Origin of the sequence: Desulfogranum marinum (genome assembly GCF_016918565.1) — a bacterium.
In the GTDB taxonomy this organism is placed as follows: domain Bacteria; phylum Desulfobacterota; class Desulfobulbia; order Desulfobulbales; family Desulfobulbaceae; genus Desulfogranum; species Desulfogranum marinum.
The window spans coordinates 1-57,671 of record NZ_JAFFQD010000009.1; the positions used below are offsets into that span (position 1 = coordinate 1).

General features: G+C 45.3%; 50 protein-coding genes and 1 riboswitch (1 of these 51 running past the window's edge). Of the genes, 27 read left to right on the plus strand and 23 right to left on the minus strand.

What is annotated here, in order from left to right:
* Nucleotides 1–1,441 precede the first annotated feature (1,441 nt).
* From JWH17_RS06950 to JWH17_RS06975, 6 genes are all read left to right on the plus strand, one after another.
* Nucleotides 1,442–3,040 carry a Na/Pi cotransporter family protein gene (locus JWH17_RS06950; RefSeq protein ID WP_205221870.1) on the plus strand — a complete coding sequence of 533 codons (1,599 nt, stop codon included), beginning with the start codon at nt 1,442–1,444 and terminating at the stop codon, nt 3,038–3,040.
* A 218-nt stretch (nt 3,041–3,258) separates the two neighbouring features.
* Nucleotides 3,259–4,476, plus strand: coding sequence for a glucose-1-phosphate adenylyltransferase (glgC, locus tag JWH17_RS06955; protein WP_205221871.1), 1,218 nt, complete (start codon nt 3,259–3,261; stop codon nt 4,474–4,476).
* Between the two features lie 445 nt (nt 4,477–4,921).
* Nucleotides 4,922–5,962 carry an RNA 3'-terminal phosphate cyclase gene (gene rtcA / locus JWH17_RS06960; RefSeq protein WP_205221872.1) on the plus strand — a complete coding sequence of 347 codons (1,041 nt, stop codon included), beginning with the start codon at nt 4,922–4,924 and terminating at the stop codon, nt 5,960–5,962.
* A 62-nt stretch (nt 5,963–6,024) separates the two neighbouring features.
* Nucleotides 6,025–6,501 (plus strand): YbhB/YbcL family Raf kinase inhibitor-like protein, encoded by a 477-nt coding sequence (locus tag JWH17_RS06965; protein WP_205221873.1) that lies wholly within the window; start codon nt 6,025–6,027, stop codon nt 6,499–6,501.
* 416 nt (nt 6,502–6,917) lie between these two features.
* Nucleotides 6,918–8,162, plus strand: a complete 1,245-nt coding sequence (locus JWH17_RS06970) for a glycine/sarcosine/betaine reductase component B subunit (protein WP_205221874.1) — start codon at nt 6,918–6,920, stop codon at nt 8,160–8,162.
* Between the two features lie 2 nt (nt 8,163–8,164).
* A complete protein-coding gene (locus JWH17_RS06975) occupies nt 8,165–9,481 on the plus strand; it encodes a glycine/betaine/sarcosine/D-proline family reductase selenoprotein B (protein ID WP_232370959.1) in 1,317 nt (438 codons plus the stop codon).
* A gap of 55 nt (nt 9,482–9,536) precedes the next feature.
* Here the strand turns inward: JWH17_RS06975 and grdA are convergent, their stop codons facing one another.
* Both grdA and grdC read right to left on the minus strand, forming a co-directional pair.
* Nucleotides 9,537–9,992 carry a glycine/sarcosine/betaine reductase complex selenoprotein A gene (grdA, locus tag JWH17_RS23685; protein ID WP_232370960.1) on the minus strand — a complete coding sequence of 152 codons (456 nt, stop codon included), beginning with the start codon at nt 9,990–9,992 and terminating at the stop codon, nt 9,537–9,539.
* A gap of 77 nt (nt 9,993–10,069) precedes the next feature.
* Entirely contained in the window at nt 10,070–11,569 is a 1,500-nt protein-coding gene (gene grdC / locus JWH17_RS06995; protein WP_205221879.1) for a glycine/sarcosine/betaine reductase complex component C subunit beta, read from the minus strand.
* Between the two features lie 244 nt (nt 11,570–11,813).
* Between grdC and JWH17_RS07000 the strand changes: the two genes are divergently transcribed.
* A complete protein-coding gene (locus tag JWH17_RS07000; RefSeq protein WP_205221880.1) occupies nt 11,814–12,752 on the plus strand; it encodes an NAD-dependent epimerase/dehydratase family protein in 939 nt (312 codons plus the stop codon).
* Between the two features lie 29 nt (nt 12,753–12,781).
* A complete protein-coding gene (locus JWH17_RS07005; RefSeq protein WP_205221881.1) occupies nt 12,782–14,002 on the plus strand; it encodes an aminotransferase class I/II-fold pyridoxal phosphate-dependent enzyme in 1,221 nt (406 codons plus the stop codon).
* 50 nt (nt 14,003–14,052) lie between these two features.
* On the opposite strand, the gene asnA is transcribed toward JWH17_RS07005, so the two are convergent.
* The 3 genes from asnA to JWH17_RS07020 form a co-directional block, all read right to left on the minus strand.
* The gene (asnA, locus tag JWH17_RS07010) at nt 14,053–15,183 is read right to left on the minus strand and encodes an aspartate--ammonia ligase (protein WP_205221882.1); all 1,131 of its coding nucleotides are present in this window, start codon (nt 15,181–15,183) and stop codon (nt 14,053–14,055) included.
* A gap of 143 nt (nt 15,184–15,326) precedes the next feature.
* Entirely contained in the window at nt 15,327–15,797 is a 471-nt protein-coding gene (locus JWH17_RS07015; protein ID WP_205221883.1) for an Lcl domain-containing protein, read from the minus strand.
* Between the two features lie 15 nt (nt 15,798–15,812).
* Nucleotides 15,813–16,244, minus strand: a complete 432-nt coding sequence (locus JWH17_RS07020; protein WP_205221884.1) for a DsrE family protein — start codon at nt 16,242–16,244, stop codon at nt 15,813–15,815.
* 562 nt (nt 16,245–16,806) lie between these two features.
* On the opposite strand from JWH17_RS07020, the gene JWH17_RS07025 reads away from it, so the two are divergent.
* Nucleotides 16,807–17,733 (plus strand): MBL fold metallo-hydrolase, encoded by a 927-nt coding sequence (locus JWH17_RS07025; protein ID WP_205221885.1) that lies wholly within the window; start codon nt 16,807–16,809, stop codon nt 17,731–17,733.
* Nucleotides 17,734–17,904: 171 nt separating this feature from the next.
* Here JWH17_RS07025 and JWH17_RS07030 read toward each other — a convergent pair whose 3' ends face one another.
* The 4 genes from JWH17_RS07030 to JWH17_RS07045 all read right to left on the minus strand — a co-directional run bounded on the left by JWH17_RS07030 (nt 17,905) and on the right by JWH17_RS07045 (nt 20,299).
* Nucleotides 17,905–18,603, minus strand: coding sequence for a rhodanese-like domain-containing protein (locus JWH17_RS07030; RefSeq protein WP_205221886.1), 699 nt, complete (start codon nt 18,601–18,603; stop codon nt 17,905–17,907).
* 26 nt (nt 18,604–18,629) lie between these two features.
* Nucleotides 18,630–19,292, minus strand: coding sequence for a 4Fe-4S binding protein (locus JWH17_RS07035; protein ID WP_205221887.1), 663 nt, complete (start codon nt 19,290–19,292; stop codon nt 18,630–18,632).
* A 118-nt stretch (nt 19,293–19,410) separates the two neighbouring features.
* The gene (locus JWH17_RS07040; RefSeq protein ID WP_205221888.1) at nt 19,411–19,809 is read right to left on the minus strand and encodes a rhodanese-like domain-containing protein; all 399 of its coding nucleotides are present in this window, start codon (nt 19,807–19,809) and stop codon (nt 19,411–19,413) included.
* An 88-nt stretch (nt 19,810–19,897) separates the two neighbouring features.
* Nucleotides 19,898–20,299: a hypothetical protein gene (locus JWH17_RS07045; RefSeq protein ID WP_205221889.1), complete on the minus strand. Its 402-nt coding sequence runs from the start codon at nt 20,297–20,299 to the stop codon at nt 19,898–19,900.
* Between the two features lie 267 nt (nt 20,300–20,566).
* A riboswitch (cyclic di-GMP riboswitch) is annotated at nt 20,567–20,640 on the minus strand.
* 438 nt (nt 20,641–21,078) lie between these two features.
* Between JWH17_RS07045 and JWH17_RS07050 the strand changes: the two genes are divergently transcribed.
* Entirely contained in the window at nt 21,079–22,017 is a 939-nt protein-coding gene (locus tag JWH17_RS07050; RefSeq protein WP_205221890.1) for a class I SAM-dependent methyltransferase, read from the plus strand.
* Nucleotides 22,018–22,028: 11 nt separating this feature from the next.
* Nucleotides 22,029–24,083: a molybdopterin-containing oxidoreductase family protein gene (locus JWH17_RS07055; protein WP_205221891.1), complete on the plus strand. Its 2,055-nt coding sequence runs from the start codon at nt 22,029–22,031 to the stop codon at nt 24,081–24,083.
* 172 nt (nt 24,084–24,255) lie between these two features.
* Here the strand turns inward: JWH17_RS07055 and JWH17_RS07060 are convergent, their stop codons facing one another.
* The 4 genes from JWH17_RS07060 to JWH17_RS07075 form a co-directional block, all read right to left on the minus strand.
* Nucleotides 24,256–24,774, minus strand: a complete 519-nt coding sequence (locus tag JWH17_RS07060; RefSeq protein ID WP_205221892.1) for a hypothetical protein — start codon at nt 24,772–24,774, stop codon at nt 24,256–24,258.
* Between the two features lie 142 nt (nt 24,775–24,916).
* Nucleotides 24,917–25,483 carry an NUDIX hydrolase gene (locus JWH17_RS07065; RefSeq protein ID WP_232370961.1) on the minus strand — a complete coding sequence of 189 codons (567 nt, stop codon included), beginning with the start codon at nt 25,481–25,483 and terminating at the stop codon, nt 24,917–24,919.
* Nucleotides 25,484–25,534: 51 nt separating this feature from the next.
* Nucleotides 25,535–27,295: an ABC1 kinase family protein gene (locus tag JWH17_RS07070; RefSeq protein ID WP_205221893.1), complete on the minus strand. Its 1,761-nt coding sequence runs from the start codon at nt 27,293–27,295 to the stop codon at nt 25,535–25,537.
* Between the two features lie 789 nt (nt 27,296–28,084).
* A complete protein-coding gene (locus tag JWH17_RS07075; RefSeq protein ID WP_205221894.1) occupies nt 28,085–28,870 on the minus strand; it encodes an outer membrane beta-barrel protein in 786 nt (261 codons plus the stop codon).
* Between the two features lie 503 nt (nt 28,871–29,373).
* Between JWH17_RS07075 and JWH17_RS07080 the strand changes: the two genes are divergently transcribed.
* On the plus strand, nt 29,374–30,186 hold the full coding sequence (locus JWH17_RS07080) for a ribonuclease H family protein (RefSeq protein ID WP_205221895.1): 813 nt from the start codon (nt 29,374–29,376) through the stop codon (nt 30,184–30,186).
* Between the two features lie 252 nt (nt 30,187–30,438).
* On the opposite strand, the gene JWH17_RS07085 is transcribed toward JWH17_RS07080, so the two are convergent.
* Together JWH17_RS07085 and JWH17_RS07090 are read right to left on the minus strand one after the other, a co-directional pair.
* Complete coding sequence (locus JWH17_RS07085) at nt 30,439–31,209, minus strand: DUF6279 family lipoprotein (protein ID WP_205221896.1); 771 nt, start codon at nt 31,207–31,209, stop codon at nt 30,439–30,441.
* Nucleotides 31,210–31,477: 268 nt separating this feature from the next.
* Nucleotides 31,478–32,416, minus strand: coding sequence for a DUF6268 family outer membrane beta-barrel protein (locus JWH17_RS07090; protein WP_205221897.1), 939 nt, complete (start codon nt 32,414–32,416; stop codon nt 31,478–31,480).
* Between the two features lie 249 nt (nt 32,417–32,665).
* Between JWH17_RS07090 and JWH17_RS07095 the strand changes: the two genes are divergently transcribed.
* Complete coding sequence (locus JWH17_RS07095) at nt 32,666–33,070, plus strand: thiol-disulfide oxidoreductase DCC family protein (protein ID WP_205221898.1); 405 nt, start codon at nt 32,666–32,668, stop codon at nt 33,068–33,070.
* Nucleotides 33,071–33,288: 218 nt separating this feature from the next.
* Here the strand turns inward: JWH17_RS07095 and JWH17_RS07100 are convergent, their stop codons facing one another.
* On the minus strand, nt 33,289–36,009 hold the full coding sequence (locus JWH17_RS07100; protein ID WP_232370962.1) for a cation-transporting P-type ATPase: 2,721 nt from the start codon (nt 36,007–36,009) through the stop codon (nt 33,289–33,291).
* 817 nt (nt 36,010–36,826) lie between these two features.
* Between JWH17_RS07100 and JWH17_RS07105 the strand changes: the two genes are divergently transcribed.
* On the plus strand, nt 36,827–37,675 hold the full coding sequence (locus JWH17_RS07105) for a GGDEF domain-containing protein (RefSeq protein WP_205221899.1): 849 nt from the start codon (nt 36,827–36,829) through the stop codon (nt 37,673–37,675).
* Between the two features lie 324 nt (nt 37,676–37,999).
* Here the strand turns inward: JWH17_RS07105 and galU are convergent, their stop codons facing one another.
* Complete coding sequence (galU, locus tag JWH17_RS07110) at nt 38,000–38,866, minus strand: UTP--glucose-1-phosphate uridylyltransferase GalU (RefSeq protein ID WP_205221900.1); 867 nt, start codon at nt 38,864–38,866, stop codon at nt 38,000–38,002.
* A gap of 744 nt (nt 38,867–39,610) precedes the next feature.
* Here galU and JWH17_RS07115 point away from each other — a divergent pair.
* Together JWH17_RS07115 and JWH17_RS07120 are read left to right on the plus strand one after the other, a co-directional pair.
* A complete protein-coding gene (locus JWH17_RS07115) occupies nt 39,611–40,168 on the plus strand; it encodes a hypothetical protein (RefSeq protein ID WP_205221901.1) in 558 nt (185 codons plus the stop codon).
* A gap of 665 nt (nt 40,169–40,833) precedes the next feature.
* Entirely contained in the window at nt 40,834–41,226 is a 393-nt protein-coding gene (locus JWH17_RS07120) for a helix-hairpin-helix domain-containing protein (protein WP_205221902.1), read from the plus strand.
* A gap of 286 nt (nt 41,227–41,512) precedes the next feature.
* On the opposite strand, the gene pap is transcribed toward JWH17_RS07120, so the two are convergent.
* Nucleotides 41,513–43,045, minus strand: coding sequence for a polyphosphate:AMP phosphotransferase (gene pap / locus JWH17_RS07125; protein WP_205221903.1), 1,533 nt, complete (start codon nt 43,043–43,045; stop codon nt 41,513–41,515).
* 406 nt (nt 43,046–43,451) lie between these two features.
* Here pap and JWH17_RS07130 point away from each other — a divergent pair, with 406 nt between their 5' ends.
* Entirely contained in the window at nt 43,452–43,841 is a 390-nt protein-coding gene (locus tag JWH17_RS07130; protein WP_205221904.1) for an antibiotic biosynthesis monooxygenase family protein, read from the plus strand.
* A gap of 358 nt (nt 43,842–44,199) precedes the next feature.
* Here the strand turns inward: JWH17_RS07130 and JWH17_RS07135 are convergent, their stop codons facing one another.
* Nucleotides 44,200–44,592 (minus strand): MFS transporter, encoded by a 393-nt coding sequence (locus JWH17_RS07135; RefSeq protein WP_205221905.1) that lies wholly within the window; start codon nt 44,590–44,592, stop codon nt 44,200–44,202.
* Nucleotides 44,593–44,631: 39 nt separating this feature from the next.
* Here JWH17_RS07135 and JWH17_RS07140 point away from each other — a divergent pair, with 39 nt between their 5' ends.
* The gene (locus JWH17_RS07140) at nt 44,632–44,874 is read left to right on the plus strand and encodes a hypothetical protein (RefSeq protein WP_205221906.1); all 243 of its coding nucleotides are present in this window, start codon (nt 44,632–44,634) and stop codon (nt 44,872–44,874) included.
* A gap of 297 nt (nt 44,875–45,171) precedes the next feature.
* Here the strand turns inward: JWH17_RS07140 and JWH17_RS07145 are convergent, their stop codons facing one another.
* Nucleotides 45,172–47,466 carry a peptidase U32 family protein gene (locus tag JWH17_RS07145; RefSeq protein WP_205221907.1) on the minus strand — a complete coding sequence of 765 codons (2,295 nt, stop codon included), beginning with the start codon at nt 47,464–47,466 and terminating at the stop codon, nt 45,172–45,174.
* A 145-nt stretch (nt 47,467–47,611) separates the two neighbouring features.
* Here JWH17_RS07145 and JWH17_RS07150 point away from each other — a divergent pair, with 145 nt between their 5' ends.
* Nucleotides 47,612–47,854 carry a VF530 family protein gene (locus JWH17_RS07150; RefSeq protein WP_205221908.1) on the plus strand — a complete coding sequence of 81 codons (243 nt, stop codon included), beginning with the start codon at nt 47,612–47,614 and terminating at the stop codon, nt 47,852–47,854.
* A 140-nt stretch (nt 47,855–47,994) separates the two neighbouring features.
* Here JWH17_RS07150 and JWH17_RS07155 read toward each other — a convergent pair whose 3' ends face one another.
* Nucleotides 47,995–49,026 carry an AIR synthase family protein gene (locus JWH17_RS07155; protein WP_205221909.1) on the minus strand — a complete coding sequence of 344 codons (1,032 nt, stop codon included), beginning with the start codon at nt 49,024–49,026 and terminating at the stop codon, nt 47,995–47,997.
* Nucleotides 49,019–49,327 carry an MTH1187 family thiamine-binding protein gene (locus tag JWH17_RS07160; RefSeq protein ID WP_205221910.1) on the minus strand — a complete coding sequence of 103 codons (309 nt, stop codon included), beginning with the start codon at nt 49,325–49,327 and terminating at the stop codon, nt 49,019–49,021. The genes JWH17_RS07155 and JWH17_RS07160 overlap by 8 nt, the downstream gene beginning before the upstream one ends.
* 949 nt (nt 49,328–50,276) lie before the next feature.
* Here JWH17_RS07160 and JWH17_RS07165 point away from each other — a divergent pair.
* The 8 genes from JWH17_RS07165 (at nt 50,277) to JWH17_RS07200 (ending at nt 57,272) form a co-directional block, all read left to right on the plus strand.
* A complete protein-coding gene (locus tag JWH17_RS07165; RefSeq protein WP_205221911.1) occupies nt 50,277–50,480 on the plus strand; it encodes a hypothetical protein in 204 nt (67 codons plus the stop codon).
* 21 nt (nt 50,481–50,501) lie between these two features.
* Complete coding sequence (locus JWH17_RS07170; protein ID WP_205221912.1) at nt 50,502–51,248, plus strand: N-acyl homoserine lactonase family protein; 747 nt, start codon at nt 50,502–50,504, stop codon at nt 51,246–51,248.
* Between the two features lie 270 nt (nt 51,249–51,518).
* On the plus strand, nt 51,519–52,679 hold the full coding sequence (locus JWH17_RS07175) for an ABC transporter substrate-binding protein (RefSeq protein ID WP_205221913.1): 1,161 nt from the start codon (nt 51,519–51,521) through the stop codon (nt 52,677–52,679).
* 59 nt (nt 52,680–52,738) lie between these two features.
* Complete coding sequence (locus tag JWH17_RS07180) at nt 52,739–53,653, plus strand: branched-chain amino acid ABC transporter permease (protein WP_205221914.1); 915 nt, start codon at nt 52,739–52,741, stop codon at nt 53,651–53,653.
* Complete coding sequence (locus JWH17_RS07185; RefSeq protein WP_205221915.1) at nt 53,653–54,645, plus strand: branched-chain amino acid ABC transporter permease; 993 nt, start codon at nt 53,653–53,655, stop codon at nt 54,643–54,645. Before JWH17_RS07180 ends, JWH17_RS07185 begins: the two co-directional genes overlap by 1 nt.
* A complete protein-coding gene (locus JWH17_RS07190; RefSeq protein ID WP_205221916.1) occupies nt 54,638–55,393 on the plus strand; it encodes an ABC transporter ATP-binding protein in 756 nt (251 codons plus the stop codon). The genes JWH17_RS07185 and JWH17_RS07190 overlap by 8 nt, the downstream gene beginning before the upstream one ends.
* A complete protein-coding gene (locus JWH17_RS07195) occupies nt 55,386–56,087 on the plus strand; it encodes an ABC transporter ATP-binding protein (RefSeq protein WP_205221917.1) in 702 nt (233 codons plus the stop codon). The genes JWH17_RS07190 and JWH17_RS07195 overlap by 8 nt, the downstream gene beginning before the upstream one ends.
* Nucleotides 56,088–56,411: 324 nt before the next feature.
* Nucleotides 56,412–57,272, plus strand: a complete 861-nt coding sequence (locus JWH17_RS07200; RefSeq protein WP_205221918.1) for a protein phosphatase 2C domain-containing protein — start codon at nt 56,412–56,414, stop codon at nt 57,270–57,272.
* Nucleotides 57,273–57,285: 13 nt separating this feature from the next.
* On the opposite strand, the gene JWH17_RS07205 is transcribed toward JWH17_RS07200, so the two are convergent.
* A protein-coding gene (locus JWH17_RS07205) for a glycosyltransferase family 4 protein (protein WP_205221919.1) crosses the window boundary here: on the minus strand, nt 57,286–57,671 show its 3' portion. 853 nt of this gene lie beyond the right edge of the window; only the last 386 of its 1,239 coding nucleotides appear in the window; its start codon lies off the right edge, out of view; it ends in the stop codon at nt 57,286–57,288.

A 57,671-nucleotide genomic window follows, 5' to 3' on the forward strand; every position in this document is an offset into this window, starting at 1 on the left:
TGAAAAAATAACAGCGTCGCTTCGCTCCGACCACCTGGCCAGTTTCACTGGAATAGGTGGCCGGAATCACGTGGACTGACTGGCCGGTTTCGACTGGAATGGGTGGCCGGATTCAGTGGAATACGCACTTTCTAGACATTGATGATCACAAGGCTTTGATTGCTCCTACTGACAGTAGGAAACATCGGAGTTGTTTAACCTCCTAATTTTTACATTTTGCCTTATTCAAAATTATTATCATATTCTGGTGAGATACTTGCCGGCCGTTTTTCACAAGCGATACGACGTCTAAACGGCGTTTATACTTAGCGTTACAACCGAATTTGTAACACATAGCAGGACAGCTTTTTCGTGATCGCCACAAGATTTCTCTTGTTCAAGGAAACGATCATTTGTTGGAATTTCTGCGTTATCTTGCGAGAAAAAGAAGGGCTTGCGATTGGCGGATTTTGACCAGGAATTTCAGCTTTTGAAATACAGATCGTATGAGCATCATTGTCACAAAAACAGAAAAACAGTTTTTAAAAACCAACAACTCACAAAGCGGAATAAAAAAATCAGCCTGAAGATTAACCAGAGTCAAGCAAAGACCAGCCTCCCCACTTTCTCCGGTGGTCGGGCTGTCGCTGCAAGGCAAGAGGAAGTAATATCCGGATTGTGGATTCCGACACATCATACCTGTCTTTGGAAAAGGATAAAACGGGATAATACGCCAGCGTATATGCAGTCTATTTGTGACACAATTTCTGAGGCAGATATCAAGTTGATCAGAGATACACTCCAAAGAGAACCGTTGACCGGTAGGGAACTATTTCGCCAAGAAGTATCTCAGAGACGGGGTATCCGTATCTCAAATAAGGGGCCTGGGCAACCTAGAAAATCCAATAAACAATTCTGCCTCCCTTTTCGAACGTGAAAATTATGAAAAATAGATATCACAGAATTTATATTTGTATATGGTATGCCCACGCCCTTCGCAAAAATATTTCATGAAAATATGAGGATTCAAGGCACGTAAAGTTTTTAATAGAACCTAAATCCTGCAATTGGAAATTTCGGAGTCTACGCTACCTGCCGAAAATGTGAGGCACCGGAGGCGCAGACGTATAAAAATACTTCAAGCCTTCGGTAACATAGCAGATTTGGTAAAATTGCCGATCCCGAAGGGCGTTGAAGGTAAGAAAAAATAGGTTCACTCAAACAGTGAATAGAATTTCAAATCAATTGTCTGCTCAATATGTTGTTTTTTAAAGTAGAATTTATTTTTTCTAACATTCGACGTGCAGGATTTAGGTAGTAAGTATACTACTCCAAAGAAACAATGCGAAAATAATGAAGTGTTGTGACCACAACTTTGTCACATAATTGTATTATCTTGGGATCGCTACCAGCTTCCCGGCGTTTTTTCCCTGGATATACAAGACATTAAGGGGCTGTTGACATGCAATTTCTCTTCGTTCTTTTACAATTAGGTGGTGGGTTGGCCATCTTCATGTTCAGCATCGGTATGCTGAGTAACACCCTGAAAAAAACCGCCAGTGCCCGTCTCAAATCCATTCTGCAGAAAGCAACAGGCAACCCTATAAAAGGAGCACTTACCGGTGCTCTGGTAACTTTTGTGGTGCAGAGTTCCAGTGTGACGGTCCTCTTGCTGCTTGGTCTTGTCAATGCAGGGATCATGAACCTCCGACAATCCATATATGTTATTCTTGGCTCGGAAATTGGTACAACTATCACTGCCCAGATAGTTGCGTTTAATGTGAAAATGTTTTTTTACCCGTTGATTATAACGGGATTTGCCATGAAGTCCGGCTGCTCAAAGGAAAAACTTATCAACGTCGGTGAAATATTCTTGTATCTTGGCATGATCTTCCTCTCCATGAAGATTATGACTGACGGTTCCTCGACGCTGAAAGATTACCCCTTGGTTATTCAGCTGCTGGTTGATTTTGGCGTTTATCCATTACTTGGTATAGTGGCTGGCGCTTTACTCACAGCCATCACCAACAGCAGTTCAACAACCACAAGTCTGGTTATTGCCATGGGGATTGAGGGTGTCATTCCACTTAATTCAGGCATTGCGTTGGTCATAGGCGCAAATATTGGCACCTGTGTGCTGGAGTTGATCGCAATCATAGGAACGAACATAGCTGCCAAGCGGACGGGAGTGGCCCAGTTTATTATAAACGTTTTTGGTGCCCTCATTTTTTTCCCATTTATTGAGCAGTTTGCAACATTGATATCCTATACCGCGACGGATACCGCTCGCCTCATTGCCAACGCCCATTCAATATTCAATATTTCGGTCAGCCTCATCCTGCTGCCTTTTGTCGGGGTTTTGGTATCTGTTTTGAAGGTGCTAATACCTGGTAGAGAGGAGATTTCAGTATCGGGCCAGGGCCGTATTGAAGACAAGTTTCTTGCTGTTCCGGCACTAGCTTTGTACGAGGCTGAGCAGGAGGTTGTTCGAATGGCGTTCTTGGTTTCAGAATCGCTCAAAAACGCGAAAATGGCATTTTTTGAAAATGATGAGCATGCCATCAAACGTGTCGATCAAAGCGAACAGAATGTGGACATCCTTTATAGTAACATTTCCACTTACCTTAATAAAATCAGTACGATTACGCTAAGTGAAAAAGACCGGACAACCAAGAGAGCGCTGTTGCACATAATACACGATCTGGAAAGAATATCGGATCTGGCTGAAAATATTGCTGGGTACAGTGTTCATGATAAATTTTATTTTTCGGATATCGCTAAAAAAGACCTGGCACATTTCTTTGATAATACTGTGCAAGTGTACAAAGCTGCTGCCAGTTCATTGAAAAAAAAGGGAGAAATTTTTGCGGGTGACATCCGTGCCATGGAGCATGAGGCAAGAGAGCTTAAATCAGCTTACAGAAACAAGTATATACTTACTTTGAGAGATCAGGAAGCCGGCCTCACTGTTGATGCAATGTACCCTGCTGTGCTGAAGGATGTAGGGAGAATAAGCGTACATTCTAATACCTTTGCAGAACATGTTCTGAAGATAAGATGAGTGACATTGGAAGAAAAGGTAATAGAGGGGTATAGAGCCTGATAACAATTGACTGAAAACATGTTGATCAAAATTTTTCTTTTTTTCAGCTCTGATTTTAAACATTTGTGATAAGATGCGCGGTATATCGCTATCAACAGCAGCTTTATTTTTTTTACCAAAACCAAAATGGTAAGTATACATTATTGAGTCAATTTTTTCCATACAATCAGATTGTTATGCAAAGTAAAACACTGACTTTTATACTGGCAGGAGGCGTGGGGTCCCGATTATTTCCTCTAACTTCGAAAAGATCAAAACCATCTGTCCCTTTTGGTGGTAAATATCGGATTATTGATTTCGCGCTGGCAAACTGCCTTCACTCGGGACTACGTAGAATCCTGGTCCTCACCCAGTACAAATCTCATTCCCTAAATAAACATCTGCGTGACGGCTGGTCTATTTACAACCCCGAACTAGGAGAATATGTAACTGCAGTCCCTGCCCAGATGAATCGTGGCGACCACTGGTATCAGGGCACAGCTGATGCAATTTGCCAGAACCTTAATCTGCTTGAGCGCAGTGATGCACAATATACGCTAATTCTTTCCGGCGATCATATTTACCGAATGGACTATGAAGCGTTGCTGAAATCCCATAAAGAGCGAGGTGCGGATGTAACACTCGCCTGCATGGAGGTTAGTGTTGAAAAAGCTACCGCCTTCGGGGTTATTGTGGCCAATAAAAATCTACAGGTTGTAGAATTTGAAGAAAAACCGAAAATCCCTACCCCGCTTCATGATGACCCGCAAAAATGTTTGGCCTCCATGGGTGTATATGTATTTTCCACCGAGTTGCTGAAAAATGTACTGACAGCAGATCAACAAGACAAAAATTCGAAGCATGATTTTGGCCGAGATATTATACCAAAACTGCTCAAGGAATATTCTGTTCAAGCCTACAAATTCGGCAAGAAAAAGGGCCGAGTAACTCCCGACCGTTACTGGAGGGACGTTGGTACAATTGATGCCTATTACCAGGCAAACATGGATTTGCTCAAACCAATTCCTCCAATGAACCTGTATCAGCAGGATTGGCCCATTCGTACATATCAACCTCAGTCTCCACCAGCCAGAACAATTCCTGGAAGTTCAGGGACGAAAGATGTCTTTGTTAATTCAATGTTGGCTAATGGTGTGGTCATCTCCGGAGGTACTGTCCTGCACTCCATCCTGTTTCACGACATCTATATCGATGATAAAGCAAGCATCGCCAAATCAATACTTTTTGATGGTGTCCATGTGGGAGCTGGTGCAAAATTACGAAACTGCATCGTTGATAAAAATGTTCAAATCCCTGCCATGGAGCAAATTGGTTACAATCTGGAACAGGACCAGCAACGATTTACCGTCTCAGAAAATGGAATCGTTGTCGTACCTGAAGGGTACACCTTTTAATAGGTGTCATTGAATCGGTCAAGGCTACCTATCAGCAGCTTCAACATCAAAACGAAATACCTCAATCAAAGCCTTTGGCTCCGACAATATCCGCAAATAAATTTGCAGTATGCCAATGCTATGCTGTTGAGCCAGGGGAAAGAAAACAATCAAAGCGAGGTCAAGAGAATGAGCCTCGCAACGTGGCTGTATATCTTGCCAGAAAAAAAGCGGTTTGCGATTGACGGATATCTGCCAAGAATTTCAACTTTTGAAATACAGCTCGGTGAGTAGTATTGTGACGAGAACAGAAAATCAGCTTTTGAAAAACAAACAACTCAAAAAGCGGATTAAAGAAATCAACCTGAAGATTGACAAGAGTCAAGCAAAGATCTGCCCCCCCATCCTCGTCCAAGCAGCGTGTTTTATGATGGCGCTTAGACGATACTCATACATGGAGGACTGAGTGAACAGGTCAGCAGCCCCACTGCTGCACATTGACGGCTCACAGGGTGAGGGAGGAGGTCAAGTGTTGCGCACTGCGCTTGCTTTGTCGTTGTGTCTTGGCCGACCTTTTCGGATGGTTAATATTCGCGCAGGTCGAAAGAAGCCAGGGCTCCGGCCACAGCATCTTACCGCTGTAAGGGCTGCGGCAGAAATAGGCCGGGCAAAGGTTGAGGGCGATCAACCGGCATCCCAGGAACTGTGCTTTCAACCAGGAAAACTAACACCGGGAAAGTATCAGTTTACCATGTTGACCGCAGGCAGCACTATTCTGGTTCTCCAGACTATCCTCCCAGCTCTGCTGACCGCTCAGGGTCCCTCGCGCCTGGTTCTGGAGGGGGGAACTCATAATCCCATGGCACCGCCCTTTGATTTTTTGGTGCATGCTTTTTTACCACTGCTTACACGAATGGGAGCCAAGGTAAAGACTCAACTTCTCCAGTATGGTTTCTATCCCGCCGGCGGGGGACGCATCCGGGTGGACATCGATCCGGTCGGCACACTCAAACCGTTGGATCTTACGGGCCGTGGGCGTCTGCGGGGTATAGAGGCTCGGGCGATCGTTTCCCGCTTACCCGAACATATCGCTCTGCGCGAATTGGATGTTATCGCCCGTGAACTCGATCTGGGCAAAGATTGTCTTTCGATGCAGGTTGAAACAGGTGCAAACAGTCCGGGTAATGTTGTTTGGGTTGCGGTGCACAGTGAACATGTTACCGAGGTGTTTACCGGTTTTGGTCGACGCGGCGTACCGGCGGAAGCGGTTGCCGATGAAGTGGTGCAGGAGACACGTCGTTACCTCCAAGCCGGCAATGTAGCTGCAGCCGAATACCTAGCCGACCAGCTGCTGCTTCCACTTGCCCTGGCTGGTAAAGGTTCTTTCACTACCGTGGAGCCCAGCCGGCATACACTAACTAATATAGAGGTCATACGACAATTTACAGGCTGCAGGTTTAGGTGCCTGCCCATTGGCGAAGATGCCTGCCGCATTGGCCTTGGATAAATCGGACTCTAGGAAACGGACAGTCCGGTGCAATTCATAATAGCTCAAGAGGAGGGAAAACCATGTCTTTGGCAATATGTTCCAACAGTTTCAGGCATAACCATACGATTCCTGCGTCTCATACCTGTGACGGCAACGATCTTTCCCCTCATCTGGCCTGGTCGGGTCTGCCGCGGGAGACCAAAAGCCTTGTCCTTATCGTTGACGATCCGGATGCACCTGATCCTGCCGCACCGAAAATGACCTGGGTCCACTGGCTTCTCTATAACATACCGGCCACGACCAGCAGCCTGCAGGAAGGGATCCAGGAACAAGATTTACCGCAAGGCATCCTACATGGGCTGAATGACTGGAAACAGACTGGCTATGGTGGCCCTTGTCCACCGATCGGCTGCCATCGCTATTTTTTCAAGCTGTATGCCCTCGATACTTTGCTGCCTGACCTAGGCACCCCCGATAAACCTGCGCTCGAACAGGCCATGCAGGATCATATTCTCGCCAAAGCCCAACTGGTGGGGACATACGAACGTTCTCGTTAGGGAGCAGGTACAAAGCTGTGCCGTTTGCAGCAACGAATCTTGGCAATATAACTAATCAGGCAACAGGGGCTCCCTACCAAAAAAATATCTGATTACGTACAAAACTCAGCCAATTATCTACCATACAGACAGGGGACTGATTTTATTTCTCTTTTAAATCCGGGAGACTGATCGAAGACTCCGTTCTGTCTCCCGAGTCCCAAAAAAAAATGGCTGAGTTTCATGGGTAATCAGAAAAAAATATTGCTAAATCTTTGTATTAAAAAACACCTGCATCCACTCAAAAATGTGATAGAATAGTATCATATAGCACCAATGGGAGTTGCGAGCTCAACAGGGACCATTTTGCCTGCGATCTGGTTCACCCTCTGAACTCTATGCTCCTGCAAATTAACCGTTGCCGGGGAGATGCGACCATGACTCTTAAACTGGCATATTTCGAAATCAATGATATCGTTTTCGGCCAGGAAACCATCATAGACGGTTCAACACTGGTTATTAACCGGGAGTCTCTGGAAAACACCCTGAAAACATCGGATAAACGGATAAGCGCCATTGGACTCCACACGGCCATGCCCGGAGATTCGACTCGGATACTCTGCGTGAAAGACGTCATTGAACCACGATGCAAGATTAAGGGTACCGAACTAGGGGTAGGCAATACCCATATCCTGAAAAATGTTGCGGTGGTGACCTGCGGGAAAATCGTTGGCTTCCAGGAGGGTATTATCGACATGAGCGGGCCTGGAGCTGCACATACTCCCTTCTCAGCAACACTCAATGTCGTTCTGGATATTCAGGTTGTACCTGGTTTATCCCCGCACGAGCATGAGGAGGTTGTTCGCCTAACCGGGCTGACGGCTGCGACTCTTCTCGCACAAACATCCACAAACAAGAATCCGACCCGGGTAGAGACCTATCCGCCAATTGACCCAGCTGCCGTTCCTTCCAGTCTGCCGCGCATTGCTTATGTGTACATGCTGCTCAGCCAGGGACTGCTGCACGACACCTATGTGTTAGAAGAAAATGCCAAGCAGGGGCTCCCCCGCATCCTTGAACATACCCTCTTGCTAGATGGAGCAATTATCTCTGGAAACTGTGTCAGTGCCTGTGACAAAAACACCACCTACCACCACCAAAACAACCCGGTGCTGCGGGAACTGTTGCGGGAGCATCACAAGCGTCTTTCTTTGGTCGGCGTGGTGTTAACCAATGAGCCGATAAGCCTGGATGCCAAAAAGAAATCAGCGCAACAATCCGTTGAACTGGTACAGACACTCAAGGCGGATGGCGCTATTATGAGCAAAGAGGGGTTTGGCAACCCGGATACCGACCAGATGTTACTCATCCGAGGATTGGAGGAAGCCGGCATTCCTACCGTTGCCCTGACCGATGAATTTGCCGGTGCCAACGGATGTTCGCAGTCGCTTGCAGATTCGACCCCCCAGGCAATTGCCATGGTTTCGGTTGGCAATGCCAATGAACGGATCCTCCTTTCTCCGCTGGAACAGTTGTTGGGTCCCATCAGCGACCTGACTAAGCTCGCTGGTGCCTACCCGCATAGCCTGCATGATGACGGCAGCATGGAAGTTGAGCTCCAGGCAATTATCGGCGCAACCAACGAACTCGGCTGGCAAACCTTACGATGTAGGGAGGTCTGAGTATGTCCATCCAATATCGAATCATTCACTGTCTCAATCAATTTTTCGGCGGCATAGGCGGAGAAGAACAGGCCAGTACCCCCCCTTCCCTCTTTTCAGGAGCAAGAGGTCCGGGGATGTTACTCCAGAAGGAATTCCCGCAAATTGAAATTGCAGCCACCCTTGTCTTTGGCGACAACTATGTCGCAGAAAACCCTGAAGCGGCGATCAGGGAAATCCTCGGTTTGCTTACCCCGTACTGCACGGAAAATCGACCAGATCTGCTGGTCGCCGGACCGGCATTTAATGCAGGAAGATACGGTATCGCCTGTGGCGCAATATGTCAGGCGGTGCAGGAAGAGTTGGACCTGCCTGCGGTAACCGGTATGTACCCCAACAATCCCGCTGTTGAGCTCTATCGACTACACACCTTCATAGCCCGCACCAGCGATAATGTTATGGGGATGGCCGATGCGATAGGCAACATGATTCCGCTGGGGCTTAAGCTGGTACGTGAGGAAGAGGTCTGGCCGGAGAAGGACGGTTATCTCCTGCAGGGAAAAAGGAAAAATATATTTGTCCGCGAAACAGGAGCCAAGCGAGCGGTTACCATGCTGCTGGCCCGCATGAACGGAGAACCCTTTACCACCGAATACCCGATGCCGGTCTTTGATCGGGCCGAACCGGCCCCGCCGATTAAGGATATGGGGCAAGCCAGACTGGCCCTGGTCACCTCTGGAGGAATTGTGCCCAAAGGCAACCCGGATCGGATTGAAGCGGCCAATGCTCAGCGTTTCGGTACCTATTCCCTCAAAGGGCTGCAGGCGTTGAGCGCCCAAACCCATCAGACAGCCCATGGAGGCTACGACCCCACCTATGCCAACCAAGACCCAAACCGGGTGCTGCCGTTGGATGCGGTTCGCGAGTTAGAGGCCGAAGGGGCGATTGGTTCTCTGCATGAGTATTACTATGCCACCGTCGGCAATGCCACTTCAGTGGAAAATGCCAGGAAGTACGGGCAGCAAATTGCCAAAATCCTGGTGGCCGACGGAGTGCAGGCAGTAATCCTCACCTCCACATGAGGAACCTGTACTCGTTGCGGTGCAACGATGGTCAAAGAAATTGAACGATCAGGCATCCCTGTGGTGCATGCCTGCTCCATAGTCCCCATCTCTCTCACGGTAGGCGGCAACCGGATTGTGCCGACCATTGCCATCCCTCATCCCTTTGGTAGACCCGATAAAAGCATTGCAGAAGAAAAGGCACTGAGGCGGCAACTAGTGGAAAAAGCGTTACACGCCCTGCAAACGCCGATTGAGAAGCAAACAGTTTTCGAATGAGACGACAATTGGATGGGTGAAAGTGCCCGACTCCGACGACGCTGCCGACGCCGACCTATTCCCCGCGCGATTGTTTCAGTATGCCGTGGATCTCCGCCCAGAGTGCGTCCTCGATTTCCAGCTCATTCATCGCCATCTGCTCCTCCCACACCTCGGGGGGAATATACTGTTTAAGCTCCAGGATATGATAACTTTTCAAGCCAAGCGCTACACCACCAAGGGCACCGGCGTAGCTTGGATCTCCATCGCGAAAGGTCCGAGCCATGATTTCCAGGGTGGTTGGCTGATTTAAGCCGAACACCACCAGCAAATCAGCTGTTCCATGCTCTTCGGCGACTTTTTTCACCTCTTCCTGTTCTGCAAGACCTGCAGCACCTGCTGAGGTTCAGACAAAACAGGCAGTGTTTTCATAGACCACTTCAGCTCCTGCCGTTTTAAGGCAGTTCGTAATCGTTGTGGCTGTAATATCGTCCCGTTCACCAAACACTATTATTTTTTTCCCTTGTAACATGACAGCCTCCCATCAATTGATTGAAGTAACCGGCAACGTAAAGAGTTGTCCGTCGCTGGTTTCCTGTTGTGGGTTAACTACTTTCTCTCTCTGTTTTTGTTTCTTCCTGCGAGCTGCGGGTTACGCTCCAGGATAAAGGACACACCGTCAAAAAGGTTGGTGCAGCGGTTAAGAAAAATGCTTGCCTTGGCAAGGAACATTACCCGCTTCACCGAACCGGTACGCATTGCCTCCATGGCATGGCCTATATAAGGAACTGCCGACGGAATATGCCCTTGAGTAGGCGCAAAACCCGGCATGCCGATGGCGGCAATCCAAGTCTCCATATCTTTCTTTTCCAACGCATGGGAAAGGACCGCCATGGCTGCGATCTTGCGGTAGTTTTTTTTCACTACATCACCTGATCCGGAAAATTCTGTTATTTCCGGATTCTGTAGTTCAGTTGCGTACTTATCGATATCAGTAAAGCGTAAGCCAAGGTTACGCAGCGGTTCCACCAGATACGACCTATAAACTGATTCCTCAGAGGTACTGGCGCCTATGGGTACCTTGCCCACGGCACCAGGCTCTAGCCGAAGCACAGGACTGACACCATCATCCATGGTGACCAGGAAGGCCATGGACGCAAGACAATCTTCCAGAATAAACCTTTTCTGAGCAATGAATGGTTCAAATTTCATTCCCAATTTGGCTAGCGAGCCTCCGCCAACCACTACGATGCGTTCATGTACTCCAGCCTGCACCAGGCTACCGGCAAGGATTAGAGCAGAAGCAGGAGCAGCGCAAAAATTTTTCACATCCACCCCGGAGGCGTTTACACAGCCGCACATTTCGCCAATGGCCTTGGCCATGCCGCCGCCGCCTCGCTGATAACGATCCCCGCACGCCTCTTCTCCACAACTGATCAGGAAATCGACATCCTCCGGGCCGATACCTTCCCGCGATAACAACCATTTCAGGGCCAAGGCACCGCTTGCCTTGGTGCACAAATTCTCCAAAAGATCATGTGCAACCAGGTTTTCATCATCCATTCCCTCGGCACGCTCATCCCTGTGGAAAAAACCATACAACTCTGCCTGATGATAGATCGGCAGAGCTTTGAGTGATGTATCGTCCTGCCGGTATTTTTCTGTCTGACTAATGACTCCAGATGCCTGAAAACCAAATAAAGGGTGACTGTGCAGTCTGGATTTTAAGGTGTCGGTGTGATGACCGTCGGTCTGGAAAAGCGGTGGAGTGAGAATGTCAGCGGCCTTGATCAGGGCGAGAAAGAACTCCTGGTCTACTATCTCGCCGAATTTACCGACTTGTTTTTCTTTTTCCGGCTCGGCGCTGCCGGTAGACCGGTACCAGGGGCGCGGTATTTTGGCCAACTCCTCTGGAGTGGAGTTCCCTAGAAAAGTCTGGTTTGGAGGGTAGCTGACCGCTTCGGAATAGGAGCGAAGAAAGTCGGTGATATGTTGCTCAACAGCCGAATTCCTGGCGATTTCCCTCCGTGGTTTTGAGCCATAGCGCACCAGGTCAGGAACATGGGCCAGACAATAGGAGCAGTTGCGGATAACAGGATATGATGCCATAGGCTTTTCCTCCCTTTCTCCTTCATTATCTCTGTATATTCTGGACATTGTCAATGAAAATATGGTTGTCAGACTAAACCGTGTAGAGGTGGAATTTGCTTTGCAAAAAGTTGTACAATATACTTTGTATAGGAATGGAGGAAAGAAAACCTTAGAAAACAGGGCTTCCCTATTTTTCTCGGTTCTGAGTGTAACGTTGGCATTGTTCCATGTTCAATAAACAGGAAGAGGCGACGACGTACAGATGAAAAAGATACTGATCACCGGTGCAACCGGGCAGATAGGCACTGAACTGACGCCCGCTCTGCGCAACAAATTTGGCAACGAGAACGTTTTTGCTATCGGCCATAAACGCCGACCTGATCCGAACCTCCATGCATCAGGGCCTTACTACTCTCTGGATATCAGAGACTGTCATGGACTGGAGACGATAGTGGCAGCACACGATGTAGATACGATTATTCACCTCGCATCTCTATTGTCGGCTACGGCTGAAACACAACCGCAACAAGCCTGGGACATCAACATGAATGGGCTGACCAATGTCCTGGAGATTTCCCGCCGTCAGCAGTGCGCAGTTTTTTTCCCCAGTTCCATAGCTGCCTTCGGCCCGACGACTCCTTCTGACAATACTCCCCAGGATACGATTCAACGCCCCAACACAATGTACGGCATCACCAAGGTCTCCGGTGAGCTGTTATGTGATTATTATTACCAGCGTTTCGGGGTCGACACGCGTGGCGTACGTTTTCCGGGCCTGATCTCCTACAAGGCAATACCCGGCGGAGGTACTACCGACTATGCGGTTCACATTTTTTATGCCGCCCTGCGCGAGCAGCACTATGTCTGTTATCTCAGGCCTGATACCCGGCTCGACATGATGTATATGCCCGATGCGATTGCGGCAATCATGCAGATAATGGAGAGTGATACAACCGCTCTTGCCCACCGCAATGGATTTAATATTACGGCCATGAGCTTCACACCTGAGCAACTTGCCTATGAAATAAAAAAACTCATTCCCGAATTTACCATCACCTACACCGTTGATCCGGTACGGCAGGCTATCGCAGATTCCTGGCCGAGGCATATGGATGACAGTGTTGCCCGCGCGGAATGGCGATGGGCTCCGCAATATGACCTGGCAGCGATGGTACGGGAAATGCTCGATAGCCTTTCCTGACGGATAACCACCCACAAGGAGTAGAGGTCATGTCATTACAGTATATCGAACTCAATTTCACAGAGCAATTATCGGTATTACAACAGAGAGGGGTCCTCAAAGGGAAAGAACAGATCATCACCGGCATTGAACCGGCCCATAATGGTTTTGGTCCCCGATACACGCTGGCCGACGCCGGCGGACGTCTCTTTTTACGCCTGAATGCAAACGGTTACCTTGGGCTGGCACTTCACCCACAGGTAATTGATGCTGAGAAAGCTGCGGCAGAACTGTTTGGATGTGGGCCGGGAGCGGTACGGTTTATCAGCGGTACCTATGCAATGCATACGGAGCTGGAAGCTGCGCTGGCGGAGTTTCACGGGCGTGAAGCAGGGATGCTTTTCAGTAGTGCCTATGCTGCGGTCACAGGCATTTTACCCCAGCTAATCAGCCGAGACACTTTGGTGATCAGCGATAGCCTGAACCACAATTGCATCATCAATGGTATTCGTCTGGCTCAACCGACGGCAAAAGCAATCTATCCCCACTTGGACATGGATGAACTTGCAAATCTACTACACACTAATCAGAGGGTATACCAAAGGGTTGTGGTAGTGACCGACGGCATTTTCAGTATGCGCGGCGACCATGCGCCCTTGGATGCAATTGCGGCCCTTTGCCGCAAGTATGAAAGCAGCTACAAGGAAGGAATCATAACCGTGGTCGATGATTCGCACGGCGTAGGAGCATTTGGCAAAACAGGTCGCGGGACAGAGGAGTATACAGGCGCCCGTGCGGATCTGTATATCGCGACCCTGGGCAAAGCCCTGGGCGTGAATGGCGGGTATGCAGTCTCCAGCAAGAAGGTGATAGATTTTTTCAGGGAGACGTCGCCCTTTTACATCTACTCCAACCCCATTACGCCGGCCGAGGCAGCGGCGGCGATGGCAGCCCTAAGCATACTCAACAGTGATGAGGGTATAACGTTGCTTGAAAAAACGCGTACTCTGTCTGCACGCCTCAGACAGGGGTTGGCAGATATTGGGATCGAAACCATCAGTGGCGAGCACCCGATTGTACCGCTCCTCGTACGCGATACGCAAAAAACCGCAGCTATGGTGGATTACCTCTTCGAGCGCAATGTGCTGGCGACCGGCCTTAACTACCCTGTAGTGCCAAAAGGGGAAGAGGAAATACGGCTGCAAGTGACGGCAAGCCATACCGCAAAGGATATAGAGTATCTCCTCAGGATTCTGGCCGATTTCAGCTGATAGGGAGGCTGGTAGCTTTTACATGACTTCTTCCGACCACTTGCTTGGCGTTATACTAGGAGGTGAATATTCTTGGCTGCGCAGATATCTTTCAACTCCTTTGGCCACACCGAGACCGTTACCTCTCCGAGGTGAGCGGTACGCAGCAGGTACATGAAGGTCCTTGCCTGCCCGATACCGCCACCGATACTCAGCGGAATAGCGTCATGAAGAATAGCCTGGTGGTAAGGTAAACCAAGCATCTCTTCCTGGCCGGACATCTTGAGCTGGATCTTCAGGGTCTCTTTGGTTACCCGAATTCCCATTGACGACAACTCATGGCGCCTTTTCGTCACAGGGTTCCACACCAGGATATCCCCATTTAAACCGTGAAACTGCTCACCGTTCCTGCTGACGGTCGCAGTCGTCCAGTCATCATAATCTGCAGCTCGCAATTCGTGGGGGTACCCGTCTTTCAAGGGCCAGCCGATGCCGATGATAAATACGGCTGGTGCATGCTCTTGAAGCAGCCTGTTTTCACGTTCTTTTCGTGGTATATCTGGATAGCGCTCAAGGATTTCCTCGGCATGAATAAAAACAATCTCTTCTGGGAAATCAGGATAATTTGCGACTTTCAACTGAGGATACATGTTTTGCACCATGCTACCGGCAGCGCGAATCACGCCCCAGATACGTACTACAACCTCCTTAAGGAACTCAAGTGTGCGCTCTTCAGGGCCAATTGCCAATTCCCAGTCCCATTGATCCACATAGGCGCTATGATCGTGATCGAGAAAATAGTCTTTGCGAATCGCCCGCATGTCCGTGCATATCCCTTCGCCCTTTTGGCAGTTGAATTGCTCAAGTGCTATACGCTTCCACTTGGTGGCGGCCTGAACAACCTCGGCGCGTAGAGGGACATCAAGCCCCAGCCCGCAAGGAAATTCTACCGGTGACCGAGCTCCATCCCGGTCTAGCATATCGTTTACGCCACTGTCCTTGTCCACAAGTAAAGGTACCTGTACCATCTGCAGGTTCAGCTCCTTGCAGAGATTGGTCTCTATGTGGTGCTTAATGGCAAATACCGCCTTCATCCTATCCATGGGGTCGAGAAGCGGTTGATAGTTCTGCGGCAATTCACGAGCAAGCAGCCCGTAATCACCAATTCCCGGTCCGGCAAGACCTGCTTTTCGTTCTGGCATAATGTCCCCCTTTTTTGTCGAGGTGTCCAGATTTCGGTACTCCCGCCTTCATATGATATTTCAAGTCTCTTGGACTACCGAGCAAATGGAGTCTCCCTCCTACCTCTGCTGGCTGACTGTAAGAGATTAACACTCGAATAGAGTCAGGGCCGAACTGCTCTCACGTACCCTTTTTCCTTGGAATAATAAACCCGCTCCGGTCCACATCCGTCTCCAATTTCCCACGCCCCTGCTATGATTTTCCCTTCAGGTTTGCGCATCCAGTAATTTCCTTCGATACTGATTCGTACTTTACCGTTATTTTTCAAATCAAAGACGGTAAAGAGGTCATACAGCTCCTGCTTGGTTGGTAAACGCCAATCATTGTATTCTCCTTCATTGAGTCGAGTAAGGTATTGCCGCACCTCCGCAACTGTATCCAGTTTTTTACTCTTTACTGCGGTCCACATGGTCTGTGTACGCTTGTCCTGAAAATATGCTGTACCAACAGACGATAAATAGCTTTTGTCATTTCCTGCCAAGGATATTGCGGCTGCGCAAAACAATACCACGGTAATCACAGTACATAACAGCCACAGCCTTTTATGACTATGGCCTGCCTCTCTTCGTTTCATAAAGAGTCCTCCACATCAATTTACAGGAACCAACGCGTATCCCTGGGCCTGATAACCAATAAGCGAGACAAAGGTGTTCTCAACCGGTATTACTCCTGGTAAATACGATGAGTGGTCAACTTTAAACAGACCAGCTGCTATAGAGCAAGCCTCGATCTTTATTCCTCTTTTTCGCAACCCTTCCAGCAAGCTTGCTGCTTTGGCCAGATGACGTTGGTCTTCTTCAGTATAGGACCATGTTTCCGTTGAAAGGTAGCGGATAGAAGGTCCACGTACTGCCACCACCACATCGGCACCAACTCCCCGAGCGAAAAGCCCGTCATATGCTTTGCCAATCACATCGAGAAAAAAAGCAAAACGCTTTGCATCTTTTACCCGAACATCATATATCGCCTTTACCTCATCAACACCGTCAAGTGCTCCCCCTGCATGTACCAAGCTGCTCATGCATGTCAGCAAACCAAAGAGAGCGCATACTACCAATGCACATTTATTCAAACGATCCATAAGATTAGCCTTTATTAAAACTAAGATAGAGCACCTAAAACCGATAGGCCCACTACTTAAAATAATGTCTGCAAAAAAGAATAATCATCCTTAAGAACAATGTAAAAAAGGGATCTTCCTCAGTTGCGGCTTGGCTGGTATCCTAAATGAGAGGAGTAAACTATGATAAAGAAAAACTGTCTTGAAAAATTGCCGGTTCATCCAGCTTCTTAACTATTTATCGCCAAACAATCGGAATACTGAACTTTTTGCTTTTCAGACGCTAGCTATTATGTATAGTTTCACAAAACGACTACGTTTATCAACCACTAACAGGATCCCGCGTGGATACACTTCGAGTTTGGACGAATTTGTAATTTTTCAAGACACTTTAACAATAAAGAAAGGACAGGTTTATTGCAGGAAGCGATAACCTTTTTGTGGAGGTCAAAGCCGATATAATGCATACTCTTCCTAATAGATGTCCTTGTGGCCCTATTTACTGCGCACGGTTAAATTGAAGATGTCCATCAGAAGATTCACAGCTTTAGGTACAGCCAGCCAAGTACCCAACACTCGCCGGAATCAGCACGGCTCCTTTCTTAAATGGGATAACGAAGGTTTTCTTTTTGACCCTGGAGAAGGCACGCAAAGACAAATGATTTTTGCTGGTGTTACGGCTACCGACATAACCAAAATCTTTATCACACACTTCCATGGAGATCACTGTCTCGGGCTATCAAGCATCCTACAACGCCTTTCCTTGGATAGAGTTCCTCATACCGTACAAATTTATTTTCCTGCTTCCGGTGCCCACTTCTTTGAGAATATAAAAGGGGTAGCCAGTTATTATGATGTAGCGTTTTTGGAACCTCATCCCATAGAGGGTGAGAACTGCGTTGTTTATGAAGACAATCAACTGATAATAACAGCAAAACGATTAAGTCATACCATCGAAACCTTTGGTTACCGTATAGAGGAAAAAGAGAGTGTAAACATGGACCAGAAGGCGTTAACTTTGATAGGGATAAAAGGACCTCTAGTCGGCGAGTTGAAAGCAAAAGGTCAGGTGTTTTACAAAGGAAAAGTAATACGGCTTAAGGACGTCAGCATCCACAAAAAAGGTCAATCTTTTGCTTTTGTACTGGATACCAGAATGTGTGATGCAGCCATTGCTCTGGCTCAAAATGTGGATGTATTGGTTACCGAATCAACTTTTTTAGAAAAAGATGCTGACAAAGCGGAAGCCCACGGTCACCTGACTGCCTTACAGGCAGGTAAATTGGCCAGTGAAGCTCATGCGACCACCCTGCTCCTCACCCATTTCTCCCAACGGTACGGCCCCAATCAAGATTTTGCTTCTGAAGCAAAGGCAGTACATCCAAATGTGATTCAAATGGAGGATGGAAACCAGTTTGAGCTGCCTCTTTTAAGAAGAAAAGAGGTGTGAGGACCGTGTGAACAGCATTCTGCAAACTATTAATAGGTATGAGGCAAAAAGAACAGAGAGTCACATACTCCGAAACCACAGGCCGTGGATTTGAATGGGGACCAGTACCTGCATTTTCTTCAACCTCGTGAGCTAAATCCTGAGACAGCAAGCACCTTGTTTTTTGATTACTTATCGAACTATTGGGTAACCTTTTTGAGCCCAATCAAACAATCCTTTTCTCAAATTGTAAATGCGGGTAAATCCTTTATCTATCAATATTTTTGCGGCGACTGTACTCCTGTTGCCGGTGGCACAGTAAATAAAGATATCTTTGTTTTTATATTGTAACAGCTCTGTGTATCTTTGTTGAAGTTCTTGAATCGGTATGAGCATCGAATTTTCAAGGTGGCCTGACGAATATTCCCGATTGGTGCGAACATCTAAAATGAAAGGAGAATTATCATTGATAAACGTATTTGCTTCATCTGCTGTTAGGGCCTGGTAGTGAGGCTTTGAATACTCAATTACCTTTATCCTGCCTTGAACCCTTCCAACAGTAAATGGATATAACCCGACTTTTTTCATCTTAAAGTAAGGCGTATTACTAAAATCAAAAGGGAGTTTCCGGTTGATCTCCAGCCTAGGGATTTCAAGCACGGGGTTTTCTTCTAATGCGTGAAGTCTGAATTTGATGTAATCCCCCCGATAGACTGTAAAAAACAAGTCAGTTTCTGTGCCCGAAATCGTCAACACCCGAAAGCCATTCTGCAGTTCCCCCGAAATATCGGTATGCTTAGCCATGGAGGAAAAGCAGTGTGCAGCAAAATTGAAAAATATAAAGATGAAAACACAAGTTATTCTTAGGGGGTGCTTATTTATTATCTTCATCACATTTCCCTGGCATTGAAGCTTCATCACCGAAAATCTAGGGCCCCTTTAGGGCAGTTTTCAACACAGTTATAGCAGCGCAGGCAATCAATTGAAGGAACCTTGGCACTAACTGCATCATGAAAATTTCCTGGGTAGGTCGAAATTGGGCACAGACGCTGGCATGTACGGCACCCAACACATTCATCTGAAACATGTAAACGGAAGGTATTTAGACTCATGGCTCCTTGAAGTGATCCCATGGGACAAATGACACACCAGGTTCTTGCTTTATAATAGAGGCCCATCCCAATGGCTAATGCTATTGAAACAATCCACATCATCCGAAATACACCACCAATGGCTTGGGCATCTCCCAGCGCAAGGCTCAGTCGATATGTCATAAACCCCATCATCGCGGCAAACACAAACACACGAAAATAGGTTGATCTAAAAAACGATGGAACTACATTATGCCGACTGATTTTTGATAAGAATCGTTCATGGAATGACCCCATTGGGCAAAGCCATCCACAATATAAGCGGCCTCGTTTACTTGCCAGTGTCATAAAAAACACAATCATTCCGACAATAGTAAACCCTATAGCAGGATAAAAATATCCTCCTATAATCACAACGGGCAGAAAAAGGGTCATTACCCACTGAATGCTTTTTCTGTATTTTTTCTCTTTATAAGAACTATTACTCATAATGATGATATGGTATTTATAACATAAGGTAACTTAAAATAGCTGCTGAACTTGCAAAAAGTAAACTGTCAAGTTCAGCAGCTAAATAGTATGGTACTTCAAATAGAAAAATATTGTATCAGCTCTTCTTCTGAAAATTTGATTCAAAATTTTTCACTTCAAATTCACCGAAAAAGTTGCTTACCGGATAGCCGTCGGTGATCCATTTGAGAATTCCGCCGTCAAGATTGTAAACATTTTTATATCCCAGCTCTTTCAGGGTCGCAGCAGCAAGCGCTCCTCTTCCACCTTTCTTACAATACACAACAACCGGCATGTCATGATCTGTTATCTTTTGAGTAAATACAAACTCTACCAAACCTCTTGGAATATCCATTGACTCATCAGCTACAATTTTTGCAGCTGACACTTCACCAGGTTCCCTGATATCTAAGAGCACAAACTCTTTTTCACCGTCTTCAATCCAACTATGTAATGTTTTGTTATCAATGGACTGTGGGTATTTACAGGTCCTCATTAGGTCGCTTTTATGGCGCAACTGTACAACTAAAGTTCTCTAGCTGTTTGCCATTAGACAGCCAATCTTCCTGTAGCCTGTTCATTGCCTATTGAGGTATCGGCGGAACCGGCGATTTCATTTCCCCCGGAATTTGCATGCGCCCCTCGGGTGGTCTCGGGTGTACCCTAGGTGCTCGTGATACGAATTTGCAGGCATCCCATTTCACACCAGGTCCTCCCCACGTCCGCAATACCTTGTAACCACTGCCGCACAGCCCTGACGCTCTGCACATGGCACACTCCGTATTGGCATCACACCATTCCACGCAAGCCCGTCGGTTTCTCTCCGAAGCCTGCTTATTCAGATCCATCACCGCAGTTCCGGTACCAGCACTCGCTGTGGCTGCCGGGGTCTGACTTGATACGCTGGTCATCTTGTCGCTCTGGTTCTCGCGAACTTGATCTGTTTTTGTCGCGCCGGCGCCGTACGAGGGAGCTGTTATTGCCATTGTCACAGAAAATAACAAAAATGTGCGTAAAACTAGTTGGTAATTTCCCTTCTTCATCAGATCACCTCCATATTATTTTGCTTCTCCTTGTACTATGGTCACTGGTTAAAGCCACTCTGGTGATTCACAAATTGAAATCTGATTCCTCATGAAAATCAGCTATTTTTTGGGCATCTGGAGACAAGGTCTACGCTTTTTTTCATGTTTTTTTGATCAGTCTCCTGGTTTTAAAAGAGTAATAAAAAAAATAGCCGAACTACCTTATTTTAAGGCAGCTCGGCTATCATAAATGACCCGCAGCTTTCCGTCCCCACCTTGCGGCAGGTTTGGCTTTTCTTATTTATTGTCCGTTATTACGTTAATTATACGGGTAAAGAGAAAAGCTAGTCAAGGTCCAAAAGTGACTTCTTTTCCACTGGCACCCCTCCTTCACGGAGATGTCATCCAATAAAATCAGCTGTAATTTTTATCTGGAGTTTGCACAAGAAAACCGTGCGGTTAATAGTACGGTTTGATGGAAGTACTGTGACTCCCATGTATGTATTGCTTGGTCCTTCCAATTTGTTCTTTTGCCGATTATGGGCAAGAATGGAAAAATTGTTGAGGTTTGACAAGGATCTCTCCGTTATTTGGAGGAAAAAAGTAATATGGTTTGACCTAGCATCAAGATTAATTTAAGCTAGGTATTTGATATTCAATGGTATTTTATTTTCTTGTCCTGTCTTAGCTGTATTGCATGTGGTTTTCCCTGTTAAACGAAAACTGGAAAAGGATCAAAAATGAAGCGCCGTCTCCTTGATTTTCTTGTTTGCCCCTCCTGCCTCCCCAAAAATGCTCCGTTTGATGTTACAATTATTCAGGCCGACGACGATGATATAGAAGTCGGCACTCTTGCCTGCACTGCTTGCGGTGCTGTATTTCCCATTCATGATGGTATTGCCCATCTCGACCCTTTCAAGGATCAGTATGGAGCAACGGAGAATAAATATGAACAGCAGGAGGTGGTGTCTTCCTACCTCTGGAGCCATTATAGCGATCTGTTTGACCAGGAATATGCCTCTGAAGCATATGCTTCATGGTCCAGGCAAATAAACCCTGCCGAAGGGATAGGTGTTGATGCAGGCGGAGCTGTTGGCCGTTTTACCTTTGAGTTAAGTACCAAATGCGATTTTGCCATTGGTGTTGATAATTCTGTGGCCTTTGTTCAAACTGCCAGGCAATTGATGAAGGAGAGGTCAATTTCTTTTGCACTCAAAGATGAAGGACTGCTCACCCGCGCTGCGTCTTTTACCCTGCCTGAATCATGGCAAAGCGAAAAGGTAGAATTCATTGTTGGCAATGCCCTTGCCTTGCCACTGCGAAGTGCAAGCATTGCTGCGTACGCTTCGCTCAATCTTATTGATAAGGTGCCTTCACCTCTGCGTCACTTGAGGGAAATGAACAGGGTAACACGTGATACCGATGCCCAGTTTCTCTTATCTGATCCTTTTTCCTGGTCAACTGAGGCAGCACCTGTGGAGGAATGGCTCGGTGGAAAAAAAGAAGGGATGTATGCCGGAAAAGGGTTGGACAATGTTGTTGGAATACTCTCCGCCAGTGATCCTGAAAATCAATTACCCTGGCAGATTATGCACAAAGGCAAGGCTTGGTGGAAGATCAGGACCCACACTAATCATTATGAGCTGATTCAAAGCTGTTATCTCAAAGCTTCAAGATAAACGGAGGTATCATGGAAAAGGATACTGTCTGCCGCTTATGTTCATCGTGTTGTCCGATTACAGTAGATGTGGTTGATGGAAAACTAATTTCGGCCCAACGAAAATCTTTTCTGGATAAGGACAAGCGGCTCGTCTGTCCAAAACTCAAGGCTGCTCCGGATATCGTCTCCTCCCCTACTCGCCTGACCGTTCCTCTTGTCAGAGACTCGGCTACAGGCGATTTTTGCGAGACCTCATGGGAGGAGGCCCTGCGGCTTGTTGCCCAAAAATTCAATTACCACAAGAAACATTCAGGAGCTGAATCCGTGGCCTGGCTGCGCGGAATGGCGGCGGACTGGGGGGCTCCTTGGGACTATCCCAACAGGTTGATGAATCTTTTTGGTTCACCCAACACCATCGGCAATGGGTCTATTTGTTTTGTGGCGCGCGATATGGCGCACTGCTACGTATATGGTTCAATGGCCTTTCCCGAAGCCAAAAACAGTCGCTGTATTATTGTGTGGGGGAAAAATGATGTGAACACCGCCTTGGGTGCAGCCGAGGCCATCTTTTTTGCCAAAGAACAGGGTGCCAAACTCATCGTTATTGACCCTGTGGAAACCACCCTTGCCAAAAAAGCGGATATCTGGCTCCGGATACGACCTGGGCATGACGGTCTGCTGGCCATGGCTATGATTAACGAAATAATAGAAAAGGAGTTATACGATAAAGATTTTGTCAACGCCTATACCACTGGTTTTGAACGTTTAAAAGAGGTAAGCGCCAACTATTCTGCCGATAAAGTAGCGAACCAAATCTGGCTGACGCCTCGACAGATTAGAGAAGTGGCCCATCTCTACGCGACCATAAAACCAGCCTCTATAATTGATGGAAACGGGCTTGATATGCACCGGCACGTGTTTGACACGACCCGGGCTGTAGCTTTTTTACGGCCTCTTACCGGTAATCTTGACACATCCGGCGGTGATGTCCTACCGCAGCCAATACCAGTAAAGGATATGCAACTACGGGACAGACTTCCAGAGGGAGCCTTACCCATTACCTCTGCCTTTCCGCTGTTCAATACATTTAGTCCAACGTGGGGGAACCAGGTCCAAGGATGTATTGTCGATGCCATCCTGGAGGAGAAGCCCTACCCGTTGAAAATGGTGGTGGTCCAATCAGGGAATCCTGTGGTGACCATGGCCGATTCAAAACGAACCAGAGCTGCCTTTGATAAGGTGGATTCGCTTGTGGTTATAGACATGTTCATGACCGAGACCGCAAGAATGGCCGATGTAGTGCTGCCAGCTGCGAGCTGCTTCGAAAAGACACAGCTTAACCGCGCTTCTATCCGCAATAATCCTATCATATTGCAAAATGAAGTCATTCCACCTGTGGGGCAATCATGGCCGGACTGGAAAATTACCTTTGCCCTCGCTCGGGAATTGGGATTTAGCAACGAATTTCCCTGGCAGACTGCCGAAGAAGCCATCGATTATCAACTCGAACCAACAGGGGTTGACGTGCAGTCCATCCGAAACCAGCACAATGCAGTTAGATTGGAAGAACTCCAGTATGAAAAATATCTGCAGCAGCCGTTTAACACCCCAACCGGCAAGGTAGAGTTCTATTCCGAAAGACTTGCCCAAGCAGGTTTAGCTGCTGTACCGTTTGAAGAGGGGAAGATAGAAAATCCGATCAGTTTTTTCGATCAGGCTGACGAGTATCCGCTGCTTGGTATCAGTGGCAGCCGCGATATTCATTTTACCAATTCCCAGTATCGGACTGTCCCGACCCTCCTTGAAAAAAGCAGCAAAGGGAAGGTGGATATTCACCCGCGAGATGCGGCGCTTTTGGGTATTCTATCAGGTGATGTGGTTGAAATTACAACCCCTAAGGGATCGATAGAGATGGAGGCTAAGCTCTCCACCGTTGTGCGGCAGGGATCGGTGCGGATTGCATGGGGTTGGGGGGAATATAGCAAAAGCTGCAATCTTAATACACTTACCGAGGATGATGCACGTGGCCCTGTAACCGGCACATCGACCAGCCGCAGCTTTATGTGCAGGATAAAAAAGGTGTGAGCGCCGGATGTGGGGCAGGAATCTTACGGTGCTATACACCAACGACAATAAAAAAATCCCCTCACACATATGCAGTACCTTTCAGGCTGCTTTTATCTGAGGGGACACGTGGCAAGTAGACCATACCGGCATTCCATATCCCGGCATGTTGCTGCATGGCAGCTATCCTTGTTTAATGGGGAGTTTCGTAACTGTCAAGCAGGCCTTCTCGTTCAAATGTTACAGTAGGTTTCATCGCTTGATACTCATTCATTAGTCGGGCGCAGGCATTCCATCGCAATACAGCCTCCTGGTTGTCTTCCTCGGAGCGGGTCAATGCCTCGTCAAAAGCCTGCATGGCTTTTTCCAGCCAGGAATAGGCCATTTCTTGGGCATTTGGGCCACCGATTCTCAAATGTGCCTTGGCTCTTCGCTCATAGATAACCCCGGAGTAATACGACCGCAAACTATGACCTGCAAGTCTTTCGACCACTTCTTTGGCTTGGGAGAAGGACCGGGTGATTTCGTTTGAAAAATTATCCGTTAAAGCGAGTAACAAGGTTATTAACGCCTGCTCATTGGTAGGCTCTATCTCCAGAATGTCCCTGCAAATGCTCTCTGCTGCCTGTGGTTCATTGAGCAATCTATATCTATGTGCCATCTCTAGAGCTGATGGTACAGCATCAGCAGATATTTTTTTTAGTTCAAGCATTGTTAGTCTCCTTTGATTGTTTTGGACTAATAACTGGGCCTGTAACAAAGAAGGATAAGCAGCTTAAACACGATTGCAATCAATAAATAACGGAAAAACAAATGTAAAAGTCGCGGACGCCGCAGTTCCCACAGATTAATTGCTACTTTTCCTTCGCAACTTGCGGGGTCGTAGACATCCGGCCAAGCGTTTCCAGTTCACGAAAGGGAAAGACTCCTCGTTGCAAATCCTTACAATACACTCGCAGGACATCATTGATTACCGGGAACGCCAACTCATCCCAGGGGATATCATTAGGTTCAAAGAGTTTTACCTCGAGGCTTTCTGTACCTGCGCGGAAATCGGTATTGATCAATTGGGCTCTAAAAATCATATAGATCTGGTTGATAGCGGTGATATTGAGCAAGGCGTAGGGCTGTACATTGTCCAATTCTGCATAGGCCTCTTCCATTGCTTCACGTTGTGCGCCCTGTGAAGCTGTCTCACCGTTTTCCAGATATCCTGCCGGAAGTGTCCAGCTGTTTTTCCGTGGTTCAATCGCTCGACGACAAAAGAGAATTTTTCCATTTACTTCAGGAATGGCTCCCACCACCATTTTGGGGTTTTGATAATGGATAGTACCGCAGTTATCGCACACAAAACGAGGGCGATCGTCCCCAGCAACCATCTGCAGGGTCACTTTCCGGCCGCATCCGGTGCAATAATTCATATATATTCTCCTCTTGGGTAAGTTCGACTAAAAAAGTCCTCAAAAATTGGGTTAACGCCTGTTGCTCCACAGCCCCCAAAGAAAACTTAACAGGGCAAGGCCTAATAATACGGGAGCTACAATCTCTTTTTCATCATTGCCTTCAATTCTCATACCGACTGCAAACAGGACAACAGCTAGCAGCATCCAGGACAGCCGGTTGACCGCTTTTTCCAGCCGCACTAAAACTTTTTTACTTTCCGGAGCAAAAGATGTTTGTATTTTGAGTTTGCCGCGTTGGGCCTGGGTGAGAACGTTCTCCATATTTTTGGGTAGTTTGTAGACAATCCGGCCTAGTGCTACTATTTCTTTTAACCATTGCTGCCAGTTCAGGCCAAGTTCGTTTGCTGCGAGTCTATCGGCAAATGGAATAATTTCCTCCCATGGGTCGAACTCATGATTGAGCTGGGTGGCTACACCGGAAAGAATGGCCATGGCCCGTACGGTAAATAACATGTCCGCCTGGAGCTGAAAGGGGGCAGCATAGATAATATCACGATACTCACGCATTAAAGTGCCGGCCTCGGCCATCACCACTCCTTTCATCTGGCTGACGTTTGCCCCCCAAAACTGGTTCAACAGAGCTTCGTGGGCCTCTTCTAACCTTTTGGTATCAGCACCTGGCAAGAGTGTACCTGCCTTGACGTATGATTGGACAATACGGAAGGCGTCACGTGTTCCCACACCGATAACATATTCGCGAAGGGCCAGGCGGAGTCGTTCTGGAATTTCCGTGACCATTCCAAAATCAACAAAAACAATTTGGAACGAACGGTCTGCATGGTAAGGGACTTCGTCCTGTGGGGTAAACATAGCTTTGCCATTTTCGCGTTCATCTTCTGTGGGCAGAGGTTTGATGAATATATTGCCGGGATGGGGGTCGGCATGCACAAAATGGGTTTCGAAAACCTGGCGTAAGTAAAGGGTGTACAGCTTTTTTGCTATAGCTGCAGGGTTAATACCTGCCGCTGCAATCTTGTCCATTTCGGAAATTTTGATATAACTGACGTTCTCCTGAGTGAGGGTACGCGGTGCACTGTAGTCCCAGTAAACTGAGGGGACATACACTGAGGAGTCATCGGCAAAGTCATCGGCAAATCGTTCCGCATTGTTACCCTCAGTCGTAAAATCAAGTTCTGCCTGTGTTACTGAGGTAAACTCTGTCATGAGCCAATCAAGACAGACACGTTTGCTCACTTGTTTGTATGGTTTGAGCCAACCCAACGCTTTTCGGATGGCTGCCAGGTCGGTTTCAACCAGGATATCTATCCCAGGACGCAGCACTTTAATCACGACTTCAGTCTGATCCTTTCTTAGTCGTGCCCGATGTGCCTGGCCCAGTGATGCCGCCCCCAGTGGTTCAGGTGATATCCAGGCAAACATATCATTTGCCGGTGCACCGAAATCCTCTTCGATTTGAGCAATAATAGCGTCAATATGTTCAGCCGGAATCTCATCGCGAAGCCCTGAGAGTTCGCTGGTTACCTCGCGTGGTAAAATATCTACCCTCACACTGAGAAATTGGCCAAGTTTGATGAGAACACCGCCCATTGCAACAGCCAATTCACGGTAGTTTCGGCTGATCTTTTTCCAACGCTGAGCGGGATCGGTGCGGAGCCATCGCAGCGACGGTCGATTCAACAGGATGTCCCAAAAGAGCAGATGGACAAAGGTCCTGATGAAAAAATTACGTACAATTCGGTACCGTTTCTTATCAATTGCTTGAGGCAGCTCTGTCTCGGCCGAATTGGTTTGGCACAGTTTTTTGTCCAAAAGATATAAGTTCCGCTCGTGTGGTAGTTATGAGGGTGGCATGTGGTGTATGTAGCACCAAAAAAGTACGCTTTTATTGCATTACAGCACATGCAGCCTGTATAGGTTGTTTTCTTTCTCTTGAGCTCGTGTGCACCAATTAATGACACATGATTGTACTATAGGCATCCTCAGTCACTTGAGTAAGGGCTAGTAATACAGAGTATGGTGATGCTGAAAAGGTATGGTCTTTTTGCTTCAGGCTTCCCTTAACAATTACTGTTTTCCCAATCTCTTTTTTTATGGTTAAAATTTAATCAAGGGAAAGAGGTTGTGTACCTGTAAGGATAGGAACATAGATAGCTAGAGCTTGTGTACAAGGCTTGTTTATAAATGGCTCGAAAGGATTTTAAAAAACACCTTCTGTAGAGCTAGAGGACGTGAGACGGCTGCTATAGGGAGAACACGAGGCGTATCTTTACCATATGTGATTTTTTTGATTAAGAGCCCAAAAGTGAGATCATAACACATCTCCGATGAAAAAAGGTTCCGCCTGAATCATTCAGGATGGAACCTTTTTCTCTAGGATATTTCGCAGGTTTTACGGCAATCAACTGCCAGGGGTACAAATGGGGTTCTCGTTACAGCGTATCGACTCGTTTCTGTCGGTAAACCTGGCTTGAGAGGAAATGCATCAGGTTATGGCTTGGCCTTTTTGTTTATTTAACCATTCCTATGCACTATTTTTGCATGCAAGCAGAGATTGTTTCATTTGAAAGGAGACAATTCAAAAACTCTCTTTTGGCCCCCTCAATTAGTAGCAAATCTGTATCTTAACCCTATGCTAACAAGATGTTGTTTGTTTTCAATGTCCAGTTTTCCTGGAAATAAGGAATTATCAACCTCAACATCATCGGTCATGCGAAATGCATATTCGCCATAAATGTCAATAGTGTCTGTACAGCGGTAGGTTGCACCGGCTTTCAGTTGAAATCCAACTTTTGTTTCATCATCATCTATAATTTTAACCCCTGAAGGTTCATATTCCACATCAACCGCCATCACCCCTATACCTGCACCAACGTATGGGTAAAATGACCCTAGTTCAATAAAATCATAGTAAAGGTTCATAAAGATCCCGGTTGATGATATCTTGCCCTGCCCGTCAGAAACGACCTGCCCAACTGTTGCTCCAAGTTGACTGGAGGAACCTGTGAGAACAGCGGCATCTACGCCGTCAATTACGGTTCCGGCCACATTTACGTTTTTATGTGTGTCGACATCTGCACTTGAGTAGGTTAGTTCTATGCCCGATCTTAAGCCACTGTCATACATCAGCCCGCCTTCGCCGGAAAGAGCCCATCCACTATCAAACTCGGTTTCCCAACCATAAGGTGTGCCCGCAGCAATTGGAGTTCCAAAAGGTATAACCGGAGCACCATTACCAGTAGTAAAATCCCCCGTCGTGCCACTGTTATCGCTATCGCTTTGCATAAGATAACTGACTGAGCCGGCAACGTACCATTCGTGTTCGGCATAAACGGTAGAAGCCATGACAAGTGTTAGAGCCATTACAATTACTAAACAAGTTCGCATCACCATCCCTCCTTATACTCGGTAAAAGGTAAAAAAGGCCAATTAACAATGATAGGACAGCCACTTACAAACATAACCATTGACCGGTAACATGAAAAATTCCTAAACTCAATATTTTTTACACTCACATTCAGCAATTGGTTCAATTAACCATATTTTTGTTGAAAAAAATATTTGCACTGAGTGAACTCAAAACTAGTTGCAACGATGAATGCATTTATCAGTGATAGGACTGTTTTGTCGGACACCCTATTGCAGAAGGTATTGTGTTCAAAGTTAATGTAAATGTCACTCCAATGCTTTCAGCAGGAAAACATCTGCGTATAAGGAATAGATGTCCAACATGTAGCAAAAAAATATTCAGGTTGTAAACTGAGGATCACTTAGAAAGGCGAGCAGCAAAGAGAATAATACGTTACATTCTCCCTTTATTAGCTTTCATTGAAAATGTTATTATTTTTCAGGAAAAAAATTTGAACTACCCTGGATAGTTTGTTGATTATATGGAACCAATCGGCATTTCATTACACATTATAAGAGTTGATAAAGATAACATCGATTGCCGTATTTCTAACGATACAGAAGACAACACGTTAAATTTCTTTGTCGCAGATGGCGCTATCACTTTCGCTAAAGAAAATCACCTGGCATTAATTACAAGAAATAACCAACATCAATTGAGAAGAATTATTCGTTCGGCCATCAAGGGCAATATTCATGTTGGACAAACCATCAACTGTGTTTTTATCGAAGGTTTCAAGTTTTTAAAAGAAAGTCACTTTGGTAAATTTATTCGTCTTGATCGGCGTGATGGACGATTAGATATCACAACCAGTGAATCGGGCTTGAGTGAGGTTCACAAAATTTATGCTGATGGCTCATTTAATGGTGAAACTAACCAGTCCGGCTATGGAGGGTTTACAGAATCGCCTGATGGGAGACAGGAACTCTATTCTCAGTCTTTTATGGGAGGTAGCAGCAATTTAATGGAGCTATTAGCCATAACAGAAGGTCTACAGCGGTTATCTTCTCAAAAGAACATTCAAATTAATACCGATAGTCGATTCGTTATTCGGGGGCTGGTTCAATGGGTTCATTTCTGGAGGTACAATAACTGGCAAACAGCTTATGGCCGTGCTGTGAGAAATGCAAATTATTGGCAACAGGCCTGCGATTTATGCGAAGGTAAATGTGTTGAATTCAAGTGGATTAAGGGCCATTCCGGTAATGTAGAACAAGATTTTTGCCATCAATTGGCAAAAATATCTACAACCCGATATAGTCCCAATCGAAAAATTGAATCATGGAAGAGCTGATTTACCCCTGACCCTCTTTGTTCCATCTGGTATTCCCAATGGCAAGGTACATTGTTTAGACAGAGAATGTGCCAAAAGATTAAAGAATTATGTTACGAAGTTTAGTATTGGCGTTACAAATCTTCTACCTTATACTGCATGATATCCCCGTGCTGCACTGCCCTTTAATCTACTCCTCGAAATAGCATAGAGACACGCTCGAGGCCGCAGTCCAGGGCAGGCCTGGATGAGGTCCCTTATGAAATAGTATTTTTATTGATTGCGCAATTCTTTTAGATCCCGGATAATCTTATCCAACTCATGCTGAAGATGACGGCGCTGCTGAGGAATAAAAGTAGTGGAAAGGTCAGCGATTACCTGAGCCAAGTGGCGTCTGTTTTCAGATACAGCCAGACGGTATGTATGCTTATATATTTTTTGGGGGTTGAGCAGGAAATTGCTCATATCATCCTTGAAATTGGCGGAGTGACGTCTGTTCAACAGCGCAATAAATTCTTTCCGCCAGTCATTTCTATAGTTCAACCAGCCGTTGGTAGTGTTTTTTCTTGTTTCGCTCCATAAACGGATTATGGCCGCCTGTTGATCCGTGACGCTGCCAAGCCAGTCATCAACTACCTCATACATTTTCTCTCGCAAAAATTCACGCCGCTGAATGTCACTTTGCTTTCCGTATTTAGTCTCTAATTCCTTGATATCCTCTCTCAGAGCGCCATTAATTTCCTTAAGCTGTTTTTCGCTTAGCTGTGTTGACAACCCTAACAGATACGGCATTGATTCTCTTAGCAGTGATGTCCAGAACGCCTCGGCATTATCAAAGAATTGAAGAACCTGCTGCTGGCTCATGGGAACTGCTTGTGATTCTTTCAAACCAACAATAAAATTTTCATATCTGGACAATTCATTTGTACGATGCCAGTTGAGAAATTGGATTGTGGCATGATCAAAAAACTCTTCCTGTTCATCAGTCAAGCTCAAGTAATCATCCATATAGTATGGGATGATCCAGTCCAAATAATTGTACATAATTCGCATCGAGCAGGCCGACATGAAAAGAAGGACAAAGACAATTAAAAAGGTCAAAAATGGTTGCAAACTTTTGAAAAGCTTCATGAGCGACAAAGCCACTAATTAAGACAGAAACGTCTGTTAATATCCCATCCTATAAGGAAATAAAATTAAACAGCATTTGACCTCCAGTGAACCGAACATACGGGAACAGTGTAACTTTTTGATTTACCTAAACAATTATAGTTCCATTCATTTTCACAAATTTAAATTGTTCAGAATTTTGTTAAAAACGTTTATTAAAAGTTACGCCGAGAAACACACCCGTATCATATGATTCCTTTTCAATGGTTTGCCCATCTTTATCTTCCACTTTCAGCTCTCCCCCTAATTCAACCCCCCCAACAATGCTGAGATTTGCTTTGGGATCAATGGAATAAGTACCGTTTACAAATACAGGGAATGATGAATCCTCACCAACTCCACCGGCAGTCCTGCCGTTTTTATCCAGGCGAAAACGAAGTTTCTCGTAGCGGCCGCCGACGCCGAACCTCCATGTACTGTTTGGTTGGAAATTGAGTGTCAAACCTGGCCCTAGTGTGGCACCAAGCCCCCGGCCGGTATTAAGACTCCACTTATCATTAATTTTCCAATCAATAATGAGAATTGGGATAACGGTTGCAGAATCTTCCAGCTGTGAAATTACCCCTATCCCCGGCCCTAAGGTCAATTTATCATTAAATCGATAGGAAAATCCTCCAAGAACACCTCCGGTTAATGTATCGTCAAACTTGGCTCCACTTTCGCCTGTGGAGCGTATGGACGGTATCATAAAGGCTGTCCAGTTATTATCTATTGCTTTACGCATTGGAACACCAAGGGATATCGTGTGTATATCTTCCCATGGATTCAACGAACCTAAGCCGGCATCGCCGGAAAAATCATAACCGTCGTAGCTGTAACCTATCGAAAAAGAAACATTGCTTTGCGTATCCCAACTGTATCCAGCCCCCGTCTGGATAGTAAATCGAGTAGTATTATAGCTTCCATCTTCATCAAGATCGGTATCAAATTGGTAGACAGCACCACCGCGCGCGAATGATGACCAGCTGCTTGGACCACCTGCATATGGTGGTTGTAAGTTTGTTTCCTGTGCAAAAGGTATGGTGGGGATACCAATACTGATGAACACTAGAAGACTTTTCAGGAATAATGAATGGCTCATTTACGACCTCGATTTGTATGGTGTATGTATGACAAGCCCAGGTTAAATAAATAAAGAATAGGCAGCATATCATGTTAACAATTAATTACCGAAAAAAAATAACTCAGTGTTGTATGTAATGCAACTGGACTAACAATCGTTGTTTAGTATGAAGAAGTAGATAAAAGAGGACCGATAAGGACCCAAATTCAATTTGATTAGTCTGACTGAACTATTCAATATAAACGTATTATACTTTGGTGAGTGCTAGTGGAGAAGATAGATCAACCAATTATTATTTTTGACGGTGTATGTAATCTTTGTGAATATTCTGTAAACTTTATTATCAAGAATGACCGTCAAGGGAAGTTCAAATTTGTTTCTGCACAATCAGAGATAGGAGAGAATCTTCAGCGCCTGAATGGCGTCGATACTCTCCAAGATGGTACGGTCATTCTCCTCAAAGGTGACCAGGTGTATGTTAAGAGCGATGCTGTTATGGAAATAGCGAAGGATCTCGATGGGTTTTGGCGTTTTTTACGTGTATTTAAATTTTTACCAAAGTCAGTCAGAAATTATATGTATTCAGTAATCTCAAAAAACAGATATCAATGGTTCGGCCAAAAAAATGAGTGCCTGCTTCCTGACGAGAATATAAAAAAAAGATTTTTATAACCACAGGGTATTGAGCAACAACAGCAAACAGCCACACGCTTAGCGGCAAAGGCCGTTTGTCTGGAACTTCATTTAATTACCCAGGACGAAACCCGACTCAAATCGGTTCGTCCAGATTTGCAAGAGCCGATGAAAACTTTATTGGTTTAAAATCCGGGTTAGCCGAAGAATTATATGCCAAAGCGAATGGGTCGCAGCATTGGAGTACCCCGGCAGACTTACTCTGAGAGTCTCTTTTTATCTAAATGTCGCATTATCATTTTTTCAGTCTCTACCAGAACAAAAACCGTAAAGGTAAAACCGATCAGACGAATCCAATCTCCAAATGGAATCGCTGCCGTTCCAAAAACATTCTGAAAAAAAGGTGCATAAGTAAAAAAAAGCTGTAGTAATGTTATGCCGGTAACAGCCATTAATATTGCAGGATTACCAAACAATCCCTTGCGAGAGAGCACTGATTCTTTGAGATAACGTGCGTTGAAAAGATAAAAAATTTGAAAGAAGATAAGTGTATTCACCGCTGTTGTGCGTGCCATCTCCAGTGTTTCGCCATGATAACGATCCCAGAGAAACAAGCCAAGGGTGCCCATTACCATTATCGCTGAAATAAAAATTATGCGCCATGAGAGAAACTGATTGAGCAGCGGTTCCTTGGGTGAAAGTGGAGCCCGAGTCATGACATCTCCCTCAGGTGGCTCAAAAGCGAGAGAAAGACCAAGGGTTACCGCGGTAATCATATTTACCCAGAGAATTTGCAGCGGTGTAATTGGCAGGGCAATCCCCATCATCACCGATGCTATAATAATTCCAGCTTGGGCCCCGTTTGTTGGGAGAATAAACGCCAGTGTTTTTCTGATATTATCGTACACGGTGCGGCCTTCTTCCACGGCATGGACAATGGATGCGAAATTGTCATCGGCAAGCACCATTTCCGCGGCCTCTTTGGCAGCCTCGGTCCCATTCATTCCCATGGCCACCCCGACATCAGCACGCTTAAGCGCAGGCGCATCGTTTATACCGTCACCGGTCATGGCTGTAATCTGGCCGTTTGCCTGCAATGCGGTCACCAAGCGGAGCTTGTGTTCCGGACTGACTCTGGCAAAAATGTTGGCCTTTTTGGCTATAAACTCCATCTGATCATCGTCCATGGCTTCAAGTTCCTGTCCGGTAATCGCCTTAGTGGAGACATCAAGGCCTATCTGTTCCCCTATCGATGTAGCAGTCAGAGCGTGATCTCCCGTGATCATTTTCACTTTGATTCCAGCCCCAAGACAGTTTTGTACAGCCGCAACGGCTTCATCCCGCGGTGGATCAATTATACCAAAAAGACCAAGCAAAATCATCCCACTCTTAACGTCCTCTATCGATATGGTTTCTTTGTCATCTATACTAATGGTGGCAACTGCCAGGGTTCGCTGGCCCTGGCTGGCAATCGCCTCTATCTGCTCCTGCCAATAAGTAAGATTGATGGGTTTGTCGCTATCCTTGTGTCGTTCCTTGACGCACATATCAAGGACTCGCTCCGGCGCTCCCTTGAGGTAAACGACGTTTTTACCGCTGGAATCCTGATGCAAGGTAGCCATAAACTTATGTTCGGATTCAAATGGTATAACATCTATTCTGGGCAACGCCTCATTGCATTTCTGTGAATCCAAACCAGCCTTGAGAGCAAGGGTGATGAGTGCTCCGTCGGTCGGATCACCCTGGACACTCCAACTCCCATCTTTTTCAGATATGGAACCATCATTACACTGCAAGCCGGCCCGGGCTAGCTCAAGCAGTAAATGATCCTTCTTTGCTTCCAGCATGTTACCTTCAACATGGAAAGAGCCCACCGGTTGGTAACCCACACCATCAACAGTATATGTACGGTCTGCCCGCAAAATGGTGGTCACTGTCATTTCATTACGAGTGAGTGTCCCTGTTTTATCTGAACAGATAACCGTGACTGAACCAAGGGTTTCAACTGCGGGCAGCCTGCGGATAATGGCTTTTTTACGTGCCATCCGTTGCACCCCCAGAGCCAGGGTAATGGTGATGATTGCAGGCAATCCTTCAGGGATAGCGGCAACAGCAAGGGCTACCCCGGCAAAAAAAAGCTCGGTGAAGGAGTAGTCACGAAGTGCCAGGCCAAAAAATGTGGTGCCTATAGCGAGAATCAGAATTGCTCCTGTCAGCCATTTGCTGAACTCGTCCATGCGCTGTGTTAACCTGGTTTTTAAGGTTTCTACTCCGGCAAGCATGGCACTGACCTTGCCGAGTTCGGTTGACTCTCCCGTTGCCACGACGACTCCACGCCCCTGACCAAAGCTGACCATGGTCCCAGAAAAAGCCATGCAACTGCGATCACCTAGTGCAGCCTCAATGTTCGCCGGCTCAATCGATTTATCCGCAGGTACTGATTCACCAGTGAGCAGAGCCTCTTCAATACGCAAATCTTTTGATTGAAACAGTCGCAGATCCGCCGGAACTTTATCACCCGAGTTAAGGAACACAACATCGCCGGGCACCAGATCCTCAACCTGAATAGAAACTTTCTCACCATCACGGAAAACAATGGCCTCATAGCTGAGAATTTTTCGAATGGCATCAACTGCTTTTTCAGCTTTTCCTTCCTGTATGAAACCGATTACCGCATTAATCAGTACCACACCGATGATGACTATGGCATCAACCCAATCTGCAAGAAGAGCAGTAACCACAGCGGCACACAGCAGAACGTAAATCAGCACATTATTGAACTGATTGAGAAACTGAATGAGTCGACTAGGCCTTGGAGGAGCAGGCAAACGATTCGGACCGTATTGCTGTTTTCTTCCTGTCACCTCATCAGTAGTCAGGCCACGGGTTGAGCTGTCTAAATCTTCCAGGACTTTTTCAGCTGGTAATGCATGCCAGGTTGATAGATTTCCCTCTCTATTATTGCCCATCGATGTCATATGGTTGATACCTTTGCTGAGGTGACTGTGATAAAAAATATTTTTTTAAAATTTGGCACAAATAACGGCCATCACTTGAGTTCACAATGACCAGATGAATAATAGATTCCCGGTATATTATATTATAACTGAATTAGCGTGCTTTTTTTCAATAATAAAAGCTTGTCATTGCTAATTTACAACGAGTTCAAGGCCAGTCCCGTTTAGAGACTTCCTGAGAAATTGCTCTCAACCAATGATCACTGAAAATTAACATTACCACCACGAAGCTAATCAACGTTCCAGCATACTCTAACTTATTTTGCTTTCTGTTATATGAGCCAGCCGTTTTGTGTGAGCACTTAACCTTGCCATTGGTTAGTTAACTTTTTCGCTTAGTGTGCATTTCCGTACAAATCTGGGTGGCACCCTATACAATACTTTTAGCATTTCATGCAACTATCTGCAGAATCGTAAAATGTGCATGCGGATACAAAGATATTGAATACCTCTACCTGAAAATAGTAAGAGCTTTCCCTTTTGACCTTAAACTATCACAAAGAACCACTCTTTCTCTTATCAATGCTGCAAATGTTATTGCAGAATATTGAAAATAACCGCCACCGTATGACCCACTGTTTGAAAAAGCTACGAATCTAATCGACCTGAAAAAAATACCCTATGATTTTAACTTGCTCCGAGCGCAAGCCCTCCTAGGTATGATGAAATATCAAGAAAATAGTATATTGCGCCCTAACCATAGTTTTAATGTATTATTATACTATTTTTAAAAAAGAATAATTATCATAAAGCAACGCCTTTCCTGTGAGTATTTATAATGAGTGAAAGTAACAAGGAACAAACTGAGCTCCAAGATATTGTCGCGCGAGAAGCCAGCAATATAACGTTGGAAGAAATTGAGCAAATAGCGAGAGATGACAGCGAGCGACATGCCGCAGAAAAAAAATATGGCGAAATCCTGTATTCTTCAATCATCTTGACCCTGACCCACAAGAATTATTCGGAACGTGAGGCTGAAAAGCTGTGGCTGGAAATACGACATCATCTTTACGTAATGAGTACAAGATTGGGCAGATACGTGGGTGTTGCAGTGGCTGCTATGGATTATCTTTCTAACATAGTCAACGAATTGAACTCACCGGTGGCTATCTCCGAAAATAAGAGCACGTTTATTGTGGCTACAGCTGTAAAAGATCATTTGACAGGCTTGTTTGTCAGAGACGTTTTTCAGGCGATTCTTGTTAAAGAAATTGAAAAGGTAAAGCGAACCGGGATTGACCTCTGCCTTCTAATGATTGATTTGGATGATTTTAAAAAGGTAAATGATAATCACGGGCATATTGCCGGCGATGAGGTTCTTCGCCAAATTGGCAAAACGCTGTTGTCCCATATACGTGAAATGGATGTTGCTGCACGTTACGGAGGAGAAGAACTAGCGATTATTATGCCGGAGACCTCCATCGAGACCGCGGCCAATGTCGCTGAACGTTTACGAAGCAAGATTGAACTCCTGCAATTTGATTGGGGATCGGTGACGGTGAGTATTGGTGTCAGTCACGCTGACCGTGATGTCAACAGTGCCGAGAAACTTATTAAAGCCGCAGATGAAGCACTCTATGCTGCCAAAGAAGCAGGGAAGAATCGAGTTGTATACACACAATCTTAGCCGCCTAAAAAGGAAACCCCATACAGAGAAAAGCATTGTCACAAAGTAACTACTCACAGGCACCCCACAGAATCTTCCGTTGGTCGCTTATCACGTTGAACGGTTACGATCTCCCGCATAAATGGGCTAACGGAGTCTTCGTTTACATGCGAAAAATAGCGCCTGTCCAAACATGAGCATCTGTGAGCAGTTACATTTTTTATATACAATAAATCAAATAGTTACCAACACAAGGAGGACTCGTAAAGCAGAAAACAACTCTGGCTTTCCATGCAAGTACCTGTGTGCATCTTCTCGACTAATCAATAGTAGCTTTGTATCAAGTTATCCAACTAGATCGCGTAAATTTTCGATTAGCTCCTCTCTCATCTCTGGTCGCTCGAGAGCAAATGCCATATTTGCCACTTGAAATCCGACCTTGTCTCCGCAGTCATACCGTTTCCCTTTAAATTTGTAGCCAAATATAGGCTGCTCGGCAAGAAGCGCAGACATGGCATCTGTAAGCTGGATTTCGTCTCCCGCCCCTTTTTGATGCCGTTCCAGGTGTTTAAAGATACGTGGTGTAAGAATATATCTTCCAATAACCGCAAGGTTTGATGGAGCCTCTTTCGGGCTTGGTTTTTCTATCATATTAACAACCTGAACTGTTCCGCCTATCTCAAGACCCGGATCTATTATTCCATATTTGTGTGTTTCTTCGCTGGGAACTTCCATGGCCGCAACCATTGAAGAGCGTAGTCTGTCAAATTCGTTGATCATTTGGTAAAGGGGAGGAACTTCGCTTTGTAGCAAGTCATCGGCTAACAGCACAGCAAATGGTTCATCACCGACAATATCCCTGGCGCACCATATTGCATGACCTAATCCAAGCGGCTTGCTTTGCCGTGTATAAACAATGTTCAGTGACTCGGGGACGATGGATTGGACTGAGCGCAAGAGAGTATCCTTTTGCTTTTCTTTTAAAATCCTTTCCAACTCCCTATTGGTGTCAAAATGATCTTCAAGGGCACTTTTACCAGATCCGGTAACAAAAATGATTTGTTCAATACCCGAGGCGAGAGCCTCTTCCACTGCATATTGAATCAAAGGCTTATCCACAACAGGCAGCATCTCTTTAGGCATAGCTTTAGTAGCTGGAAGAAATCGAGTACCTAGACCCGCCACAGGAAATACAGCTTTCTTTATTTTCATTATTTTATCCAGGAAGTTGATGGTTTGTAATTATGAGACTGGTTATAATTTTCAGTACTAATTTTTTCTTAGTCCACTCCATCGATTTAGTAAAGCTGAGTATACGGAGGTATCCTGGATGACAGTTCCAGGGACTGATACGATTAACAATGCAAACTCTTGCGCATGTGTAATTATTTTTCCTAAACTCCAATTGTAAGACCGGCCTAAAATAAACACCTACTAAACACATCCCCTGCTCCCACGATATCAACTATGCTTGTTCCTTCAACCGGCAGCGTGGTTTCACTCTCACCGTTGCGGAGATAGATTCTCGAGTCTTGAGTATCATGATGAGGAAAGAGCAATGTTTGCACACACTTTCCAAATTGACATGAAACTTTTTTTGGTCTCTTGCATCCGCTCCACCCATTGCAACAAGTTTTGGAACCAACCCAAAACCTCACAAATATCATGCCACGTTAAACGGTGCGCCACATACTACTTTTGTGCCGGCAGCGAAAATAGAGGACAATATTTTTCTATAAATGATCGTCTGCTTTTCGGCCATACTTTCCTCTAAAAGAGAAAAGAGTCATGCTTGATGGACTCGTAAAAAGTCCATCGCACACTAAAGATGGTTAAGTACAAAAGTTTGATATACAAGGCGCAGTATTTTGCTCGAGGCTTTGACTATATATACGATATGTCAAAGCCTCGGGCGAAACCTGCAACACCGTAGATCGGACTTTTTTCGACGCCATCATGCTTGACAATTCATTGATTACCGATATAGTATTGCTCAATACAGTATTATGCAATACTGTATTGAGCGATACTAATCTGAGGGTTCTTATTCAGGGGCGACCAATGATTCTAACAACGACGCTTCACTACCTCACTGTGGTCTTACTTATAGGCGTTCTTAGTTTTCCTGGCTGGGTGGCAAAAAGCATCTCTATGGCATTTGAAAATCAAGTCGAAGGTTGGATGATACAGATCTTAGCGGCCTGTATACTTTTACTCCTGATACTTGTTCGTAGGCACCGCAAACATATAAAGAATCGAAGAGTTTTCTTCGATAATGAAACAGTCAAAAATCGTCTTAAATTTGACGAGACAAGCAATAGAAAAACGTTTTTCCTGCTGAAATCTTTTTGTTGTACAGTACTTATTTTATGGCTGTTAATGATTCCTGACAATGCTTCAGGAGGATTTTGTATGAGCTCTGTCACCACAAACAGCGCAAATCTCAGGCAGGGGGAGCTACAGAGCAAAGAACTTAGACAAACTGATCTCACTTTACTCAATAAACGGCCTTAACCCGGATTTCTCATCAATAAAGTTTTTCGCAGGGCAAGGCACAAGCCGCGAAGCTGTAGTAAACTACCGCAAGTGGCTTGTAACGTAGATCCTGCGGAAAAATCTATTGACCCAAAGGGGGAACTTTTTGATTTAAAACAAAAAACACACTGCCAATAGCACAGGTTGTATTTTAGTTAATAATATCAATTGTTTGAGTTTGAAATCAAAAAGTTCATGAGAAATTCGGGTTAATTCTGGAATGTTCCAGCTAAGCCTTTCATTCCAGCTCTGTGTCGACCGGACCACTGGAACAATTTATCCGGCTAACCTGAAGCTTACTGGACATGCAACGAGCTGGGACCAAATAAATTTCGCATTTTGCCTGCCTACGCAGCAATTCGGCCGTCAAAGGTTTCTTGTAAGAAAATATCGTTACTTGGCAGAATGACGTAAAGCCACTGTGCGAGGGTTGGAAGACAGAAGATCTTGCAAAATCGATAGCAAAAAGCTACGTTGCTACGAATAGATACCAGGTTTCGATATGGACCCGTTTTTTGTAGAACTCTCTAAAAAAGGGAATACTTCGCGCCATCACCCACCTACCTATAGCCTTTTTCTCATTCTAGTAGAGTTCAAAGCGACAGTACAATACAAAGATAATCATCTGCCCCAAGAGGTATTCCATGGCAATTCCCATCACTGAAATAAAAGGAGTCGGCCCCCTGACTGCAGATAAACTGACCGAACATGGCTACCGTACTGCAGAGGATGTGGCAACAGCTCAGGCTGATGATCTGGCCACAATTTCCGGTTTTGGCTGTGTTCGTGCAAAACTTGTTATTGAGTCGGCCAAAAATTTAACCAGTGAAGTCGTGGAACCACCTGCATCTGAGCAAGCCCCTGAACCAACAGATGATTCCAACCGAGATGTAGAGGTCCAAAAGCAAGAACCCAATCCACCTAAAAAGAAATCAACCAAGAAAAAAGAGAAAAAGGCAAAAAAGAAAAAAAAGGACAAGGCCGATAAAAAGGACAAGAAGGCAAAGAAGGTAAAGAAGGCAAAGAAAAAAAAATAAGCTTTTTTTAGAGCCGTGCAGCATCTGCTTGGTGAAGACAGTTGCTGCCAACTGTAATGGCTCGGATTCAACCTGACATTTTTTTCAATGCTGGTGGTCCACTTTATTAGCTTCTGGTCCGATTTCACAGACCTACTTACCGTGGCTATGAACTGCACAGGGATTGGTACCGAAAATCAGGCCAAATCGATAAGCGTCTATCCATTTGATCGAGCTGCAATAGTTCTGTTTCTGTACATACTTTAGGGCGCTTTGAAAAATCAGATTTTTCAAAGCACCCTAATCGTTACTTCCCCTTTTTGGGTTTCTCCAAATAGTCGACGCCTTCCTCGTATAATTCCTTGAGTTTGCCCTCTATTTTTTCACATAGAGTCTTGAGCACTTTGATACGGGCAAAATATTTACTGTTTGCCTCTACCAGTGTCCAGGGAGCATAATTAGTACTGGTTCGATCGACCATATCACAAACGGCCACTTCATATTGCTCCCACTTGTCCCGATTACGCCAATCTTCATCGGTAATCTTAAAACGCTTGAAACCCGTCTGCTCCCTGTCATGAAATCTTTGTAACTGCTCATCTTCGGTGATGGCCAACCAGAACTTGACCACCACGATATGGTGGCGGGCAAGCTGTGCTTCAAACTCGTTGATTTCACCGTAGGCCCTCAACCAGTTGTCTTCTGTACAGAATTGTTCCACACGTTCCACCAGTACGCGGCCATACCAGGATCGATCAAATATAGTTACCCGACCTTTTCGGGGCAGGTGTCGCCAGAACCTCCACAGATACGGTTGAGCCCGTTCCTCCTCAGTTGGTGCGGCAATTGGAATAACTTGATACCAGCGAGCATCAAGTGCCCCTGTAATACGACGTATTGCCCCTCCCTTCCCTGCTGCGTCATTGCCTTCAAATACAGCAAGTACGGAGGTGTATTTAAACTTTGGGTCCCTTGTCAATCGGTTCAGTTTTCCCTGATATTTTTTTAATTGCGCCCTGTACTCCTCCTTGCTCAGGGATTGCGTCATATCCAATGTCTTCAATAAGTGCAAATTATCTATAGACGGCATAATAGGCGGAGCGAGGATTTTCCGGGAAGGGAGGGCCTGCTGGTCTAAACGTTCGCGAATTGCACTAAGGACTAACTTACCTACGGTCACGTTCCGGTAGCGGGCATCTTCTCCTTCAATGATCAGCCATGGAGCTTCAGCAGTTGAGGTGTGACGAATAACCTTTTCATGCACCGCACGAAACCTATCGTACATTTTGAAATGCTTCTTATCTCGTTTGGTGACTTTCCAACGAGTAAAAGGATTTTTTTCTAGCGATTTCAGCCTCTTTTTCTGTTTTTCCTTGGAAAGATGAAACCAGAATTTTATCAGCAGAGCCCCCTCATCCACCAACATTTTTTCCAAACTTCTTGCCCTATCCAGGCTCTGCTCCAGATCGGCATCCTTGGTTCTGCCATAAGCTCTGTTCAGCATCGGCCACGTGTACCACGATCCCAGGAAAACCCCGATGTTACCTTTTGGCGGCAAAGCTCTCCAAAACCTCCACATCATTGGTCGATCCAGTTCTTCATCGGTTGGTTCGCCCATACCATGGGTTTGAATATGCCGGGGGTCCATCCACTCATTTAATAGATTTACAGTGGCTCCGCGTCCCGCACCGTCCAACCCGCCGACCAGGATAATCACCTGAAAAGCGGCCGACTCTGTCAACTCCATCTGAACGTTGAGGAGTTCTTCTCGTAGGACAGGTACTTCTTTTTTGTATTCAGATTTTTTTATTTTATGCCCCAACTCTGCAGATTCAAACATACCCTTACTCCTATATAGATGTTGGCAGAACCTCATTCCGTTTCCTTGGCCACATGGCACCTTCGCTCGAATATACTATATACATTTTCCCATCCCGCGGTGTCCCTTCAGTCCATTTACAGGGTATAGTATTGCGGATATGAACGGATCAGCATTCCAAATGGCGACCACAACGATGGATAAAAACCTTCCGATTCGAAAATACCTTTCAATACCATTGAGTCGTTGCGAGCTACAAAGAAATAGCACTGCCGCCAAGATCTAACCCCATTCTATCAAAAAGCTGCATGGAGGATGCAGAATCATGAAACCAGGGAAAATTATCACATCGCACTGTGTAGAGATCTAAGCTATTTTCTCTTGATACTTGCAAGTTAAGGTATATATACTTCTTAGTAATCCGGCGTTGACTTTACAAGTAAGAATAGAATACAAGAGGAAAGAACCTACCATATTGGCCTTGTCTCTATGCGGATACAAATTCTACAGCTGCGAGGTGCCTATGTATGTCAAAGTGATCAGCAGGCGGTTGTTCAGGATATCAAAGAAGGAAAAACTTATTCCACTTCTTCAGAGTCTTAGAAAAAGCGCTGAAAAGGAAAAAGGTTTCATTTCACGATCAACTTACTCAAGTATGAACGACCCAGGAGAATATATTGTTATCAGTGAATGGGAAACGGCTGATGATTGGATAAGATGGATAAACAAAAAGAAGGTTCAACAACTTCAGTGGGATATTGATTCAATATTGGGTGAAAAAACGTTGTTCGATGTATACCTACCCGAGGATTTTTAACTTTATTCCCAAAATAATATGACCATATATTTTCATATCTCGGCCTCAAGTTACCGTGCTGTTGCCCGAAAAGCATAGGAACCGGAGAGCATGTTATATGGAGTGCAAAAGCCTCTGCCTTGCTGTAGGTAATGGCGATCATGGGGACCTAATGGAACATATGTCTCAGCAGAGGTGTTCATTGGTGCACCTACGCTATCACGTGACGTGGAGTGAATTTGTGTTGTTTAGTAGTCCCGGCTAAACATGAGAGGTTTTCCGGATAGGGTTTGTGGTATCCCACTCTTGTGCCTGCATTTCTTTCTTTTGTGGAGCCCCTTGGTTGTATGGATGTCTTTTTTCGGCGATTCCGGCTGTATCAGACTCCTTCTGTGGCTTTCCGCCGGTCGGCAGTGGCCTTCTTAGCAATAACGAGCCAAGAGGTTAAAACAATCCCGGAATACATAAGCATGCCACTCAACAAGATGCCGACAAAGCTTATTGCTAAAAGTCGCCTGCTGTCGATAATTTTATGGAGGCGGGTAAAAGCATACGACCCCGACATAATTGCAAGGGCATTAAAAGCAAAGAAGTAACCAAACTTCTGCTCCGATGTCCCAAATGTGTTGATGTAAATGTCTGCTGCCGAACCAATGAAGGAAAAATGCGGGAGAACAATAATAAAAAAAAGTACAACCATACCCAGATATTTTTTGTTGTGTAAAAGCTGTAGTATCGGTTCTGGAAATGACATCCCATATGGTGCTACCATGATAACCTATGGCATATTTCAGCTATTTTGGAGAAAAATATGAAAAAAGTAACAGTTAATATTGCAGTGGAACTTGAGTTGCCAGATGATTGTGACGTTATTCAGCACAAAGACGGAATTGACGCCTTAAAATATAAAGATAAATTTTGCACCTTCTCTACTTTTTGCATGACGACTGCCTCGAATCAAGCAGGGGTTAAATGGATAGGCGACCAGCAAGTTGATAGTGAAATTATTGAATATGTTACTAGCGAACAGGCAGCTATCAGACTTGTCGAGTAATTTTTTCGTATGAAAACCGGCAAGAATGCACAATAAATTGCCGCCCCCTGAAAAAAAAATCATGACTTTTTCAAAAAAGAAGCCGTAATTGAGACAAAAAAGAAACCAAGAAATTCCTAGAACATGGTCAGAAGGTTGTTTCTGCCCCTTCTGACCTGGGTTAACTCACCCCAGCCCTCTATCCGGTTCGTCTTGGTGCTTCCCCCTTAACGGTAACTGTTCCTCCCGTATCTCATCCGTATAAAAGAAGGTGATTACGATCATCATCGTTCATTGGCAGTGGTACCCATATTCTTTTTAAATACCTCGTTGGTATTGGTCGTTTGTTACAGGGTGGATACAGCGCGCGAGCATCTCTGCTGCGGCGGTTTTCCCGGTTAATAGATTTTCAAAAAGTTTGATAGTGCCAAGCTTGTCAGCGCTTATGCGCGTTTTAGTTGTTATATCTCTCAAGTCGATTGAAAAGCTTGAAAAAGTATTGGGCATGTCTGCAACGATATCCGTGTTCAGGTAATTTTCGTTATTATAAATGCTATGCAAATTTCCAGGTGTTTTTTCAATAAAAAGAGGAACATTGTCCACGTTTTTAATAGATGATGCTTTCCGGCACCCTGAGATGCACTCTTCATCTACGCTCTCTTTCTCGCAACCAATAACTTGATGCAACAAACATTGCCTGCTGGTCATAAGCATAATGGGATGATAGATGCTGTAGTATAATTTCAAATCATCCGCTCTTTTTATATACCTTATCTGGTCCTTGTTTATTTCATTTGAAACAAATGCTCCTGCGCAATTAAAAACTTCCTTTAACGCTAATAAACTATACGAATTGACGGTGTTGAAATGAGGACCTGCTATCCATTCGATTCCTCTTGTAAAAGCCTCGTAGGCGATCCCTGAATTATTGGTTACTATGCGCTCTGGTTGTGTTTGTTGGAGGAGCTCTACGGCATCATCGTAGTCTTTACCTATTAAAATAGATGGGAACCATGGAATTAACCTTTTGTTTTCTATAAACATATTCACCAGGCGAGTCTGTATACCCTTCAAACAGTTGGGAATATAAAAACAAACATCAGCAGTTGTCTCGCCGCAAAGGTGTACATCTTTTTCAGAAGAGATCACAACTGAAAGCGTAGGCCGGATGGGTAGGTTATCTTGTTTTATTAAAACTGGAACGGTGGGTGGTGTAATGGTTTCTTCGGAACCATGCAAAATACATATAATTTCTTTTTTGATAGCATGTAGCTCTTTGAAAGGGATGAAAAGATTACTTTGCAAGTGTTCCAGGTCTATGGCATCGATATAAAATCCTGTTTCATTAAGAGGCTTAAATATTTTTGTAAAACTTTCATATCCCAGGCAATAAGGAGGTGTTTTTTGGATTGCTCGACTACTGCTACGGCTGTCTGCATTATCAATGTTGGCAGGTACTAGTTCACTCTTTGAACAGAGAGTAAAAGAGGTATCCGGCGTCTGTACATCTACTTTCAGGAGATTTCCGAGTGTACCGGAAACAGTGATGACAAGAGGCTCTTTTTCAATGCTAAAGGTGGCAATTTTTTGTTGAACACAACGTATTATTTGTGTTTTCTCATCATAGAGTTCTCTTTTTGCGGCCTGTATATTGTCTTTGGTTGCTCCACCCTTTGTTTCAGCCAGATGAATAGCTGAGTTATCCCTGGGATTATCGATAAACATATTTTTGTTTATCTCACCCGTTAAAAAAGAGCTGGAAAACTCCCTATTAAATACTTTGTAAAGAACTGTATTGTCAGTGATAAGGGTTCCATGCCGGTAAAATCTGTTTATTTGCTCTTTCCATGAACGCACAACAGAATACACGTAATGAAATTTTTTTATTCTTCCTTCTATTTTTACTGAATCAACCCCTGCTGCAACGATTTCCCTTAAATTAAAAAATGCGGAATTATCTTTCAGATTAAGGGGAAAATTTTTTCCTTGCGGGGTGGTGAGATATCTATCTCTGCAAGGCTGACTGCACCTTCCACGATTTCCAGATTTGCCTTTAAGGACAGAGCTTATATAGCAAAGACCTGAAAAAGAGAGGCAATACGAGCCATGAACAAACATCTCGGTTGAAAGAGTATTAGCATGCGCAACATGGGTTAACTCCGAAACCTCCTCTATATTTAACTCTCTGCATACATTTACTCTGGTTGCCCCCAGTTGTTTTAAAAAATGTATCTGCCCTTTATTGTGGGTCGTCAGCTGGGTTGATGCGTGTATTTTTAGAGAGTGAAAGTATTTGTGTACAAGATAGAACATTCCTAAATCCTGAAGGATTATCCCATCAACACTTGTTTGCATTAATGTATGCAATAAACTTATGAATGCTTTTGTTTCGCTCTCTACTACTATTATGTTGAGTGTTAAAAATATCCGGCAATCGTGCTTATGAGCAAGTCGTAGAATTCCATTTAAATCTTTCAGCGTTATATTCGTAGCCCTGGTTCTTGCGTTAAATCTATCCAGACCGCAGTAAACAGCATCCGCACCAGCCGCAATGGCAGCCTTGATAGAATCAGTATCTCCACCTGGGGCAAGTAATTCAATTTTTTTGCTCATAAGGTTAACAGCAATATCTCAAGATAATGTTGATATTATTTAAAATGGTCATTTTTGTAGTAGTTTTAACGTGCATGTGTCATGTACTCTCTGTTGATCTTAATAATCCCCAAACATTTTACCCCAAAAAAAAATCATTACTGCGATGACTGACGAACAGCCAAATAATCCATTACATGGGATTACCCTGAAAGAGATACTCATAAAACTTGAAGAGCACTACGGCTGGGATGGTCTGGCGAGTAGAATTCGGATAAACTGTTTTATAAAAAACCCTACGCTGAATTCTAGCTTGAAACTGCTACGAAAAACTCCATGGGCTCGAGAAAAAGTTGAAAAACTCTATATCTCCACTTTTGTAAAGCCACGTTCTCGTAAAAAGAGATAGGACAGGAGGAATGGTCAACTTTAGGCACACTTTCAAAGCCACCATTCATGATGGCTTTTTTCTTTGCATTTGCTGCACTATGGGGCATACCTGATTTTCATCAAATAGTCTAGTTTTTCAGACCAGTCAACACTGGCAATTTAGTTCAAACCCGCAAAAAACAGCTCCCAAAATGGGTCGGTGTCCGGTTCGGTTAGAAGTTGTACCTGCTTTTCCCTACGAACCATGTTTTCCTTTAGGCCGGCATCAAAGCTGCCAAGTACAAAGCTCTCAATGCCAATATTTTTCCATACCTGCTGCACCTCTTCGACCTGGGCAGGTGCAACCGCTGCCAGAAGAGTTCCCTCACTGATGGCTTGCCAGGGATCAAAACCCAATTCCTTTGCCAAGGCAGCGATATCTGCAGGAAGAGCTATCTGGTCAAAATCGACCATGACCGGGATTCCCGCAGCAGTGGACATCTCCCACAATCCCCCCTGCACGCCACCTTCGGTGGCATCGTGCATGGCATGAACTCCGCCGACTTTAAAAGCCTGCAGAGCATCCTCAACAACGGTAATCTCATCCACCCTGGATCGGAGGATGTCAAGGTGCTCTGGGGAAAGTTTTTTTGCGAGCCGTTCTTGGTGAACAATGGAAAGCAGAGCTGCGGCCTCAATGCACGGCCCTTTGGTCATCAGAATTATATCGCCATCCTTAGCGCCACCAGGAGACACCCAACTATCCATATCCGCCGTACCCCAGACTGTTACGCCACCAACAGTTGGTACGGTTACAGCTCCATACCATCCGGTATGACCACCGACAATAGAAATGTCTAACTCTTTGGCGGCATCAGAGATAGAATTGATAATGGTACGGGCGTCCTCCTCCGGACATCCAGGAGGTAATAAAAGGGTATAGGTCATGAATTCAGGTTTAATGCCGGTCACAGCCACATCACTGGCTCCAATATGGACTGTGAACCAGCCCATAATTTCCAACGGAAGCCCTGGAGCAGGAAAGATCGGATCTTCGGCAATAGCCATTACCCTACCATCTGTAGTTTTCAGGATCGCTGCATCAAGTCCCGGACCGGGTCCAATCAGTACTTGGTCGGACGGTTTTCCCAGTGCCCCTTGCACCAACTTCTCTAACCTTGAAGGGCTGGGTTTGCCCACTAGATTACTCATGACTAACCCGCCTTTGTAAAACCGCCTCGACATCAGCAACTTTGCCTTCCATGCGACCAGTTGCCCCCTTGCGATCGTCGAGGGTAATAGAGGTGAGTACTCGAGGTGCCCGCTCCATCATCAGGTTATGGCATTTCATTATCAATTCCATCACATCTGATTGCTCACCTTCAATGGTAGTCTGCATAGCTCCCAACTTATACTCCAAGCCTGAGTCTGCAACCAACTTTACCACTGCAGCCACATGTTCCTTTAATTCTTGCCCCACCCCGCAGGGCAGGATTGCAAAACTTGCCAACATGAAACACCTCATTTTTTTATTATTTTTGATGCAGACTTGGCTCCGATTCAGTCTATAGTGCGGTTTGAAGTACTCGTTTGCATCAGATATAGCGTCCAACAGAAAATATTGGGCCAACTCAAACAAAACTACCTTGTGGAAGAAATCAAGGCCTGATTAAAGCATTCGCATTATAGGCACGTGTAACAAAATTTAAAGAACAAACCATGAACTATTTATGCGATAATATCGTCGTAGCAACCGAGAATAGTGACATTGTGGTAATCGGTCTGTGTTAAAAGGTGACGAAACATCTACACTAATTCGGGATACGTTAAGAGGACGTACTGTTACAATTGTTTCCACCTAACCCCAGACTGATATTGTTTTTATGAGATACTGCCAATCGCATAAAAACATGTCGGCGAGATTTGCTCCTTGCAACAGTATCTATTCCGAAACTTCTTCCTGGCATTGCTTTGTCACAACCCTCTTTTACCATTATAGAAAGAAAGTGCTGGTCAGTGCAGGGGACATTAATTTATCAAAAAATAACCTTTTATGGCTTGCCTGGCTCTTCTCACCTATACGATGTCTCCAAAAATTGAATTTTCTACAGGCGATATTTCCCCTCTCTATGATGATTTGAGACTCAACCTGTAATCCACGCCTCTCAAAACTTGATAAAACACCAAAAGTTTATCTTTCAAAAACCTGCTTTATCATCTTTTTCTACTGTTCGACATGACCTAAACAATCTACAGAAAGAACATTTCAGTCCGGTTTGCACTGGTCGCCTTACGACGAGTATTTGTGAGTGCTTTATATCTTTTTTGAAATACCCTTTGCCAATTTTTCTATTTGGCGTTACACCCCGAGTATATGCACAAAACAATTTTTATTGTACTGCATTACTACTCCAGTAGCGCATTTACCACAGCGAGCTTTTTTATTGAGGAGGTTAAAAGATATGCCACAGGACAATGATAAGAGTCTGGTAGGTAGCAAGTCCGGGAACGATCAAAAACAAAACGACCAGGGGCAACAAAAAGACAACACCCCGAGACCAAATGGAGGCAGAGGGTTAGGCCGAGGCGGCGGACAGGGTCGTCGTGATGGAACAGGCGGCGGTAAAGGACGCGGTGGTGGAGGTATGGGCGGGCGACGTAATTAATCTGTACAAGGAGGAAATATATTGGCAACCTATACCATCCATCCCATTGTCGTAGGCACCAAAGTATTCGATAAAAGTATGATGACCTACCAGCATGGCGCAGGCGAGACCTACACCATCCCCATCTACAGCTGGTATATAAAGGGTGGCGACAAAAATATATTGGTTGATACCGGCGAGATCAGTCCTATTCAGTCCGAGGCCAGGGAAAAGGCAATCGGTGGTAAGATTTATACCTTTGAACAAGGTTTGAAACAATTTGATCTAACGCCCGAAGCCATAGATATTGTAATCCATACCCATCTCCATAACGATCATTGTGAAAATGATTTTAAGTGTACCAATGCCAAAATCTATGTGCATCAACAAGAATTAGAACACATCCATAATCCACATCCATTGGATTTTCGTTACTTGGAAGATTATATTCAGGATGCCGAGGATAATGGGCAACTGCAGGTGATGACACAAGACACTGAAGTGCTCCCAGGTATTAACTGCATCCACACGCCCGTCCATACGGAAGGCGGGATGAGTGTAGCCATTGAAACCAGTAAAGGAAAAGCCATCATTACCGGTTTTTGTGTTATCCAGGAAAATTTTGAACCCCCCATTGAGATTCGAGCAATGGAGATGGATGTAATTCCGCCAGGCACCTTGGTCAACGCTTTTGATTCTTACGATATTATGCTTAAAATCAAGGATATGGCAGACATTCTTATTCCACTGCATGAACCAAAATTTGCAGCTGTTCATTCCATCCCATAATTTTCCACCTCGCCAGTGAGCACTTTGCCGTTCAGGCAAAGTGCTCTTTCCCACCTTGCGAAAAGCTTTGTTCAATTATTTTGCTTGCAACTTTTCTTATCTTTTTCTAGTTTCTACACATAGAAACATTCACAAAACGACTCTCACCCCTGCGCTGGTAAATTCCCCAGACCGTTATATACAATCACCTGACGGGCGTGACCGTGGAGGCATTCTCAACGGACATGTTTTTTTGTGTCACCTGTACGTAACCATTACAAGGAGTAAAAAATGAAAAAAATCGGCCTCACGTTATTGTTGCTTTTTACTATTGTGCAGCTTTCTACCGCTGCCACCTTAAAAATTGGAATGGTAACAACCCTATCAACAAAAGCAGGATACCTGGGCGAGGATATCCGCGATGGTTTCGCATTAGCAATCGAACAGGGGGCGGGTACACTCGGTGGCATTCCGGTTGAACTTATGGTTGAGGATGACGGCAGAAAACCTGAAAAAGGGAAACAGATAGCGGAAAGGTTCATCAAAAAAGAAAAGGCGCACATCCTTACGGGCATCGTTTTTTCAAACGTTGCCATGGCAGTGGTGCCAAAGGTAGTCCGCCAGAATGTGGTGTATCTCAGCACCAATGCGGCGCCCTCTAAGCTGGCAGGCAAAGGATGTAACCCCAACTATTTTAGTGTTTCCTATCAAAATGACAATCTTGATGAAGTTGTTGGCCAATATGTAACCGAGGCTGGTCATAAAACAGCGTACCTTATTGCCCCAAATTACCCTGCGGGCAAAGATCACCTCGCAGGTTTTAAACGTTTTTATACTGGGAAGATAGTCGGCGAGGTGTATACAAAGCTCGGTCAGTCTGACTATGCAGCGGAAATTGCAGCGTTAAGAGCTGCCAAACCGGAAGCGGTCTTTTTCTTTCTCCCTGGTGGAATGGGGATCAATTTTTTAAAGCAATACGCACAGGCAGGCCTCAGCAAAGAAATTCCCGTCTACGGTCCTGCATTTTCCTTTGACGAGCGCATTCTCAAAGCCGTTGGCCCTGCCGCTCTTGGCGTGAAAAACGGTTCCCAGTGGACCCATGATCTGGATAACGCTGCCAATGTCGAATTCGTCAAGGCATATCAGGAAAAATACGGCCGCATGCCTACTCTTTATGCTGCACAGGGATATGATACTGCCCGTCTGATCGGCAGTGCACTCAAAGCAGTAAAAGGCAACATCGAGGACCTGGATGCTTTCAAGGCCGAGCTCAAAAAGGCTGATTTTGCGTCTGTTCGTGGCAACTTCAGCTTTGGCGTGAACCAACATCCCGTACAGGACGTCTATATTCGAGAAGTTATAGAGACTGAAAACGGTGGCTATACGAACAAAACCGTTAAAAAAGTTTTTTCAAATCATATCGATGCCTACGCAGCCGAGTGCAAAATGTAAGTGTAGGCACCATACAATATATATAAATAGAGGGCCGTTAACCGGCCCTCTCACAGTCTATGCTACTTGTCGTTGAACAACTCCTTAATGGGCTCCAGTTTGGAATCACCCTGTTTTTAATGTCTGCCGGGTTAACCCTGGTTTTCGGCATTATGCAGGTGATCAACCTTGCCCATGGCTCATTTTACATGATTGGTGCCTATGTAGGGGCAACGGTGACTGTATATACCGGCTCTTTCCTACTCGGCATTGCAGCCGCCCTGCCCGCTTCTGCGGTCTGCGGCATGGTGGTTGAGATCATTGTGCTCAGAAAGTTGTACAATCGAGAACATCTGGATCAGGTACTTGCCACTTTTGGTCTTATCATGTTCTTTAATGAGCTCACCCGCATTATCTGGGGACGTCAACCGTTGTTTATGGATGTCCCCCCCTGGCTCAGCGGCAACATTGAGTTGTTGCCCGGTCTTTTTTATCCGACCTACAGGCTGGCTGTTATCGGTGTGGGCATTCTGGTCGCCCTGGTACTATGGCTCATTTTTTCGCGAACACGAATCGGAATGCAGATCAGAGCAGGCGCTTCCAATCGTGACATGATAGGTGCTCTCGGCGTTAATATCAAGCTGCTCTACACGCTTGTTTTCGGCATGGGAACCGCACTTGCCGGACTGGCAGGAGTGATGGCCGGACCCATCCTCGCCGTTGAATCGGGCATGGGAGAAAGCATTCTCATTCTTACCTTTGTTGTGATTGTTATAGGGGGAATCGGGTCTATTCGCGGTGCTGTTGCCGGGGCGTTACTGGTTGGTCTGGTAGACACCATGGGCAGAGCATTTTTACCAGCACTCTTCCGTTTTCTGTTTGATTCTGCAACCGCAGACAGTGCAGCGGCATCGCTTTCATCCATGGCCATTTATATACTCATGGCTGCAATCCTTGTCTGGAAACCTAAGGGCCTTTTCCCTGCCCACAGTTAATGAATCCTTTATTTCGAAAATACGTTTGTATAGCAGCGGTTGCTCTCCTTTTGGCAATACTCCCCATTGCGGCGTCCATGCTTGGCCAGGAGTATTATATCTCTTTGTTTTCCCGAATCCTAATTTATGCCATTGCAGCAGTAAGCCTTGATTTGCTACTCGGATTTTCCGGAATGATAAGCCTGGGCCATGCTGCCTTTGTCGGCATCGGCTCATATGTTGTCGGCATATTTTTTTACCATTCAGCAGAGATGGAACCACTGCTTACCCACCCTTTTACTGTACAAGGCAGTGAAAACGGGCTGATAGTGATCCCTCTGGCCGTTCTTGTATCCGCCATCTTTGCCCTTGTCATTGGCGCGCTCAGTTTACGGACCAAGGGGATGCATTTTATCATGATCACCCTGGCCTTTGCGCAGATGATCTATTATTTTTTTGTTTCTCTTGAAAAATATGGCGGCGATGATGGATTATCGTTGTATGCACGATCAACCCTTCCCGGCTTAGACCTGGGCAACGACCTCCAGTTTTACTATCTCTGCCTCCTGCTGCTTTCACTTTTTCTCCTCTTTACGACCCGTCTTGTGGCATCGCCTTTTGGAATAGTCATTCGCGGCTGCAGTAATAATGAGCGACGTATCAATGCGCTTGGCATAAATGCCTATGGGTATAAACTTGCCTGCTTTGTCATTGCCGGGGCTGGTGCCGGATTAGCAGGAGCCTTGCTTGCAAACCAAACCGAATACGTCAGTCCCGGTCTTATGCACTGGACCCTTTCCGGCGAGTTGATGGTAATGGTGCTGCTTGGAGGACTCGGCACCTTGTTTGGCCCAGTGTTGGGAGCAGCAGCATTTCTGCTTTTAGAAGAATTTCTTGCCATGTATACGGAACATTGGATGCTCTACCTCGGTCCGTTTCTGATACTGGTTGTCATCTTTGCCAAAAGAGGGCTTTACGGCGTGCTTGTTGGAGGGGGAAAAGATCATGGCTGAAATGCTTCTTGAAGTTGCTAGCCTCAACAAATCCTATGGTGCCATTCAGGCAACCCAAGATCTTCATTTAAATATTGAAAAAGGACATATACACGCGCTGATAGGTCCCAACGGAGCCGGGAAAACCACGCTCGTCAATCAACTTACCGGTGATATCTTTCCCGATAGTGGCAGGATAATATATAAATCCTGTGAAATTACCCGCATGAGCGATTACAAGCGTGCCCGTCTCGGAATAGCCCGCTCTTTTCAAATAACCCATATTTTCGAAAATCTGACCGTCGCTGAAAATATGGCCCTCGCAATTAATGCCCGCAACGGTCACAGTTTTCATTTTTGGCGAAACAGCTTGAAAAGCAGTATCGTTACAGCAAATCTTGATAATGCGCTGGCAAGAGTCGATCTTGGCCATCGAGCCAGGTTAAAGGCAAGCCATCTTTCGCACGGCGAAAAACGGCAGCTTGAAGTTGGTATGGCCCTTGTCGGCAATCCGGAGCTGCTTATCCTTGATGAACCCATGGCTGGTATGGGCTCTGGGGGCACGGTTGAACTCTCCAAATTAATTTCCAGCCTTAAAGGCTCGGTAACCATTCTTTTGGTAGAACACGACATGGATGTGGTTTTTTCATTGGCAGATATGGTGACGGTCCTGGTGTATGGCCACAATATATTAACAGATTCACCCACCAATGTACGGACTAACAAAGAAGTGCAGGCCGCCTATCTTGGAGAATCCGTAGATGCTTAAGGTCGATAGTATCGAAACCTATTATGGGCAAAGCCAGGCCCTGTTTGGAGTAACCCTCAACCTCATGGAAGGTGAGGTGGTAACATTGCTTGGCCGAAACGGAATGGGAAAAAGTACTACCATCTCCTCAATAATGGGGCTGACGCCTATATCTAAGGGAAAGATATCCTTTCTCGGCAAATCTATTGATCGTAGCCCTAGTTATTCTATTGCAAGATTGGGGATAGGACTTGTACCTGAAGGGAGACAAATTTTCCCCACTCTAACGGTACGGGAGAACTTACTGGCTACTGCTGCCGATTATACCCATTCATCATCACCCTATACCCTCGCTGATATACTGACCATCTTCCCCCGGCTCGGTGAGCGGTTAAATAATTACGGCAACCAACTCTCCGGCGGCGAACAACAAATGCTCGCTATCGGCAGAGCATTAATGATAAATCCTCGCCTCCTTATCCTGGACGAAGCCACTGAAGGGCTCGCCCCGCTTGTGCGACAAGAAATTTGGCACGGGCTAGGGATATTGAAAGCTAAGGGATTGGCTATTTTGGTGGTCGATAAAAACATCCAAGCCCTCTTCAAAATTGCAGAACGCCATTACATCATAGAAAAAGGGAAAGTGGTATGGACTGGCACTACTTCACAACTGCAATCACAGCCTGAATTGCAGACTCAATTTCTTGGCGTATAAAGGGTAGCATCCAGATTTGTCAGGAAATGTTAATACGCGAATCAATGGCCAGGTAGATTGCGCTAATATCGTCCACCGGTTCTCCACAAAATCTGCACTTACTTTTTCGTCGGTTATCCGTCTGTTACGTAGTGTGGATAAGCATAACGCATCCACGCTGCTTCGCAGTTCAGTTACAAACTGGATACTCCATTCCTCTGTCGTAAATCCATATTTATAAGGAATCTTAATCCAAACTCTCGACCGGATAGAAATTCCATATTTGTAATAATCGCCAGGGTGGTTATCATAGGACAATCGATAATTCACAAATAGTAAAAACCTATGCAATTTACAATTGAACCATCTTTCACACCATCCTCATATCCCTCGCTACAGCTGCCGGATGTGCAAGTCGTACATGAAAAAGGTAGCGGGGAAACCAATGAAGATCTGTTTCTCAATGATGATGGCCTGTACGGAGTTTTTGACGGAGCCACGTCTTTATCTAAAAGAAGATATAGCCAGGGGCTAACTGGTGGGTATATTGCCGCAGCACTTGCCGCTGAATCCTTTCGTAAAAATGGGCATGATCTGTATACAAGTGTAGTGGAGGCAAATAACCGCCTTCGTATAGTCCAGGAAGATGCCGGAGTCGCAAGCGACCAACGGTATGGTCTTTGGTCTACAAGCCTTGCAGTTGTTCGATTAACAGAGGATAGGCTAGAGTATTGTTCTTTGGGAGATGCTTCCATCCTTATCCTTACAGAGGATGGTGGTTATAGGTTGCTGACTCAAGAAATGGATATCGACCGAGAAACACTCTCCATGTGGAAGGCATACAGTGGTGACAAGTGTTCCATTTATGAGGTCCTATCAGAGCAAATCCTCAAAGTACGATCACGAATGAACATTGATTATGGTGTGCTTAATGGAGAGAATGAAGCGCTCAACTTTGTCCAAAGCGGGAGCATCTCACTTGCGGAGGTCACTGATGTGCTGCTTTTTACAGATGGCTTGCTCATCCCCCGTGAAAATCCGGAAGCACCTCATGACTGGGCCTGTTTTGTAGACTTGTATCAGGCCGGAGGTTTAAAAGAAGTACGGGATTACGTAAGAGATGTAGAGCGCCGGGACCCTGATAACAGACGCTATCCTCGCTTTAAAACCCATGACGACATCGCAGCAGTGTCGATCAGCTGTTAAAATTTTAGCCTGGTCACATTTGCAAAGGTTTTTCACCTACAATCCTTTCATAAATCTCTTCAATTTTCAAAAAGAAGCCTTCAAGACTGTACGGAGTAACAAGTTTTTGTACTGCTTCCCTATCTGGGGTACTTTTTCTTTGCACACGCCCTGCCATTTCCAATATCGCATCTTCCAAACGGCTGTCAAAGATTGGCAGTTCTGTTTTTTCTGGTGTATCAACGTTCTTCATCGACGGCAGCGGTAGAAATCGGACATGATCGCTATCAGCCTGACCCAACAACTCCATGCAGCCGGACAGTTCCGTGGTGATGACCCTGCACCCACAACTGATCGCTTCAAGGAGAACAAGCGGTAAGCCTTCGTACCAGGAAGGGAGAATAAAAATGTGACATCTCC

Bases quoted from the DNA above. Each gene is read 5' to 3' on its own strand.
- JWH17_RS06950 (WP_205221870.1), top strand. From the start codon at position 1,442: ATGCAATTTCTCTTCGTTCTTTTACAATTAGGTGGTGGGTTGGCCATC.
- glgC (WP_205221871.1), top strand. From the start codon at position 3,259: ATGCAAAGTAAAACACTGACTTTTATACTGGCAGGAGGCGTGGGGTCC.
- JWH17_RS06965 (WP_205221873.1), top strand. From the start codon at position 6,025: ATGTCTTTGGCAATATGTTCCAACAGTTTCAGGCATAACCATACGATT.
- JWH17_RS06970 (WP_205221874.1), top strand. From the start codon at position 6,918: ATGACTCTTAAACTGGCATATTTCGAAATCAATGATATCGTTTTCGGC.
- grdC (WP_205221879.1), bottom strand. From the start codon at position 11,569: ATGGCATCATATCCTGTTATCCGCAACTGCTCCTATTGTCTGGCCCAT.
- JWH17_RS07000 (WP_205221880.1), top strand. From the start codon at position 11,814: ATGAAAAAGATACTGATCACCGGTGCAACCGGGCAGATAGGCACTGAA.
- JWH17_RS07005 (WP_205221881.1), top strand. From the start codon at position 12,782: ATGTCATTACAGTATATCGAACTCAATTTCACAGAGCAATTATCGGTA.
- asnA (WP_205221882.1), bottom strand. From the start codon at position 15,183: ATGCCAGAACGAAAAGCAGGTCTTGCCGGACCGGGAATTGGTGATTAC.
- JWH17_RS07015 (WP_205221883.1), bottom strand. From the start codon at position 15,797: ATGAAACGAAGAGAGGCAGGCCATAGTCATAAAAGGCTGTGGCTGTTA.
- JWH17_RS07020 (WP_205221884.1), bottom strand. From the start codon at position 16,244: ATGAGCAGCTTGGTACATGCAGGGGGAGCACTTGACGGTGTTGATGAG.
- JWH17_RS07025 (WP_205221885.1), top strand. From the start codon at position 16,807: ATGTCCATCAGAAGATTCACAGCTTTAGGTACAGCCAGCCAAGTACCC.
- JWH17_RS07030 (WP_205221886.1), bottom strand. From the start codon at position 18,603: ATGAAGATAATAAATAAGCACCCCCTAAGAATAACTTGTGTTTTCATC.
- JWH17_RS07035 (WP_205221887.1), bottom strand. From the start codon at position 19,292: ATGAGTAATAGTTCTTATAAAGAGAAAAAATACAGAAAAAGCATTCAG.
- JWH17_RS07040 (WP_205221888.1), bottom strand. From the start codon at position 19,809: ATGAGGACCTGTAAATACCCACAGTCCATTGATAACAAAACATTACAT.
- JWH17_RS07045 (WP_205221889.1), bottom strand. From the start codon at position 20,299: ATGGCAATAACAGCTCCCTCGTACGGCGCCGGCGCGACAAAAACAGAT.
- JWH17_RS07050 (WP_205221890.1), top strand. From the start codon at position 21,079: ATGAAGCGCCGTCTCCTTGATTTTCTTGTTTGCCCCTCCTGCCTCCCC.
- JWH17_RS07055 (WP_205221891.1), top strand. From the start codon at position 22,029: ATGGAAAAGGATACTGTCTGCCGCTTATGTTCATCGTGTTGTCCGATT.
- JWH17_RS07060 (WP_205221892.1), bottom strand. From the start codon at position 24,774: ATGCTTGAACTAAAAAAAATATCTGCTGATGCTGTACCATCAGCTCTA.
- JWH17_RS07065 (WP_232370961.1), bottom strand. From the start codon at position 25,483: ATGAATTATTGCACCGGATGCGGCCGGAAAGTGACCCTGCAGATGGTT.
- JWH17_RS07075 (WP_205221894.1), bottom strand. From the start codon at position 28,870: ATGCGAACTTGTTTAGTAATTGTAATGGCTCTAACACTTGTCATGGCT.
- JWH17_RS07080 (WP_205221895.1), top strand. From the start codon at position 29,374: ATGGAACCAATCGGCATTTCATTACACATTATAAGAGTTGATAAAGAT.
- JWH17_RS07085 (WP_205221896.1), bottom strand. From the start codon at position 31,209: ATGTACAATTATTTGGACTGGATCATCCCATACTATATGGATGATTAC.
- JWH17_RS07090 (WP_205221897.1), bottom strand. From the start codon at position 32,416: ATGAGCCATTCATTATTCCTGAAAAGTCTTCTAGTGTTCATCAGTATT.
- JWH17_RS07100 (WP_232370962.1), bottom strand. From the start codon at position 36,009: ATGACATCGATGGGCAATAATAGAGAGGGAAATCTATCAACCTGGCAT.
- JWH17_RS07105 (WP_205221899.1), top strand. From the start codon at position 36,827: ATGAGTGAAAGTAACAAGGAACAAACTGAGCTCCAAGATATTGTCGCG.
- galU (WP_205221900.1), bottom strand. From the start codon at position 38,866: ATGAAAATAAAGAAAGCTGTATTTCCTGTGGCGGGTCTAGGTACTCGA.
- JWH17_RS07115 (WP_205221901.1), top strand. From the start codon at position 39,611: ATGCTTGACAATTCATTGATTACCGATATAGTATTGCTCAATACAGTA.
- JWH17_RS07120 (WP_205221902.1), top strand. From the start codon at position 40,834: ATGGCAATTCCCATCACTGAAATAAAAGGAGTCGGCCCCCTGACTGCA.
- pap (WP_205221903.1), bottom strand. From the start codon at position 43,045: ATGTTTGAATCTGCAGAGTTGGGGCATAAAATAAAAAAATCTGAATAC.
- JWH17_RS07135 (WP_205221905.1), bottom strand. From the start codon at position 44,592: ATGGTAGCACCATATGGGATGTCATTTCCAGAACCGATACTACAGCTT.
- JWH17_RS07140 (WP_205221906.1), top strand. From the start codon at position 44,632: ATGAAAAAAGTAACAGTTAATATTGCAGTGGAACTTGAGTTGCCAGAT.
- JWH17_RS07145 (WP_205221907.1), bottom strand. From the start codon at position 47,466: ATGAGCAAAAAAATTGAATTACTTGCCCCAGGTGGAGATACTGATTCT.
- JWH17_RS07150 (WP_205221908.1), top strand. From the start codon at position 47,612: ATGACTGACGAACAGCCAAATAATCCATTACATGGGATTACCCTGAAA.
- JWH17_RS07155 (WP_205221909.1), bottom strand. From the start codon at position 49,026: ATGAGTAATCTAGTGGGCAAACCCAGCCCTTCAAGGTTAGAGAAGTTG.
- JWH17_RS07160 (WP_205221910.1), bottom strand. From the start codon at position 49,327: ATGTTGGCAAGTTTTGCAATCCTGCCCTGCGGGGTGGGGCAAGAATTA.
- JWH17_RS07165 (WP_205221911.1), top strand. From the start codon at position 50,277: ATGCCACAGGACAATGATAAGAGTCTGGTAGGTAGCAAGTCCGGGAAC.
- JWH17_RS07175 (WP_205221913.1), top strand. From the start codon at position 51,519: ATGAAAAAAATCGGCCTCACGTTATTGTTGCTTTTTACTATTGTGCAG.
- JWH17_RS07180 (WP_205221914.1), top strand. From the start codon at position 52,739: ATGCTACTTGTCGTTGAACAACTCCTTAATGGGCTCCAGTTTGGAATC.
- JWH17_RS07185 (WP_205221915.1), top strand. From the start codon at position 53,653: ATGAATCCTTTATTTCGAAAATACGTTTGTATAGCAGCGGTTGCTCTC.
- JWH17_RS07190 (WP_205221916.1), top strand. From the start codon at position 54,638: ATGGCTGAAATGCTTCTTGAAGTTGCTAGCCTCAACAAATCCTATGGT.
- JWH17_RS07195 (WP_205221917.1), top strand. From the start codon at position 55,386: ATGCTTAAGGTCGATAGTATCGAAACCTATTATGGGCAAAGCCAGGCC.
- JWH17_RS07200 (WP_205221918.1), top strand. From the start codon at position 56,412: ATGCAATTTACAATTGAACCATCTTTCACACCATCCTCATATCCCTCG.